Origin of the sequence: Bifidobacterium thermophilum (assembly GCF_037482445.1) — a bacterium.
Taxonomy (GTDB): domain Bacteria; phylum Actinomycetota; class Actinomycetes; order Actinomycetales; family Bifidobacteriaceae; genus Bifidobacterium; species Bifidobacterium thermophilum_B.
The window spans coordinates 1-57,671 of record NZ_JBBHLY010000011.1 but is presented as its reverse complement, the minus strand read 5'-3'; the positions used below and the strand labels follow the sequence as shown (position 1 = coordinate 57,671).

46 protein-coding genes and 1 tRNA gene (1 of these 47 running past the window's edge) are annotated in these 57,671 nt (G+C 62.5%); 22 read left to right on the top strand and 25 right to left on the bottom strand.

Annotated features, from left to right (window positions below; translation table 11 throughout):
- Positions 1-327, bottom strand: the beginning of a protein-coding gene (locus tag WD012_RS06830) for a DUF6541 family protein (RefSeq protein WP_479686355.1). It extends 1,623 nt beyond the left edge of the window; only the first 327 of its 1,950 coding nucleotides appear in the window; it begins with the start codon at positions 325-327; the stop codon falls past the left edge of the window.
- A 230-nt stretch (positions 328-557) separates the two neighbouring features.
- Between WD012_RS06830 and WD012_RS06825 the strand changes: the two genes are divergently transcribed.
- Positions 558-1,892, top strand: a complete 1,335-nt coding sequence (locus WD012_RS06825; protein ID WP_339563015.1) for an FtsX-like permease family protein — start codon at positions 558-560, stop codon at positions 1,890-1,892.
- On the top strand, positions 1,889-2,821 hold the full coding sequence (locus tag WD012_RS06820; RefSeq protein WP_339563014.1) for an ATP-binding cassette domain-containing protein: 933 nt from the start codon (positions 1,889-1,891) through the stop codon (positions 2,819-2,821). The genes WD012_RS06825 and WD012_RS06820 overlap by 4 nt, the downstream gene beginning before the upstream one ends.
- A gap of 111 nt (positions 2,822-2,932) precedes the next feature.
- On the opposite strand, the gene WD012_RS06815 is transcribed toward WD012_RS06820, so the two are convergent.
- The 4 genes from WD012_RS06815 to WD012_RS06800 form a co-directional block, all read right to left on the bottom strand.
- Positions 2,933-3,658 (bottom strand): HD domain-containing protein, encoded by a 726-nt coding sequence (locus tag WD012_RS06815; RefSeq protein WP_339563013.1) that lies wholly within the window; start codon positions 3,656-3,658, stop codon positions 2,933-2,935.
- A gap of 174 nt (positions 3,659-3,832) precedes the next feature.
- Positions 3,833-4,705, bottom strand: coding sequence for a class II glutamine amidotransferase (locus WD012_RS06810; RefSeq protein ID WP_339563012.1), 873 nt, complete (start codon positions 4,703-4,705; stop codon positions 3,833-3,835).
- A 109-nt stretch (positions 4,706-4,814) separates the two neighbouring features.
- Entirely contained in the window at positions 4,815-7,226 is a 2,412-nt protein-coding gene (locus WD012_RS06805) for a KUP/HAK/KT family potassium transporter (protein ID WP_422614381.1), read from the bottom strand.
- Positions 7,227-7,834: 608 nt separating this feature from the next.
- A complete protein-coding gene (locus WD012_RS06800) occupies positions 7,835-8,794 on the bottom strand; it encodes a TatD family hydrolase (RefSeq protein WP_339563010.1) in 960 nt (319 codons plus the stop codon).
- A gap of 205 nt (positions 8,795-8,999) precedes the next feature.
- Here WD012_RS06800 and WD012_RS06795 point away from each other — a divergent pair, with 205 nt between their 5' ends.
- A complete protein-coding gene (locus tag WD012_RS06795; RefSeq protein ID WP_339563009.1) occupies positions 9,000-10,457 on the top strand; it encodes a C1 family peptidase in 1,458 nt (485 codons plus the stop codon).
- A gap of 454 nt (positions 10,458-10,911) precedes the next feature.
- Here WD012_RS06795 and WD012_RS06790 read toward each other — a convergent pair whose 3' ends face one another.
- Positions 10,912-11,271: a winged helix-turn-helix transcriptional regulator gene (locus tag WD012_RS06790; RefSeq protein ID WP_339563008.1), complete on the bottom strand. Its 360-nt coding sequence runs from the start codon at positions 11,269-11,271 to the stop codon at positions 10,912-10,914.
- A gap of 214 nt (positions 11,272-11,485) precedes the next feature.
- On the opposite strand from WD012_RS06790, the gene WD012_RS06785 reads away from it, so the two are divergent.
- From WD012_RS06785 to WD012_RS06775, 3 genes are all read left to right on the top strand, one after another.
- Positions 11,486-12,118, top strand: a complete 633-nt coding sequence (locus WD012_RS06785; RefSeq protein ID WP_339563007.1) for an NAD(P)-dependent oxidoreductase — start codon at positions 11,486-11,488, stop codon at positions 12,116-12,118.
- A gap of 194 nt (positions 12,119-12,312) precedes the next feature.
- Positions 12,313-13,248 (top strand): protein-ADP-ribose hydrolase, encoded by a 936-nt coding sequence (locus tag WD012_RS06780; protein ID WP_339563006.1) that lies wholly within the window; start codon positions 12,313-12,315, stop codon positions 13,246-13,248.
- 25 nt (positions 13,249-13,273) lie between these two features.
- Positions 13,274-14,275, top strand: coding sequence for an SIR2 family NAD-dependent protein deacylase (locus WD012_RS06775; RefSeq protein WP_339563005.1), 1,002 nt, complete (start codon positions 13,274-13,276; stop codon positions 14,273-14,275).
- A gap of 173 nt (positions 14,276-14,448) precedes the next feature.
- On the opposite strand, the gene metG is transcribed toward WD012_RS06775, so the two are convergent.
- Entirely contained in the window at positions 14,449-16,347 is a 1,899-nt protein-coding gene (gene metG / locus WD012_RS06770; protein ID WP_339563004.1) for a methionine--tRNA ligase, read from the bottom strand.
- Between the two features lie 333 nt (positions 16,348-16,680).
- On the opposite strand from metG, the gene WD012_RS06765 reads away from it, so the two are divergent.
- Together WD012_RS06765 and WD012_RS08535 are read left to right on the top strand one after the other, a co-directional pair.
- Complete coding sequence (locus WD012_RS06765) at positions 16,681-17,190, top strand: hypothetical protein (RefSeq protein ID WP_339563003.1); 510 nt, start codon at positions 16,681-16,683, stop codon at positions 17,188-17,190.
- The gene (locus WD012_RS08535; protein WP_479686354.1) at positions 17,187-17,609 is read left to right on the top strand and encodes a variant leucine-rich repeat-containing protein; all 423 of its coding nucleotides are present in this window, start codon (positions 17,187-17,189) and stop codon (positions 17,607-17,609) included. The genes WD012_RS06765 and WD012_RS08535 overlap by 4 nt, the downstream gene beginning before the upstream one ends.
- Here WD012_RS08535 and rsmI read toward each other — a convergent pair.
- Positions 17,604-18,569 carry a 16S rRNA (cytidine(1402)-2'-O)-methyltransferase gene (gene rsmI / locus WD012_RS06755; protein WP_422614380.1) on the bottom strand — a complete coding sequence of 322 codons (966 nt, stop codon included), beginning with the start codon at positions 18,567-18,569 and terminating at the stop codon, positions 17,604-17,606. The genes WD012_RS08535 and rsmI overlap by 6 nt on opposite strands.
- 170 nt (positions 18,570-18,739) lie before the next feature.
- Between rsmI and WD012_RS06750 the strand changes: the two genes are divergently transcribed.
- From WD012_RS06750 to WD012_RS06735, 4 genes are all read left to right on the top strand, one after another.
- Positions 18,740-20,347: a dolichyl-phosphate-mannose--protein mannosyltransferase gene (locus tag WD012_RS06750; RefSeq protein WP_339563050.1), complete on the top strand. Its 1,608-nt coding sequence runs from the start codon at positions 18,740-18,742 to the stop codon at positions 20,345-20,347.
- Between the two features lie 483 nt (positions 20,348-20,830).
- Entirely contained in the window at positions 20,831-21,343 is a 513-nt protein-coding gene (locus WD012_RS06745; RefSeq protein ID WP_339563000.1) for an EAL domain-containing protein, read from the top strand.
- A 149-nt stretch (positions 21,344-21,492) separates the two neighbouring features.
- On the top strand, positions 21,493-22,320 hold the full coding sequence (locus tag WD012_RS06740) for a DedA family protein (protein WP_339562999.1): 828 nt from the start codon (positions 21,493-21,495) through the stop codon (positions 22,318-22,320).
- Positions 22,321-22,404: 84 nt separating this feature from the next.
- Positions 22,405-22,477: transfer RNA gene (locus tag WD012_RS06735), tRNA-Ala, on the top strand.
- A gap of 517 nt (positions 22,478-22,994) precedes the next feature.
- Here the strand turns inward: WD012_RS06735 and WD012_RS06730 are convergent.
- The 7 genes from WD012_RS06730 to phoA form a co-directional block, all read right to left on the bottom strand.
- Complete coding sequence (locus tag WD012_RS06730) at positions 22,995-23,687, bottom strand: MgtC/SapB family protein (protein ID WP_339562998.1); 693 nt, start codon at positions 23,685-23,687, stop codon at positions 22,995-22,997.
- Positions 23,688-23,802: 115 nt separating this feature from the next.
- The gene (locus WD012_RS06725) at positions 23,803-24,510 is read right to left on the bottom strand and encodes an HAD family hydrolase (RefSeq protein WP_339562997.1); all 708 of its coding nucleotides are present in this window, start codon (positions 24,508-24,510) and stop codon (positions 23,803-23,805) included.
- Between the two features lie 219 nt (positions 24,511-24,729).
- The gene (locus WD012_RS06720) at positions 24,730-25,284 is read right to left on the bottom strand and encodes a heat shock protein transcriptional repressor HspR (RefSeq protein WP_339563049.1); all 555 of its coding nucleotides are present in this window, start codon (positions 25,282-25,284) and stop codon (positions 24,730-24,732) included.
- A 62-nt stretch (positions 25,285-25,346) separates the two neighbouring features.
- Complete coding sequence (locus WD012_RS06715) at positions 25,347-26,366, bottom strand: DnaJ C-terminal domain-containing protein (RefSeq protein WP_339562996.1); 1,020 nt, start codon at positions 26,364-26,366, stop codon at positions 25,347-25,349.
- Positions 26,367-26,624: 258 nt separating this feature from the next.
- Positions 26,625-27,308 (bottom strand): nucleotide exchange factor GrpE, encoded by a 684-nt coding sequence (gene grpE, locus WD012_RS06710; RefSeq protein WP_339562995.1) that lies wholly within the window; start codon positions 27,306-27,308, stop codon positions 26,625-26,627.
- On the bottom strand, positions 27,308-29,194 hold the full coding sequence (dnaK, locus tag WD012_RS06705) for a molecular chaperone DnaK (RefSeq protein ID WP_339562994.1): 1,887 nt from the start codon (positions 29,192-29,194) through the stop codon (positions 27,308-27,310). Before dnaK ends, grpE begins: the two co-directional genes overlap by 1 nt.
- A gap of 712 nt (positions 29,195-29,906) precedes the next feature.
- Complete coding sequence (phoA, locus tag WD012_RS06700; protein ID WP_339562993.1) at positions 29,907-31,961, bottom strand: alkaline phosphatase; 2,055 nt, start codon at positions 31,959-31,961, stop codon at positions 29,907-29,909.
- A gap of 316 nt (positions 31,962-32,277) precedes the next feature.
- Here phoA and WD012_RS06695 point away from each other — a divergent pair, with 316 nt between their 5' ends.
- Positions 32,278-33,306: a LacI family DNA-binding transcriptional regulator gene (locus WD012_RS06695; RefSeq protein WP_339562992.1), complete on the top strand. Its 1,029-nt coding sequence runs from the start codon at positions 32,278-32,280 to the stop codon at positions 33,304-33,306.
- A 32-nt stretch (positions 33,307-33,338) separates the two neighbouring features.
- Here the strand turns inward: WD012_RS06695 and WD012_RS06690 are convergent, their stop codons facing one another.
- From WD012_RS06690 to WD012_RS06680, 3 genes are all read right to left on the bottom strand, one after another.
- Complete coding sequence (locus WD012_RS06690) at positions 33,339-34,112, bottom strand: TraX family protein (protein ID WP_339562991.1); 774 nt, start codon at positions 34,110-34,112, stop codon at positions 33,339-33,341.
- A gap of 150 nt (positions 34,113-34,262) precedes the next feature.
- Positions 34,263-35,048, bottom strand: coding sequence for an HAD family hydrolase (locus tag WD012_RS06685; RefSeq protein ID WP_339562990.1), 786 nt, complete (start codon positions 35,046-35,048; stop codon positions 34,263-34,265).
- 145 nt (positions 35,049-35,193) lie between these two features.
- Positions 35,194-36,804, bottom strand: a complete 1,611-nt coding sequence (locus WD012_RS06680) for an alpha-amylase family glycosyl hydrolase (protein ID WP_339562989.1) — start codon at positions 36,802-36,804, stop codon at positions 35,194-35,196.
- Positions 36,805-37,313: 509 nt separating this feature from the next.
- Between WD012_RS06680 and WD012_RS06675 the strand changes: the two genes are divergently transcribed.
- From WD012_RS06675 to malQ, 5 genes are all read left to right on the top strand, one after another.
- Entirely contained in the window at positions 37,314-38,582 is a 1,269-nt protein-coding gene (locus WD012_RS06675) for an extracellular solute-binding protein (protein WP_339562988.1), read from the top strand.
- 112 nt (positions 38,583-38,694) lie between these two features.
- A complete protein-coding gene (locus tag WD012_RS06670) occupies positions 38,695-40,101 on the top strand; it encodes a carbohydrate ABC transporter permease (RefSeq protein WP_339562987.1) in 1,407 nt (468 codons plus the stop codon).
- The gene (locus WD012_RS06665; RefSeq protein WP_339562986.1) at positions 40,098-41,000 is read left to right on the top strand and encodes a sugar ABC transporter permease; all 903 of its coding nucleotides are present in this window, start codon (positions 40,098-40,100) and stop codon (positions 40,998-41,000) included. The genes WD012_RS06670 and WD012_RS06665 overlap by 4 nt, the downstream gene beginning before the upstream one ends.
- Before the next feature lie 167 nt (positions 41,001-41,167).
- The gene (gene pulA, locus WD012_RS06660) at positions 41,168-43,135 is read left to right on the top strand and encodes a type I pullulanase (protein ID WP_339562985.1); all 1,968 of its coding nucleotides are present in this window, start codon (positions 41,168-41,170) and stop codon (positions 43,133-43,135) included.
- A 323-nt stretch (positions 43,136-43,458) separates the two neighbouring features.
- Entirely contained in the window at positions 43,459-45,672 is a 2,214-nt protein-coding gene (gene malQ / locus WD012_RS06655; RefSeq protein ID WP_339562984.1) for a 4-alpha-glucanotransferase, read from the top strand.
- Between the two features lie 128 nt (positions 45,673-45,800).
- Here malQ and WD012_RS06650 read toward each other — a convergent pair whose 3' ends face one another.
- The 3 genes from WD012_RS06650 to WD012_RS06640 form a co-directional block, all read right to left on the bottom strand.
- Entirely contained in the window at positions 45,801-46,469 is a 669-nt protein-coding gene (locus tag WD012_RS06650) for a DUF624 domain-containing protein (protein WP_339562983.1), read from the bottom strand.
- A gap of 558 nt (positions 46,470-47,027) precedes the next feature.
- Positions 47,028-47,888: a carbohydrate ABC transporter permease gene (locus WD012_RS06645; protein ID WP_422614378.1), complete on the bottom strand. Its 861-nt coding sequence runs from the start codon at positions 47,886-47,888 to the stop codon at positions 47,028-47,030.
- Positions 47,885-48,739, bottom strand: a complete 855-nt coding sequence (locus WD012_RS06640; protein ID WP_339562982.1) for a carbohydrate ABC transporter permease — start codon at positions 48,737-48,739, stop codon at positions 47,885-47,887. The genes WD012_RS06645 and WD012_RS06640 overlap by 4 nt, the downstream gene beginning before the upstream one ends.
- A 292-nt stretch (positions 48,740-49,031) precedes the next feature.
- On the opposite strand from WD012_RS06640, the gene WD012_RS06635 reads away from it, so the two are divergent.
- A complete protein-coding gene (locus WD012_RS06635) occupies positions 49,032-50,090 on the top strand; it encodes a LacI family DNA-binding transcriptional regulator (RefSeq protein WP_339562981.1) in 1,059 nt (352 codons plus the stop codon).
- A gap of 462 nt (positions 50,091-50,552) precedes the next feature.
- Here the strand turns inward: WD012_RS06635 and WD012_RS06630 are convergent, their stop codons facing one another.
- Both WD012_RS06630 and WD012_RS06625 read right to left on the bottom strand, forming a co-directional pair.
- On the bottom strand, positions 50,553-51,902 hold the full coding sequence (locus tag WD012_RS06630) for an ABC transporter substrate-binding protein (RefSeq protein ID WP_339562980.1): 1,350 nt from the start codon (positions 51,900-51,902) through the stop codon (positions 50,553-50,555).
- A gap of 261 nt (positions 51,903-52,163) precedes the next feature.
- Positions 52,164-52,865 (bottom strand): histidine phosphatase family protein, encoded by a 702-nt coding sequence (locus tag WD012_RS06625; protein WP_339562979.1) that lies wholly within the window; start codon positions 52,863-52,865, stop codon positions 52,164-52,166.
- Positions 52,866-52,975: 110 nt separating this feature from the next.
- On the opposite strand from WD012_RS06625, the gene WD012_RS06620 reads away from it, so the two are divergent.
- Positions 52,976-53,341: a hypothetical protein gene (locus WD012_RS06620; RefSeq protein WP_339562978.1), complete on the top strand. Its 366-nt coding sequence runs from the start codon at positions 52,976-52,978 to the stop codon at positions 53,339-53,341.
- A gap of 92 nt (positions 53,342-53,433) precedes the next feature.
- Entirely contained in the window at positions 53,434-54,210 is a 777-nt protein-coding gene (locus WD012_RS06615) for a nitroreductase family protein (RefSeq protein ID WP_339562977.1), read from the top strand.
- A 109-nt stretch (positions 54,211-54,319) separates the two neighbouring features.
- On the opposite strand, the gene WD012_RS06610 is transcribed toward WD012_RS06615, so the two are convergent.
- Positions 54,320-54,571 carry a hypothetical protein gene (locus tag WD012_RS06610; protein WP_339562976.1) on the bottom strand — a complete coding sequence of 84 codons (252 nt, stop codon included), beginning with the start codon at positions 54,569-54,571 and terminating at the stop codon, positions 54,320-54,322.
- Between the two features lie 68 nt (positions 54,572-54,639).
- Positions 54,640-56,034: an MFS transporter gene (locus WD012_RS06605; RefSeq protein ID WP_339562975.1), complete on the bottom strand. Its 1,395-nt coding sequence runs from the start codon at positions 56,032-56,034 to the stop codon at positions 54,640-54,642.
- A gap of 414 nt (positions 56,035-56,448) precedes the next feature.
- Here WD012_RS06605 and WD012_RS06600 point away from each other — a divergent pair, with 414 nt between their 5' ends.
- Entirely contained in the window at positions 56,449-57,381 is a 933-nt protein-coding gene (locus WD012_RS06600) for an aldo/keto reductase (RefSeq protein ID WP_339562974.1), read from the top strand.
- The last annotated feature ends 290 nt before the right edge of the window (positions 57,382-57,671 follow it).

The window sequence follows — 57,671 nt, the reverse complement described above, 5'->3', positions numbered from 1 at the left end:
GTATGTGGACAGCAAGAGCACACCTGCCGGCCATACGATGCCCGACGTCGCCAGCCACACGATGTTCACCGCCGCATAAATCGGCATATGCACGCCGAACACAGCCGCCCCGCGTATCAGCCCCGCGGCAAGCAGATGGAACAGCGGCGGGTAATACGCATCATTCGGCCACAGATGCGTCGCAGCCCCGAGCCCCTCCCCCAGAATCCTGCGGACGAAATAATAATGGGCAGGCGCGTCAATCTGCTGCAACGGGTATCGCCAGATCATCGACGTGTGCGGGAACCACCCCATCACCACGCCAAACGCGACAGCAACCCCAATCACCGAGCACAAAGGCACCATCCACCGAGCACATCTCACCCGCCCATCTTATCCTCATGTGTGGCATGAACCTGCCACACATAGGCGGGATAGACCCCGAAACCACGCAAAATCCGCCATGCGCCACCGAAATACTACCGGAGTTCCCAGCATTTCATCAGCACCATGAACGTAGACTGGCCATATATGTACGCGTCGGCGGCGATGCCGCCAGAGACTGGAGAAGTTACCGCATGTTCGTTCTCAAGAACGCATGGGCAGCGCTCAAACGCCATAAGTGGCGCTCACTGCTCACCATCATCACCGCCCTGCTCGTCACTTTCGGAACGATGTTTTCCACAGCGGTCATCCAAGCAAGCGACACCGCGTACGGTTCCGGCTACGACGCCCAGAAGCCGACACTCGACCTGAAACTCAAGCAGTCCGTGCAGTCGAAATACAACGGGGCCGACTCCAGCTGGAGCAAGCATTACCTGACGTGGACGAAATACTCCACGTACGCCAGCGCCGCCCAAAGCGCGAACCTCACCTTCACGTACACCTTCACCGAGGCCGTGCCGGTCCGTCAGACCTCGACGTTCAAAGCCGTCGCCGGCACCGCCGACCAGGACGCCAACAAGACCGGCGGCGAGTTCACACTGCGCACCTTCTACAGCAAGGAGGCGGCCGCCGCCAACGCCCAGGGCGCCTTCACCATCGTCAAGGGCAAGAACATCTCCTACTCCACGTCCAGCACGGATTCGACCTCGGCGCTGATTTCCGAAACCGTGGCCAAGAAGAACAACCTCAAGGTCAGCGACACCTTCACCATCGTCAACCCCACCGACGCGAAGACGACCGTCAAGCTCAAGGTCGCCGGCATCTACCGGTACAAGGACGGCAAATCCGCCGCCTCCACGAAACTCGCGAAAGACAACCGCGACAACGCGATTTTCGTCGGCTATTATGCGTTCGCCATCAACGGCTTCGACAGCACCACCGGCAAGGGCTGGGCGATCCCGGACCTCCAGGTCACCTTCACCATGGACAGCGTGAGCGCGTACAAGAAGTTCGTGAAGCTCATCAACAAGGCGAAGCTGCCGTCCGGTTATGAGATCGTCTCGACCTCGCTCGACGCCTATGTCGCGAGCATCAAGCCACTGGGCCAGCTTGCTGAACGCCTGCGTATCGCCCGAATCGCGCTGCTCGTCGTCGGAGGGCTGCTGCTTGTCGTGATGGTGGCGCTTGGCCTGGCCGGTCGTCGCGGCGAAATCGCCACGGCCATGCTGGTCGGCGTCACCAAGGCGCGTATCGCCTGGCAGTTCATGCTGGAAGTACTGATCCCCACCGTCTGCGGTTTCGCCATCGGCGCCCTGACCGGCGGCTTCGGCACCAAGCCGCTCGCCCACCAGCTTGCCGGCGGCTATGGTGTTCCCATGCCTTCCAGCCTGGTGTGGCAGACCATCGGCTACGGGTTGCTCGCCTGCCTGGTGTTGTCATTCATCGCCATGTTCCGCGTGATCGCCGTACGCAAGATCACGCTGTTCGAGCCGCGGGACACGACTGAGACCAAGGAGGAATCCAAGTGAGCGAGAACAACCAGCCCGACCAGATCGAGCAGCAGGACGAATCCATGGAAAGCGTGGAGTTCAGCGTCGTCATCGACGATACCGATGCGGATGCCGCCAACCGCCCGGCCGAAGCAGAAGACACGGCCACGGCGACGACTGCGGCGAAGAACGCCGATACCGCGACCCGCGCCTCTTCGCGCATCGACAGGGAACTGCGCAACCGCCGCCATATCGCGTTGAAGTCCTATCCGGCGTTCGCATTCAACAACGTCATCCTGCAAAACCGCAAGACCGGGCGCAACGTGCTCGACAACATCAGTCTCGACTGCTATAACGGCCGCACGGTCGCGATACTGGTGGACCCGGAGGATGCCGAGCAGCGCGTCGGATTCATGGCCGTCGCCTCCGGCATGCTGTACCCCACCAGCGGCAGGGTCATGCTCAAAAGCAACGACCTGGCCTCCTTCGACCCGTCGGAGGCGCGCGCGCATCGCCTCGGGGTCGTGCCGCAACGCTATGCGATCCGCGACGACCTGGATGCCATCGGCAACCTCGTGTACACGATGGACGCTTCGGGCCGCAACTTCCTGCAGCCCAAGCCCGATATCGCGCGCGACCTGCTTGACCGGACCGAGTTCGGCGACGGCAGCGAGCTCGCCGTCGAGAATTATGAGGCGCTCGTACACACACCCGCCGGCAAGCTGCGGGAAATCGACCGGCGTCGGCTGGCCATCGCGCGCGCCATCTGCTGCGAGGCGCAGGTCCTGCTGCTTGACGAGCCGACGGCGGGGCTTGACGCCGAGGATGCTTCGACGATTCTCAAGCTGCTCAACCGTCTGGCCCATCCGGACCGCAAGACGGCGGACACCGGCCGGTGCGTGATCATCGTCACCGACAACGATGATGTGGCCGACGCGTGCGACGAGGCGTTCGCGCTGTATGACTGATACCTCATGACCGGCACTGTATGCCCGGCACCACCCGGCCGGCCGGTCTGATGAGTGGAGGCCTGCACCCCACGATGGGATGCAGGCCTCCACTCGTATTCAGCACGTCAATCACACCACACGCTGGTGGAACCGCTCGGCAAGCGCTGGAATATCCGGTTCACCGTACTTGTCGACCAGATCAAGCCAGGCGCGGCGGTTATCCTCGCCGAAGCGGGCCGCCTTGTTCGCATACGATTGCGCGGTGAGGAACTTCGGGGGCACGGACTTGCTGTTGTACTTGTCGGCGACCATGACCACCTCCTGTTCGAGGTTGACGGGCACGTAATCCGCCGGCGGCAAGGGCAGGCCCTGCCGGATCACCTCGTCCTTCGTGAGCCCCACACCGGTATGGTTGCGCGCGAACTGGGCGATGGACTCGTCCACGCCTTCATCCAGCAGGTATCGGTAGCCGAGCAGGCCGTGCTCGATGTAGTGCGGCCCGTCGAATTTCAGGGGCTCGCCGTCGGACCCATCGTGCTTGAGCACACGGTACGTGCCGATGTCGTGCAGCAATCCGCCGATCACCACGAGGTTCTCGTCCAGGAGCCTCGGCGGGATCTCGCCGCCGGTGATGCCGTCGGAGGCCGCAGCCTGCGAGGGGTCGGGTCGCCCGGATGAATCTGTTGGCAGCGTGCAGCGCCGCACGAACAGCGCGTTCTGGTGCCGCACGATTTCGCGGGCGATGGTCGCCACGATGACGCAATGCGTGTGTATCAGATCATATGCCGCCTGCGATGGCGCGATTTTCCTGTGCAGCTCATCGACTTGGGCCAGTGTCGGAACATATCCACTCATACCGTCCATTGTAAGGAGCACGCCGAATCCCCTCCGCCCATTGTGACTGAAGCGCCCCTTCTACAAACTGTCTACGCAACGTGCCCTCCTAGCGTCACCAGTTTGGAACCTCCCACAAACCAGCTACGCCCACAAGCCTCCCAGCGTAGACAGTTTGTGGGTGAGGGCGGGCTCTCAGATGGTTTCGAGGCGGAACTCGCCGGTACGGTTCGAGGCGACGATCATCTGGTCGTTGTCAAGCTCCGTCCAGCCGTCGGCCTCGCTCTGCGGGAAACCGGAACTGGCGACGACCACGCCCTCCGCCGTGCCGTCAACGCCCAGGATCCGCCGATACCGGATCACGCGATAGTCGATGGCATGCTGCTGCCAGCCGTACCCCGCATACACTTCCATGATGCGCGGCGGCACCTCGGTACGCCCCGAAGCACGCAATGCCACCAGCTGGTCGCCGCTCTGGACCATGCAGTTGTAGCTGGATTTCGGGTAGCTCTGCCGCAGTTCGCGCACCGCCTGGGCGACCGCCTCGTCCAGAGGGAAACCGAAACCGATGTATTCCAGGATCACCGCGAAGAACACCGCAGAATCGCTGCGACCGCCCGTGGACAGGAATACGCTGTGATCCACGGGGAAATCATGGTTCTCAATGATGTTGCGCCCCTGCTCATCCGAAATATCGCCGTTATGAATGAAGCTCAGCCCGTTGGCGAAGAACGGCTGCTGATTCTCCAAAATCAGCGGCAGATGCGAGCTGGCCAGGCGGAAATGCCACAGCGCGCCGCGAGCCGGCTGCTGGGCGAGGTCTTCGAACACCGGGTCATGCAAGGCCGACGTGGTGGTTTTGTACAGGCGCGTGCCGGTTTCAGGCGACAGCGCGCCACCATCCCTGCGGTACGGCGGTTCCTCGGGCGTGCGCAACGAAGCGGTGCCCCAGCCGTCATTGTGGACCGCGCTCATCGCGCGAAAGTCCCTGACCGCCTGTTCGCCGCCCAGCACATCTTGAAGGCTGCGGTTGAACCCCGCAGTCGCGTAACCCAGTAACCTGCACATAACCATCCACTCTAACGGGCGACGGGACACCGCCGGACCGTGTGGCTATAGGGGTTGGTTATAGCAAAGAGCCGCCCATCATGGACGGCTCGGATGCGTGCTTCAGCGGCTACTGCTGCTTGCGTTGGTTTGCCGGCGGATGAGGCGAACCGGCGGACTTCGCATTGCCGTTGCGCTGCGGGGCACGGCCCGGCTTGGCGCTCGCGGCCTGTGATTCCGCTTGTTTCGCCGTCTTGGCGGGTTTCGACGATGAGCCCGCGGCGGGCTTCGCCGGTGATTTTGCCGGCTTCTCCGCGGATTTCGCTGAAGATCTGGCCAGCGCGAGGATATCCTCGTTCGACTCGATCTGCCGCAGATTGTTCGCCTCACGCTTGAGCCGCGGCGGCCTACGCGTCGACAGGAACAGCGGCTGCACCTCGATCAGCGGGTTATACGGCGCCAGACCGAACCACTTGACCGGGGAACCCGCCGCATGGCGGATCGCATACTTCATCTGCAAAGACAGCGCCCCACGCTGCGAAATCGTGGATTCCGGCATCAGCGCCTTGTGGATCAGCACGTACTTGATCGTGCCCACGCCCGGATCGGCGTCAAGCTTCGGGTACTGCGACTTCTGTTGCGGCAGTTCGCCCGTGTGCTCCAGATCATGCATGATCTGGTGGATATACGCAGGAATCGATTGGGAGACCTTGAATCCAAGCTTGATCTTCACACGGAACAGATAATCCGTACCGAAATTCTCAACCGAATACTCGCGGGTAAACGGTTCGTCGGTCGTCTGCACGGACACCGCCCACCAGGCGCGCGCACGCTTGGGATGGTCCGCGAAGATCGAGAAGAAGATATCCGTGTCCAGCCGCTTCATCTCGCTATCGGACGTCAGATACACGATATTGTCCGCGAAATACGGGATACGGAAGTCGCCGTGCAGCTTCTCGAGCGCGGGCAGGAAATCCTTGCGCTTCATATGGCGGCGCTGCGAGCGTTCGATCTTCGTGCCGTCATTCCACGTGACCATGATCATCAGGATCAGCAAGGTCAGCAGCATCGTGAACCAGCCGCCGTGCATGAATTTCGCCATCGAGGCGATGAAGAACATGATCTGGATGGACAGGAACACGATCGAGAACACGATCGCCCCGACCTTATGCCGGTTGTACCACATGTACACCGCGAGCAGCACGGTCGTGGTGATCATGGTGATGGTCAGCGCCAGACCATAGGCGGCGGAGATATGCTCCGAATCACGGAACAGGAACAACACGGCCAGCGTGGAGACGCACAGCACGCCGTTGACCACCGGGATATACAGCTGGCCGCGCGTACGCGCAGGGTAACGCACCTGCAGATGCGGCATCCAGTTGAGACCCGTGGCCTCGGCGACCATGGTGAACGCGCCGGTGATCAGCGCCTGCGAGGCGATGATGCCCGCCGTGACCGACAGCGCGACCGCAAGATAGCGCACGCCCGGGCTCATCATCTGGAAGAACGGGTTGAGGCTCTCCACGTCCTCAAGTGCCGAATTGTGCTGGTTGCGCAGCATCCACGCGCCCTGCCCGAAATAGTTGAACACGAGTGCGATTTTGATGAACGGCCAGGTGAAGTAGATGTTGCCGCGGCCCACGTGGCCCATATCCGAATACAGCGCCTCGGCGCCCGTGGTCGACAGGAAGACCGTGCCCATGAGGGCGATGCCTGCCGCGTTATGCGGGCTGAACAGGAAACGGATGCCGTACACCGGGTTGAGGGCGGCGAACACACTCCAATCGTTGCTCAGGTTGAACACACCGACGACGGCGAGGAACCCGAACCATACCATCACAATACTGCCGAATACGCGGCCGATGCTTTCCGTACCGCGCGACTGGACTGAGAACAGCAGCAGGATGATGATCGCGGTGATGATCATCGTCAGATTCGCGTTTTCCCGGAACATGGGTTCAAACACCGGAATGGTTTTCAAGCCTTCGACTGCCGAGGAAATCGACACGGCCGGGGTGAGTACCGAATCCGCGAGGAATGCGGCACCGCCAAGCATCGCGGGGATCGCCAGCCAGCCGCCATACTTGCGAATCAGCGAGTACAGGGCGAAGATGCCGCCCTCGCCCTTGTTATCGATGCGCATGGCGATCAGCACGTATTTCACGGTGGTGATCAGTGTGATTGACCAGAATACGAGGGACAGCACGCCGAGGATTGCTTCCCTATCAGCGTTCTGGATGCCGCCTTGCCCGTTGAGGAAGGTCTGCATCGTATACAACGGCGACGTGCCGATGTCGCCGTATACCACACCGAGCGCGACGACCGCCATGCTGAAGGTGACCTTGTTCGGGCCGGACTGCAGCCTCGTCCACCAGCGGCCGATGGCCCCCCTGGTTGCCGTCTTCGCGAGCTTTTCCGCTTCCCTATGCTCTTCTTCTTGCTGCTTGGCGATTACCTCGCGCTCTTCTTTGGTCGACGTCTTGCGAGAGACCTTGGGCGCGTTGGTGAAGGTATCGGCCTTCAGCAACGTCTCGCGCATACGTTCGTCAGCCTGCTGCTCTTGCGATTGCTTCGACTGATTGGCGGTATGCGAAGATTCACGCTGCCGTGATTCCGCCATAACATTTCCTCCATCGGCAGGGACCCTCCCCGCTCGTGAACTCTCATGTCCGGCAAACGAACCGCGATGCCATCACGATTCCTTTACAGACAGCCGCAAGTTTATACGACGGACGCGAGATATTGCAAAAATCCGGGCGCATTATGGGGGACATCTCGCGGTTCTGTCTAGTTTTCACGGTGATTGGAAGATACGCGCCCAACCGCTCGATGCCGACGACACCGGCATGCAGGAACCCGCAACGCGAGTGCAACCGCCGATTCCTCCCGGAGATAGAGACCCGACCCACCATCCCTGAAACGCCAGGAAACCGGCGATCCGAAGATACACACGCAGCCGCCGGTTCCCGGCGATGCCGATGCGCAGGAACCCAAAGATGCCAGCTCAACCACCATTACCTGCCGCAGATACGAGCACAACCCGCTATCCCCGTGACACCCGGCACGCAGCAACCCGAAGATACACCTCCATCGGCGACTTGCCGCGCATCACCGGACCGCCCGCACGCCCCCGGACCACCAGCACACTCAGATGCCGTACACCTCGCGCGTGGTACGCCGGGTGGCGCGCGCGACCTCGGCAATCGGCAAATCGAAGACCTCGGCGAGCGCGGCCAGCGTATACGGAATCATATACGGCGCATTGGTGCGCCCGCGGTATGGCATCGGGCTCAGATACGGCGCATCCGTCTCCACCATGATGTGGTCGAGGCCTACGAGCCGCGCCGATTCGCGGATTCCGTCGTTGCCCTTGTAACTGACGGTTCCCGAAAAGCTCAGGTACCAGCCGTGTTCGGCGGCGATGCGCCCCATGTCGGCGTCGCCGGAATAGCTGTGGAACACCGTGCGTTCGGGGCTGCCGTCCGCGAGCAGCGTGTCGATGACCTCTCGGTGCGAGTCGCGGTCGTGGATCTGCATGGGCAGGCCCAATTCCTTGGCGAGCGCGATATGGTCGCGGAACGCTTGCCGTTGCAGCTCTTTGGCTCCCTCCCCCGTGCGGAACAGGTCCATGCCGGTTTCGCCGATCGCCACCACCTCGCGCGGATGATCGACCGCCAGCCGGTGTACGCGCGCAAGTGCATCCTCAAAACTGACGTCATGGTAGGGCTTGTAGCTCAGCGGCAGGCCGTCGGGACCGGGAACGCCCCGATGCCCGTGCAACACGGCCTCATTGGGATGGATGGCAAGCGCCGCGTGCACGACGCCCTGGTGGTCAATGGCCATCTGCACGGCGGTGTCAAGGTTCGGATATTCGCATCCGACGTCGATAATCCCCTCGACGCCGACGGCCTGCGCTTGGGCGAGCAGCTCGTCGACCGAATACACGGGCACCGGCGGCTGGTCGCGTTCGATGGCCTGCCGGTTCATCTCCCGGGCGAAGGGGACGACACTCGCCACATGCGTATGGTTGTCGATGACTTGCGCATCGGCGGGAAGCGGCTCGGGGGCGGGCGCCCAGCTGCGGTCGCGATGGTGATGCTTGGACATGCCCTCCAGTCTAATCGCGGGCGGCACGCAGGAATCGACGTCGTGGCTTGAGATTCCGCCTAGTCACGTATGCGGCGACAGCGCACGGCCAACAGCACGCGACCGACAGCACGCGACCGGCCGGAACCCGCCCGGAGTACGATGTTGGTTCTGATATTGGCACATGCACACACATGCACACAGACACACACGAGCAAGGAGCATCATGGCGAATAACGGCATCACCGATCCAGCCGATCCGAAGGCATTGCGGCCCGAGCAGCTGCGCGAGTTCTCCCAGCGGTTCAACGCCGACCGGGCGAACGCGGTCGCTGCGAATGCGGCCACCAGCGTGGGCGTGTTGAAGGCGGCCACCGATTACCATGGCGTGCGCGCGCTCCCGCGTGACTTCTCGATCGAGCTCAAGCAGGGTTCGATCACGAATCAGGAACGTTCCGGCCGCTGCTGGATGTTCGCCTCGCTCAACACCTTGCGGTATGAGCTCATGCATCGCTGGAAGCTCGAGGATTTCGAGTTCTCCGAGTCCTATTTGTTCTTCTGGGACGCCATCGAGAAGTCGAATACGTATCTGGAGAACGTGCTGGCGACACTGGACGAGCCGACCGACAGCCGCGTGTTCGAGATCATCAACGATACCGTGGCCGATGACGGCGGCTGGTGGCAGATGTTCGTCGCGCTGGTCAACAAGTATGGTCTGGTCCCGAAATCCGCGTACCCGGAATCCGCGAATTCCCGCAATTCCGACGCGTTCAAGCAGTATCTGAACACAAAGCTGCGTGAGTTCGCCGCGGACTTGCGTGACCGTCATGCAGCGGGCGAAAGCCTGGAGGCGTTGCGCGCGGCGAAGACCGAGGATATGGCGACGGTGTACCGCATCTGCTGCATAGCGCTCGGCGAGCCGCCGGAACGCTTCGACTTCCTGGCCCGCACCAAGGGCGACGACGACGCCGACGGCAAGAAAAACGCCGACAAGACGAAGGATTCCAAAGATCCCAAGGATTCCAAGGGCGAGGACGGCCGTGATGACCGCCCGCAGATCCGCGAATACGGCATTACGCCACTCGAGTTCATGCACAAGTATGTGCCGGTGGATGTGAACGACGCCGTCACCCTGTGCAACGCGCCGATGGCCCGCACCCCGTTCGGCAGGCGCTACCGGATCAAGTGGACCGCGAATGTGGCGGAAGCCGGGGATATGGAGTTCGTCAACGTGCCACTCGACGTGTTCCGTAAGGCGGCGGTCGACCAGCTCAGCGCCGGGCACCCGATCTGGTTCGCATGCGACTGCATGCAGTTCTCGCTGCGTGACGCCGGGATTTTCGACCGCGGCACCGTGCGCGTGGACCAGCTGTTCGGTACGGAATTCACGTTCGACAAGGGCCAGGGCCTGGAATACTGGGATTCCGCAAGCAACCACGCGATGACGCTGACCGGCGTGAATCTGGACGCCGACGGCAAGCCGGACCGTTGGAAGGTCGAAAACAGCTGGGGCAAGGATGCCGGCGAGGACGGCTATTATGTCGCGTCGGCTGACTGGTTCGACCGGTTTGTCACCGAGCTGATCATCCGCACGGAATATCTGGATGAGGCCACAACGGCGATTCTCGGCACCGAGCCGGTGGATATCGAGCCGTGGCAGCCGCTGACCCGCCGCTGCGACTGAATCCAGCCGTTGTCTTCCCGAACCAGCTACGCCGAGCGGTGGCTTGGCGTAGCTGGTTTGCGTATTCGCCGGTTTGTGCATGTACCGGTTCGCGTATTTGCCAAGTTATGTATTCACCCGAGGCTGTCCCATCTCTGCTTCTACCGACGCTCACAGCGCACCCAGCGTCGGCAGAAGCGGAGGGACTTGCGTCGCTGCCCCGCACGGCACGGCACCTACTGTGCGATAGAAAAGAAGAAACCCGGCGGTTTGGGCCGCCGGGCGAGAGAGAAGAGAGAAGAAGGGGTTCAATTATGGGGTCCTCACGGGCCTCGCCACCGGTCGAACCGTTGACATGATTTATATAACCGCCCGATTCTTGGAATAACAATGCGCGTTTCTGAAAATTCTCTGGCAATCATGTAACGGAATTGTGCCGGCCAGCATCACCGGACAGGCGCGTACGGCGAGGCGCTCAGCGTCCGGCTGCAGCGACCTTCTTCTTGTATGCCGTCCCCCACTGTTCCAGCGAATCAAGTACCGGCTTCAGACTGCGGCCGAGCGGGGTCAGCGAATACTCCACGCGCGGGGGCACTTCCGCATAGACGTGGCGTTCGACCAGGCCATCCGCCTGCATCTCGCGCAGCTTGGCGGTCAGCACTTTCTGCGAGACACCGCCGATGGACCGCCTGAGCTCGCCGAACCGCTTGGTGCCCGGCATCAGGTCGCGCAGCACGAGCACTTCCCACTTGTTGCCGATCAATCTCAGCGTGGTCTCGACCGGGCAGGCCGGCAAATCCTGGGGCGACACGCCGAGAGCCGTCGTTTCGGTCATGATTTTTCTCCTCGTTTTCCTTGAAACTATCAAATTGTTACCAAACGGTACCCTAGGCACTTTCCCTTGCTAGGTTTCTTTTTGTAACTATACGCGATATAGTCAATAGTGTCAAAAAGAAACAGAGGTTCGAAAAGATACCAATGAGGTGCACGGCCTGGCCGCCAGCCAGTGATGCGCCCCGCATCGAGCCCAGAACGGAAAGAGAACACCCATGACCTCCATCGCAGTTGTTGCAGCAAACGGCAAGGCCGGCAAGCTCATCGTCAAGGAAGCCGTCGATCGTGGCTTCGACGTCACCGCCATCGTGCGCGGCGAGAACAAGACCGCCGCCCAGCGCGCCATCATCAAGGACCTGTTCGACCTGACCGCCGACGACCTCAAGGGCTTCGACGCGGTCGTGGACGCCTTCGGCGCCTGGACCCCCGACACCCTGTCACAACACTCCACCTCGCTCAAGCATCTGGCGGACATCCTCTCCGGCACCGACACGCGCCTCATCGTGGTCGGCGGCGCAGGCTCGCTGTACGTGGACCCCGAGCACAAGACGCAGCTCGTTGACACCCCGGACTTCCCGGACGCGTTCAAGCCGCTCGCCAAGGCACAGGGCAAGGCCCTCGCCGAGCTGCGCGAGCGCAAGGACGTGCGCTGGACCTTCGTTTCCCCGGCCGCCGATTTCCAGGCTGACAGCGAGCGCACCGGCAAGTATACTCTCGCCGGCGAAGAGCTGAAGCTCAACGATCGCGGCGAATCCATCATCAGCTACGCCGATTACGCGATTGCCATCGTCGATGAAATCGCCACGGGCAACCACATCGGCCAACGCATCTCCGTGGTGCGCGCCTGAGCCCTGTCACCCTGCGGCCGGCATCCGCCGTCGTCGCTTTCCCCGACCCGCCTTCTCGACCGGTACGATACCGTCGTGGGGGGCGGGTCAAGCCGTTGCACAAGACGCAACCATCGAAATCAGCGGCAGAAGCCAAACCCCAAACCCCAAGAGTCCAAAACCCGATAAGCCCACAAGTCCAGGAAAGGCGAGCCATGAATCATCTCAGTGAACGTCTTATACCGTTGGTGCGCTATCTTGCCGATGAGCGCGCCCGCACTGGGGGCTGGATGCCGGATATCCGCACAGACGACGACGCCTTGGCCACCATGACAGTGCAGGACCTGTGGACGTTGTTCCGTGTATTCGTGAACACGCGCGAACCGATTGAGCCGGACCGCAAGTGGCTCAAGGACCAGGACGAGCTGCTGCATGATATCATCGCGAATCGCGGCATCACCGACATCGACGATGCCTCGGCCATCCGCTCCGCGACCGACCCGCGGCTGCGGCTGTGGCGCGGCGATATCACCGCGATCCGGGCGGATGCCATCGTCAACGCGGCCAACAGCGAGATGCTGGGGTGCTGGGCGCCCGGCCACCTGTGCATCGACAACGCGATCCACACCTTTGCGGGCGTCGAGCTGCGTCTGGAATGCGCGCGGATTATGCGCGAACAAGGCACGCCCGAGGCGACCGGACGCGCGAAAATCACGCCGGGGTACAATCTGCCGGCCACGCATGTCATCCATACCGTCGGGCCGATCGCCGCCGGGCACCCCAGCGACCGCGACCGCGAGCTACTCGCCTCAAGCTATCGCAGCTGTCTCGATCTCGCCGCCGCACACCGCCTGCGCAGCATCGTGTTCTGCTGCATCAGCACCGGGGTCTTCGGCTTCCCGCAGCAGGAAGCCGCCGAGATCGCCGTGCGCACGGTTCGCGCGTGGCTCGCCGGACATGCGAGCACAAGCGCCGGAACCGGCCGATCAGGCGAACCGGCCAACCCCGGCAACGGCAGCACCCCGGCAACGCCGACCGTCATCTTCGACGTCTTCGGAGAGGCGGACGAGCATATTTACTGCCAGCTGCTCGGCATCCCCGCTCCCGACGAACAAACCACGCCGACCACCCCAGCCAATCCAGCCGAATAGCCCCAACACCGACAGAAAGCACATCATGCCGTTCACATCACGGTTCTCCTCCGCTGCCGCACGCACGCCATACACCCACGACACGCCGGGCGACACCGTCACCCGTCTCACGAACGCTATCCACGATGCGGACACCATGGTGGTCGGCGCAGGTTCGGGCATGTCCACATCCGCCGGATACACGTATTCGGGCGAACGCTTCGAACGGTATTTCAGTGATTTCGCGAACACATACGGCATCGGCGACATGTATTCCGGCGGGTTCGCCGAATACCCGGACCTCAACACCTACTGGGCGTGGTGGAGCCGTCACATCTACATCAACCGCTATATGGCCCCGCCCAAGGACACCTACGGGCTTCTGCGCTCCTTGCTGGACGGCAGCGACTACACCGTCATCACCACGAATGTGGACCACTGCTTCCAGCGGACCGGCTTCCCCGACAACCGCCTGTTCTGCACGCAGGGCGACTACGGGCTGTTCCAAAGCTCACGCACCGGCACATCCCGCACGTACGATAACGAGCGGGATGTCAAGCGCATGCTGCTCGCGCAAGGCTTCACCTTCGCGCACATGACCGCCGACACCGCCGACGACTGGGGCGAGCTAATCGCACCAGACGAGGTCGGCGGATGGGCAGGCATCGGCATGACAATCCCCGACGAGCTCGTCCCGTATTGCCCGGAAGACGGCTCTCCCATGGCGCCGAACCTGCGCTGCGACGACACCTTCGCCGAGGACGAGGCCTGGCGTCGGGCCGCAGAACGCTACCGGGCCTTCCTCGAAACGCGGCGGGTCGGTGAGCCCGACGGCAGCCGGACGCTGTTCCTTGACTTGGGCAGCGGCGGGAACACGCCGATCATCTTCAAATTCCCGTTCATGCAGTGGACTTCGGTCAACCGCAACGCAATCTACGCGAGCATCAATCTCGGTGAGGCGGTCACCGCACCCCAGATCGCTGACCGATCCATCCTCATCGATGCCGACATCGACGCCACGCTGCGCGATATCGCTTCGAGAGGGTAAGGTAAACCGATTCGCGGAGTGGCAGGCAGAGCACCGCAATAGAAGCAACCGAGCCATAGCAACAACCAGGCGGCGGGACCCACCTCACAGGGCAGGTCCCGCCGCCTGGCATATGTTCGCGTGATTCGTGTGATTCACTCAATCCGCGCGAATCGCGGTTATTCAGCCGGCGGTTATTCAGCCGTCTTGGCCGGCTTGTCAGCGGCCTCTTCCTCAGCCAGCTGTGCCTTCGCCTTGGCCAGACGCTCGGCTTCCGCGGCCTTGCGCTGGGCGAGCTGCTCCTCGAAGCGGTCCAGCTCCTCCTGCACGGCCTCCTGCGGAATCTTCGCGAAAATCGGCTTCGGCTTGGCGACCGGAGCGCCGGTTTCGATGGTCTCGCTCTTCCACGGGTGCACGTTCACGCCGAGCTTGTAGTCGCCGGTGATCACCGGATAGCGGAAGTCCGGATTGTCAAGATCCTCGACCTCCTCGATATGCGGCAGCGGCGAGAACGTACCCTTGCCACCGAGCGCCTCCCACACCTTCTGCGCGGAATGCGGCAGGAACGGGGCCAGCAGGTGGTTCGCGTCCGACACGGCCTGCGCGGCCACGTGCAGCACGGTGGCGAGATGCTTCTCGTCATCCTTGATCTTCCACGGTTCGGTGGCGGAGATGTACTTGTTGATATCGCCGACCACGCGCATCGCCTCGTTGAGCGCGTTCTTCTGGTGGTGGCGCTCGATCAGCCCGCCGACCACATCGAAGGCCGCCGAGGTCTCCTCGAGCAGCGCGCGGTCCTCGGACGTCATCGAATCCTCGTCAAGCTCCGGGATCGCGCCGAAGTTCTTGTAGATGAGGTTGGCGACACGGTTGACCAGGTTGCCCCAGCTGGAGGCGAGCTCCTCGTTGTTGTGCCGCACGAATTCTGCCCACGTGAAATCGGAGTCCGAGGTTTCCGGGCCGGCCACGGAGATGTAGTAGCGCACGGCGTCCACCGGGTAGCGCGCAAGGATGTCCTTCACGTAGATCACGATGCCGCGCGAAGAGCTGAACTTCTTGCCTTCCATGGTCATGAACTCGCTGGCCACGACCTGCTCCGGCAGGTTGAGCGGGCCGAGCTTGCCGGTCTCGCCGCCCTTGGATCCGGCGCCGTTGTAGGCGATCATCTCGGACGGCCAGATCTGGGAGTGGAAGGTGATGTTGTCCTTGCCCATGAAGTAGTAGCCCGGGGTTTCCGGGTCGTTCCACCAGGCGCGCCACGCTTCGGGGTCGCCCTTTCGGCGGGCCCACTCGATGGACGCCGACAGGTAGCCGATCACCGCGTCGAACCATACGTACAGCTTCTTGTTCGGGTTGTCGATCCAGCCCTTGACCGGCACGGGGATACCCCAGTCGATGTCTCGCGTGATGGCGCGGGGCTTGACTTCCTTGAACAGGCCGAGCGAGAAGTTGATGACGTTCGTGCGCCACCCTTCACGCGTCTTGAGCCAAGCGAGGTTCGCTTCGGCGAGTGCCGGCAGGTCGAGGAAGAAATGCTCGGTTTCCTCGAAGCGCGGGGTTTCGCCGTTGATCTTGGAGACCGGGTTAATCAGCTCGTCCGGGTCGAGTTCGTTGCCGCAGTTGTCGCACTGGTCACCGCGCGCGCCGTCGGCGCCGCAGATCGGGCAGGTGCCTTCGATATAGCGGTCCGGCAGGGTGCGTCCGCTGGACGGGGAGATGGCGACCTTCTGCGTGCCCTTATAGATGTACCCGTTCTTCAGGCACTGCTTGAACAGTTCCTGCACGACATGCTCATGGTTCGCGGTGGTGGTGCGGGTGAACAGATCATAGCTCAGGCCGAGATCGCACAGATCCTTGGCGATCACGCGGTTGTAGCGGTTCGCGAGCTCCTGCGCGCTGACCCCTTCTTTATCGGCCTCGACGAGGATCGGGGTGCCGTGCTCGTCGGTTCCGGACACCATCAGCACGTCATTGCCCTTCATGCGCTGATAGCGCGCGTACACATCCGACGGGACGCCGAAACCGGCGACATGCCCGATATGGCGCGGACCGTTCGCGTACGGCCACGCAACATTGACCAAAATATGACTCATACGCCCGATTATCAGGCTCAGCGAGGACAGCGAGCCCCGCATACCCGCCGAAATCCACTTATCCACCGGTACGGGCCCGGAGCCTTGACCGGGGCGGGACCGTTTCCATACCGTGGTGCCATGGCAATGACAACACATCCGTGCAGCGCGGCGCCGGGGCACGCGCATCAGCAGCACGGGCAGCATCATCGGCGGCCCGGCGGCCACGAACCCCCGTCCCGCCCCTCCCCGAGCCGGGGTGACAGGCGCATCCCGAGGCGGCATACCGTCCCCATCGTGCACTTGCGCAGTCTTCCCGGACCGCTGGGCGTCACAAGGATGTCCGGTTCAGGTGTGCTCCACACGTTCGACACGGCCAGCGCCTATCTGGGGGAGCCCGCGGACACCTTGCACGGGCGCGGCACCATCTGCCTGCAGACGTCGCCGGCGAAAGTAATCGCCTGCGCCTCGCTTGCCGCGTGGATCTGGGTCGGCGGCGATTTTCCCTCCACCATCGACGTGGTATCCGACGCGCATTTCCGTTCGACCCTGCACGGGCGCAGAATCCGGCCGTTCAACCGAAGGATCGACAGCAGGCACATCACCACGGTCGGCGGCATGCCGGTAACCATACCGGTACGGACCGCTTGCGACATCGCCCTGATCCAGGCCGACGCCCGCAGAAGCGCCGACCCGTCGGCCGCCCGGCAGACGGTACGGCTCCTGATGGACCAGTACGATTTCGGCGCGGGCGAATGTCTTGACATGCTCGACGCCGACAGCAGGCATTGGCCGAAAATCCGCGAAGCGAGAACGTTCCTGGCATGCATCGGCGACACCGGAAACGAAGGCGGTGAACCATGAGACGGCTGGGGCGGCTCTTCGAGACGATACGACACCGGCACCGCAGCGCCCACACACCGGGAGACCCAGCCGATGCGTCACAGCGCCCTATCGGGATATCGCGCCTGTCCACGGCGTCATCGCCACAGACCGCTCCGGCACGCGGACGGGCCGCCGGAAGCCGGCCGACCGGCCCGCCGCCGGCACCGCCCGTACGCTATACGCCGGCCATCGCCTGCGACCCGGCGACCGAGATGCCGGTATTGTGGCGCATCGCCAGGGAACACCCGGATCTGCGCCGATGGCTGGTCGCCAATCCGCGGGCCGATGCCGCCATCCTGGAGTATGTGGCGCAGGCGGGAGGCCCGGGCGTCAGGGAAGCGTTCGACGTGCTGTTCGACGACGGCCCCGACGAGCCGGACGGGAAGCCGCCATTATGAGCGCATGTCCAGCACCGCGGAATACACCTGCTTGCGGTTGGCGAGCGAACCGTCCGGCAGGGGATGCTCCTGCACGACTTCGGCGATGGCGTCCTTGATGCGCAGCCCGTCCTCGCGCGCACGGTCGATGGACAGCACGGCAAGATCCTCCACGCTCAACGCGGAGGGCGCGCTGTCACGGGCTTCGGCATCGCTTGCCCCCTCGATGACCAGTACGATCTCGCCGCGCGGCGGGTCATCATCCACCGATTGTTTGATCTGACCGATGGTGCCGCGTCGAATCTGCTCGTAGTCCTTGGTCAGTTCGCGACACAAGGCCATGCGGCGGTCGGGGCCGAATTCGCCCAACAGGTCGGCCATGGATTCCGCGATACGATGCGGGGTCTCGTAGAACACGATGGTGCGCTGCTCGGCGCGCAAAGCACGCAGCCGCTGCAGACGCTCGGCGTGTTTGCGCGGAACGAACCCCTCGTAGCAGAACCGGTCGGTCGGCAAGCCGGACAGGGCGAGCGCATCCAGTACCGCGCTGGGCCCGGGGGCGCAGGTCACCGGCAGCCCGCGGTCGATCGCCCGGCGCACGATCGCCAGTCCCGGGTCGTTGATCGTGGGCATGCCGGCATCCGAGACCACCAGCACGGTGGCGCCCTCTTCGACGCTGTCCAGCAGTCCGTCCGCCTTGTTGCGCTCGTTGTGGTCATGGTAGGCGACCACCTTGCCGCTGACGTGTACGCCGAGCCGGTTCGCCAGGTCATACAGTCTGCGGGTGTCTTCCGCGGCGACGATATCGGCGCGTTCCAGCAGCGCCACCAGTCGTGCGGACGCGTCGCCCACATTGCCGATCGGCGTGGCCGCGAGTACGACCGTCCCGGCAGGCACGGCGATACCCGAGCCGGGATCGCCCGCTCCCCACGTATCCCGCCCCACGGTTCCGGGGCTATCATGTAAGGACTGCGGCGCCATCTGGCGTCCTTCGATGTCACTGGTCATACATCCAGTATCCTCTACCTTTGGGAGTGATGGTGTTGAGTTCCGTGAATTCTGGGCGAACACGCCCGTCGGCGGTAGCCACCGCCGCTGTGCTCCGCTTGCGTGCCCGCATCGCCGCCGCCCCCCGGCTGGTATCCTGGCTGCTGACCTTGCTGGTGGCCGCGTTCGGCGGCGCACTACGGTTCATCCGGCTTGGCGAGCCGCGTGCCGTGGTGTTCGACGAAACCTACTATGTCAAGGACGCGTGGACGATGCTGCAAACCGGCGAGCCGCGCAACTGGCCGGAATTCCTCACCCGAGACGGGTTGGATTACCCCGTTGACACGCTGTTCGCGCAAGGCGACACGAACCGGTGGCTGAGCAGCGCGGAATACGTGGTGCACCCGCCGGTAGGCAAATGGTGCATCGCGCTCGGCATGAAACTGTTCGGCGGCGCCGGCAACACCTTCGCATGGCGGGCGAGCACGGCGATTGCGGGAACGATCGCGATCATCATCCTGATCCGTGTGGCGTTGCGGCTGTTCGGCAACCTGTCAATCGCACTGTCCGCAGGCCTGCTCATGTCCGTCGACGGCGTGGGCATCACACTCAGCCGCACCGGCTTGCTGGATATCTTCATCATGGTGTTCGTGCTCGGCGCCTTCGACCTGCTGCTCATGCACCGCGATTGGGCCCGGGCGAAGCTGCGGGCACGGTACGCGATTGAATCCAGACGCCGGGACGCCCGATGGGTGCCCGACACCTCACGCCGCGCACGGCGCGTCTGGCGTGTCCGGTCTGCGCAAGCCGGCGACGAACCCGATGGCGGGCACGGCCAGGCGATGCTGTTGGATTCGCGCGGCCCGGTCATCGCGTTCTCCTGGTATCGTGCCGCCGCCGCGATCCTGGTCGGCCTCGCTACGGACGTCAAATGGTCCGGCATCTATTTCATGGCGGTGTTCTGCGTCATCAGCGTGATCTGGGATGCGTGGGAACGCTACCGCGCCGGGTATCGCAGCTGGCTGTCCACGGGGTTGCTGTGTGATGCGCCACTGACCGCCGTAACCATGCTGCCGCTGTGGGCGGGCACCTATCTGGCCGGCTGGGCGAGCTGGTTCATGCACCCGGATTCGTATATGCATGACTGGGCGCGCACGCATCCCGGCCAGGGTGTCACGTGGCTGCCGGAGGGCCTGCGTTCCTTTGTGGAGTATCACCGGGAGATGTGGCAGTTCCACACCACGCTCGACGCGCCGCATGATTACAAGGCGAACCCGCTGACCTGGCCGCTGCAGGTGCGTCCGACCAGCTTCTACTGGGAGAAGCTCGGCGGGCATCCGGGGCTGTGCTCGCTGGCCCCGAACTCGCAGTGCGTATCGGCGGTCACGTCGTTGGGCAATCCGCTAATCTGGTGGCTCGGATCATTGTGCACGATCGTCGGCATCGGCATCGCGATCGCCCGCCACGGCGACTGGCGTATCTGGGCTGTGCTCGCCGGATTCCTTGGCGGCTGGCTGCCGTGGGCACAGTATCTGCACCGCACGACGTTCACGTTCTACTCGATTGTGATCCTGCCGTGGATCATTCTCGCGATCTGCTATGTCGGCGATGCCGTACGGCGACGGGTCGCCGGAGGGACGTGGCGGATCGTGCTCGGCACGGCCTTGCTGCCGATCTGCCTGGTGTCGGTGTTCTTCTACCCGATCTGGACGGCGATGCCGGTCCCGTACGAGTTCTGGCTGAGCCATATGTGGTTCCAGTCATGGATCTGAGCGTCCGCAGGCCGTGTACATTTGCGGCAATAGAAACGTTGAAATTGCAACGCTGTCAAGACGTATTTTCGACTGTACACGATTGTACACTGCCTGTTTTGCCGCATGGGGCAGCACCATCAATCGCCCGGCATGCCCTGAACGATGCCGGACCGTGAACTACCAGTCACACGGCGAGCCGATACCCGTGCCAGGCCAAGCCGGCGCCCGCGGTATCCCGCCACAGTGCGACCGCATAGTCACACCACGACCGGATACCACCCCCGATCCGTCGATAACCGACGCTACCCGGCCGCCGTGCAAACAATCAGTCACACAGCTGCCGGATACCCACCACGCCAGTATCATCAGCACCGCCAGCGGACGCGACTCCCACACCGGCCGGGTGCGCCAGTCCGTCAAGCACGGTGGGCATAAGCGCGTGGCACCCGCTCACGGGCATGGAAACGGTGCATCGCGCTCTGCCTGGTAACCGGATACACCTTGGCACTGAACACCGCCAAAACCGAGTTCGATGATGAGCTGGAGGAACCCATCGCGATGCCCAACGTGGATATCGCGATCACGCAGGCGGGCACCACCTACTCCGAGATCTCCGCTCTCGCGAACATCCCGGTCAGGACCATCAGATTCGATCCGGGCATCATCAACGATTACCGCAATGCGCGTACCGTCACTTTGATGAAACGGTCGATCAAGCTTGCCGAGGCCGATGGCATCAGCCTGGTGTTCAGCGGCATCGACACCGTTGAGCAGACCAGGCTGCTCGACGACATCGGCGCCCGGTACACCCAAGGCAACATGTATGCCAGTGCGATGACGGCCCGGGAAATATGCGGATGCGGCTGGAAACCCTGGGGCTTGCGCCGGGCACGCCGGAGCCGATGCCTTCAGGCACCACGGCGGGACCCGCGCCCCAAGGCGAAACCGGCATCAATGCATTGTCCAAGCCGGAGTTCGATTTGTGACACCGTATGTTCACCATGCGTTCGCTGAATGTTTCTATACGATAATCTCGTGAAACTGGCGTCCATGCGTCCCGCCTCGCGGGATGCACGCGGTAGGCTTGAACGGCAACCGTATCACCGCCAGACGGACGGTCGTGGCCTGCGGGTACGCGGCATCTGGCATTCGACAAGGATATTATGGGGTTTATTGATTTTCTGGTCCGCCTGCTCAAGGATCCGCGCGCGGCCATCGCATCCTGGATCGCCATGGGCGTCGCCCCGACGCTGGGATTCATTTTCCTGATCGTGTTCATCGAGACCGGCGTGGTGTTCTTCCCGTTCCTGCCGGGCGATTCGCTGCTGTTCGCCGCCGGGTGCTTCGCCGCCGCTGACGCGACGACCGGCAAGGCCGCCCTGCCGTTGAACCTGCTGCTGCCGGTCGTGTGGGCGGCGCCAATCATCGGCGACCAGTGCAACTATTTCATCGGGCATTTCTTCGGCCGGCGAATCGTCGAATCCGGCAAGGTCAAGGCGATGACGCCGGAACGGCTTGCCCGCACCGAGGGCATGATCAACAAGTGGGGCCCGCTTGCCGTGTTCCTCGGGCGGTTCTTCCCGTTCATCCGCACGTTCATGCCGTTCATTTCGGGTATTTCCGGCATGAAGTGGCGGCGCTTCACCCCGTTCTCCGTGCTGGGCGGCCTGACATGGTCGACCCTGTTCACGCTGCTCGGGTATTTCTTCGGCGGCATCCCGTTCGTACAGAACAATTTCGAGCTGGTGATCGTCGCGATCCTGCTGATTTCGCTGGCCCCGACCTTCGTGGGGCTGATCAAGGCACGGACCGGCAAGCAGCGCGGACGCGGCACCGCCCCGGCACGGCACGCCTCCGGAACGGCCGAGACTGCCGAGGCGGGTATGCTGCCCAATGACCTGTCCGGCGCCGACCAGCTGAGCCCGACCAGTATCGCCCAGGCGACCATCAAGGATGCAGGCGAACTGGGCGAGGCGACACCGCGCAGCTGATTGACCGGCGGCGTGTTGGATTGCACTTGACGAGATCTTGTATTAGACTTTGGTGAGTTGTCTCGATGAGCAATCGTCGGGCACGGGGCTGTAGCTCAGTTGGTAGAGCGCTTCGTTCGCATCGAAGAGGTCGTGGTTTCGATTACCATCAGCTCCACGAAGAACCCTTCTGCATTCCACCGCAGGAGGGTTTTTCTTTTCCATTTGGGACGTTGCGGAATCCGGGGTCACCGGCCGAATGCGGGCCCGATCGCATCCACGGCCGTAACACCTGCGGGGATTATCGGCGATGGCTTGCTTCCTATATGCCGATATTCCCAGGTGCCGGAATCTCAATATCTCCCGCGACAACCCCAATCTGGAGCGTTGTTCAGAACAAAGTCCGAAAATCTCTGCGTTGAGAGCGATGCGGCGAGTTATTCAGGTTTCGCGGCTGTCGCCGAGCGGTGCCGATGGCCCAGAATCGTTGATATTCCAAGCTTTTTGAGATCCTACAGCCGGAGCCAACGTGCTTCGGGATCTCAATTTCCCTTGGAATCCCCCCCTCGAGCGTGAGATTTCCAGACTTTTCTTTCAACAATTCGACAAGAACGGCACATCGCTCGAGATGTTCAGTATCCACAGACAAGCGGGCCGACAACGAAGCAGCCTGATAGTGTCCAGTAGCCGCGGCGTCAGTCGTCGCGGGCGAGGACGTCGATATCGCGCACGCCGTCGATCTGCGCGATATCGCCGATGCAATCATGCAGCTCGCTCCTGTTGCCGGCAAGCCGCAGCTCGACCGCGGCACCCTGCCATGATTCCCCGTCGACGTCATGCGTGGAGACGACCTGCGTTTCGAACCCGTGCCGCGCGGCAAGCAGGAGCGCCTGACGCAACGCCCCCTTGCCGTCCTGGTAGGTGACGCGGATGACATAGTCGCGGTCGCGTTTGAGCACCCACACCACGACAGGCGCGATCGCCAGCACCACCGCGAAATACAGGCCGGTGATCAACAGCGCCAGTGGAAACATCCCCGCCCCGCACGCCATGCCCACGGCGGCGGCGATCCATATCGCGCACGCGGTCGTCAAGCCCCGGACAGTGTCATGGTTGAAGAAAATCACGCCCGCGCCGAGAAACCCGATACCCGTCACCACCTGAGCGGCGATACGCGAGGCATCCCAGGTAACGGATGACCCGACGACCGCCGGCACACCCTCGATGGACACCATGGTGAACAGGCAGCTGCCGAGGCCGACCAGGATATGCGTGCGGATTCCCGCATCCTTGCGACGCACCTCACGCTCGAAGCCGATGAGCCCGCACAACACCAACGCCGCCACGACGGCGAGGACATCCATCCATGACAACGGCACTACTCGCATATGACCGCCTCCGCGCTGCTCGACTACGAACCATATGATTCCAAGCCTAGCGCGGATGCAGCAGGACTACACCGCCAGCATGGCAGCGGCGATTCCCGATCGGGGAGGGCTGCCGTCAGTCTGCGGAAGGCCCTGACGCGGAATGCCCTGACTCCCCCGCCGCGCGTTCCTTCACGAACCGTTCGAATGTCTCGGCGGTGACCCCGTCGTAGCCGCGGATTGACGCATATCGGGGGCCGTGGGACGTATCCGTGCGGATATACCCGACTTGGGCGATGGTGGTCGCGCCGGACGCGGCGGCCGAACGCAGGCCGCTCATCGAATCCTCGACGGCCACGCAGCTCGGCATCTTGTCCGGGCCGATGCCAAGCAGCCTGCCTGCGGCCAAGTACGGTGCCGGATCGGGCTTTTTCTCCACGTCATCATCCCCGCAGATGTATCCGGTAAACATGCCTTCCGGCGCCTGCGCGACCAGGTTTTGTGCAAGATTGCGTGGCGATGTGGTGACCAGGACGGACGGGATGCCGGCATCCCTCAGCGAGCGCAGCACGTCCAGCACGCCGGGAATCCACGGCATGTGCAGGCTTTCCTGCTGCGTGACGTAGTCGATCATGCCACGGGAGATCTCCTCGATGGACAGCGCCGTACCGTGTTCGATCATCTGCCGGGCGACCTGGGGCACCGGCGTGCCGGAGCCTTTCCACGCGAGCTCCTCATCCCAGTAGCCTCCGTGCGCGGCTGCCAGACGCAGTTCGGACTCATGCCAGTAGGGCTCGGAGTCGATGAGTGTGCCGTCCATGTCCCAGAACACTGCTTTCAACATATTTGCCTCGCTTGCGCAACGATACGTGGTAAGGCGCGTCATGCGCCTGCCGGCCGGCGGCGGGGGCACCGCCCACGCAACCTGCCATGGCCATCTTCTCATGAGGCATGGCAAAAGATGTAGCGGTTAAGTGTCGCCGCGCGCCGGGGCGCCCCGGCATGGAAAAACCGCACATCCGTGGAGGGTGTGCGGTTGGGAAGAATGTGACGCTGGCGGGGGTTACCGGTATCCCCAGAGCACCATGGAGCGCGACGTGGAGCGTTGCGCATCCGTCCCGCTGGACGGCAATTCGCGGGCCTCTTCGCGAATATCGCGCCGCCACATACGGGCACGCCGTGAACGCTTCACCTGCATGATGCCGCCATCGGCGTCAGCTGCAAAGATACTGGCGTCGGCGGGTTCACGCAACCGGTTGACCTGTCGGCGCAATTGCCGGTTCTCTTCCTCGAGGTCGAGGATGCGCGCGACCCCGGCCAGGTTGACGCCGTCATCCTGGCTGAGCCGTTGCGCCCTGGCCAACCGTTGGATGTCACGCAACGAGTACCGCCGGGCGCCGCCGCCGGTACGGTACGGGGTGACCAGGCCCAGACGGTCATACTGCCGCAGCGTCTGCGGGTGGATATCCGCAATCTGCGCGGTACGCCCGACGGTGAACAACGGCAGGTCGATATCGAAGCCCACGTCGTCCGCGCCATCAAGGTCGGCGCGCCCTTCGACCAGCGCAGCCGCGCACATGTCATATAGCGCACGCATCTGCGGTGTCATCCGGACCATCATCACCCCTTTCTGCCATGTCTGCCGATTGCACTGATTCCCGGCGACGCCGGCCGTTACCGTCAGCGTTCCGCGGCGAGCTGATCGGCGAAGTCGCCGGTCGTGGAGTCGAACTCCTTCGCCGCATGCTTGACACCCAGCCCAGGTTTGGCGGGCACCCGGATCTGCACGCGGCCGACAAGATCGCCGTCACGCCCGGGCACGCCATGTCCGCCGATGCGGATTTCCGCCCCGCTGGATGAGCCGGCCGGCACCTTGAAGGTCACTTCGTTGCCGTCGATGTCCGTCGCCTTGATTTTGGCGCCGCACACGGCCTGGCCGACACTGACCGGCAGGTCCATGACGATGTCGTGGCCGCGCAGCGAGAACTTCGGGTCCGCCTTGACATGGACGGTCAGGTACATGTCGCCCGGCTTGCCGCCATGCAGGCCCGGCTTGCCTTTGCCGGGGATGCGGATCTTCTGCCCGTCCTCGACGCCGGCGGGCACGTGGGTCTTGAACTGCTTGCCGTCCACGCGTAACGACACTGTGGCGCCCTTGACCGCCTGGCGGAAGGTCAGGGAGATATTCGACTTGCGGTCGGCGCCCTGCTGCGGTTCGGGCGCTTCCCGGTATTCGCTGCGGTAGCCGCCGCCGAACGGGGCCCCCGAGCCGGCACCGGCACCGCCGCCGAACATCGAGAAGATGTCATCCATATTCGGCTGGCCGCCGCCGGATGTCGAGAACCGGATGCGCGTGCCCCCATTGCCGGGACCGGAGCCACCGCCGAACATCGACCCGAAGATGTCGGAGAAGCCGGACGCGTCGAATCCGCCTTGCCCGGAGCCGCCAGCGAACCTGGCGCCGCCCATGCCGAACTGCCGGATGGCGTCGTACTTCTGTCGCTGCTCCTTGTTGCTCAGTACGTCGTATGCTTCGGAGATGTCCTTGAACTTCTCCTCGGCCTCTTTGGTCTTGTTCAGATCAGGATGGTATTTGCGTGCCAGCTTGCGGTACGCCTTCGTGATATCGGCTTCGCTGGCGTCCTTGGAGACACCGAGGACTTTGTAGAAATCCTTGCTCAGCCATTCATTCTCAGCCATCTATGCCTCCAATCCTCATAGATTCTGCGGTACGTGATTTCAGCGTTTCCGCTTCCTGTTGCGTCCACACGGGTTTCCACACGCGTGGTGTTCGTTGGGTCTTACCCGCCGGGCCGCGTCAATCCGTTGAGCTGGATTGGCGCGGCCCGGCGAACGTGTTTCCGGCCGTCCGCCGCATCCCACGGGGGACGTATGGCGTCCCTCGTGGGATGCGAGACGACCGGTAGTGTGCGGGAGTATGGTTCCCGCCGGTATCGGTCAGTTCTGAGGCATGGACACCACCACGCGGGCGGCCCTCACGACGCGATCGCCGATCCGGTACCCCGCCTCGACGACGGTGTCGACTGTCTCTTTCTTGGCTTCGGGATCCGGCTTCTGCAGGACCGCCTCATGCTTGGTCGGATCGAAATCCTCGCCTTTCTCGCCGAATTTCTCGACGCCGAATTTGGCGAAGGTCTTGTCGATCTTGGTGGCGACCGCCTTGAACGAATCGTCCATCTGCCCGTGTTCACGGATCCGGTCGATGTCGTCCAATGCGGGCAGCAGCGAGGTGAGCACGTCGACGATGCCGTATTGGCGGCTCTGTTCGCGCTCCTTGTTCATGCGGTTGCGGTAGTTGATGAACTCCGCCCGCTCGCGCTGCAGCGCTTCCAGGTATTCGGCGGCTTCCTTCTTGGCCTGGCCCAGCGGGGTCAGGGAACCGTCCTTGTCATGCTCGGCGTCGCCTTCCGCGGGTGCGGCCTTGTCTGGCTGGCCGTCCGCGGCGGGCTGGCCCGCCTGAGGTTCCGCGGGAGCGGAACCGGACTGGCCGGCTGCAGCCGTGTCAGCGGCCGGAGCGTCCTGATGCGATGCCTGCCCGGCCGTGCCGGATGCGTTCTCGCCGTTCAGCGAGTCGACATCCGGCAGGTCCTTGAGGTAATCGTCCTTGTTGAAGTCGGACATTACTTGTTGTCCTTCTTGTCGTCGTCATCGTCCACGACCTCGGCGTCGACCACGTCATCGTCGGAGGACGGGGAAGCGCCGGAAGCCTGGCCGGAGGCGGCACCGGCAGCGCCGGCGGCGCCTTCGGCACCCTGTTGGGCGTACAGCGCCTGGCCGATCTTCTGCGCGGAGGTCATCAGCTCGCTCTGGGCGGTCTTGACCTTCTCGATGTCGTCGCCCTTCAGGGCTTCCTTCAAGGCGTTGACCTTCTCGGTGACTTCCTTGACCACGTCGTCGGACAGCTTGGCCTTGTTGTCGTTGACGAGCTTCTCGGTGGAGTAGGCGAAGGATTCGGCCTGGTTGCGGGTCTCGGCCTCTTCCTTGCGCTTCTTGTCCTCGGCCTCATGGGCCTGGGCCTCCTTGACCATGCGGTCGATCTCGTCCTTCGGCAGGGCGGAGCCGCCGGTGATGGTCATGGACTGCTCCTTGCCGGTGCCCTTGTCCTTGGCGGACACGTGCACGATGCCGTTGGCGTCGATGTCGAAGGTGACCTCGATCTGCGGGACGCCACGCGGGGCCGGGGCGATGCCGGTCAGCTCGAAGGTGCCCAGCGGCTTGTTGTCGCGGGCGAATTCACGCTCGCCCTGGTAGACCTGGATGAGCACGCTCGGCTGGTTGTCCTCGGCGGTGGAGAAGATCTCGGAACGCTTGGTCGGGATGGCGGTGTTGCGGTCGATGAGCTTGGTCATGATGCCGCCCTTGGTCTCGATACCGAGGCTCAGCGGGGTCACGTCGATGAGCAGGACGTCCTTGCGGTCGCCCTTGATGACGCCGGACTGGACGGCAGCACCGACAGCGACGACCTCATCCGGGTTGACGGACTGGTTCGCTTCCTTGCCGCCGGTGAGTTCCTTGACGAGCTCCTTGACGGCCGGCATACGGGTGGAACCGCCGACGAGCACGACATGGTTGATATCGCTCACGGAGATGCCCGCGTCGGACAGCACGTTGTTGAACGGCGTGCGGCAGCGGTTGAGCAGGTCGGAGGTCATTTCCTCGAAGTGCGCACGGGTGAGCGTCTCATCGAGGTGGACCGGGGTGCCGTCAGGCGTCATGGCCAGGTACTGCATGGAGATCTGCGTGCTGGTGGCGCTGGACAGCTCCTTCTTGGCCTGTTCGGCGGCTTCCTTGAGCCGCTGCAGCGCGATCTTGTCCTTGCTCAGGTCGACGCCGTACTTGTTCTTGACTTCGCCGACGAGCCAATCGATGATCTTCTGGTCCCAATCGTCGCCGCCGAGGTGGTTGTCGCCGTTCGTGGCCTGCACCTGGATGGTGGAGAAGCCGTCGTCGTCCTTGCCGATTTCCAGCAGGGAGACGTCGAAGGTGCCGCCGCCGAGGTCGAAGACCAGGATGCGCTCGTCTTCCTTGCCCTTTTCGAGGCCGTAGGCCAGTGCCGCGGCGGTCGGCTCGTTGATGATACGCAGCACGTTGAGGCCTGCGATCTTGCCGGCGTCCTTGGTGGCCTGGCGCTGGGCGTCGTTGAAGTACGCCGGGCAGGTGATGACGGCGTCGGTGACAGGCTCACCGAGCTTCTGCTCGGCGTCCCTCTTGAGCTTCATCAGGATCTGCGCGGAAATCTCCTGCGGGGTCCACTTCTTGCCGTCGATCTCGACCGTCCAGTCAGTGCCCATGTGGCGCTTGACGGAGCTGATGGTGCGATCGACGTTGGTGACGGCCTGGCGCTTGGCGACTTCGCCGACCAGGATCTCACCGGACTTGCTGAAGGCGACCACCGACGGGGTGGTGCGGGCGCCTTCTGCGTTCTCGATGACAGTGGGCTCGCCGCCTTCCAGCGTTGCGATGCAGGAGTTCGTCGTACCCAGATCGATACCAACTGCGCGTCCCATATATTCTCCTTTATTGTTGTTCTGTTGTCTACGTCTTCGCTCAATCGGCACCGCACCGGCACCGCACACAGGCCGTGCCGTTGGATGCTTCCAAACTTGAGCCTACATCACTCAACTTTGCATGGTCAACTTTTATTCCCGGTTGCGATAAAAATTTTTTTCCGGCACCGCACCGGCAAGATGCGCGGTCGATTCGCATGGTATGGGAACGATACCGCGAACACCGCGGCAATACGGCAGGTCTGGCGCATGCGGAATCATTGATATTCCGCGGATTTCCACGGACCGACCCCTTCACGCCACGCCATCGGCCCACGGTATCCTTTCCATACCGTGCATTCACCCCCTCGAAAGCCATCGGACGGAATCGGCGTCACCACAGGGGACTGCGCCATGCCACACGACCCCGCCATCGAGGCATAAAAACGCCGACCGCCCGCGAAACCGCGGATCAGCCGGCGTTCGCGTCCCGGAGGACGCCACACACAAAGGTTTCAGGGATTCCACCGGATTGTTCGTGTCCGGAAACGCACCCGAGCCTGCCGCACCCACCGGACCCGACCCCTTGGAGGCCAGCCCGGCCGATCGGCCGACCCGAATCGTCTTCCGGCGAGCCATCAGGCTGCCGGAAGACTCACGGGAACCCCTCTTCAGTTATCACGGCATGTGCCGGAACCCTTCGGCGACGCCACCGCTGACGTCGCCTCGGAGCTTACTTCCGGGCGAACAGGCCGCGACGCCATGCGGCGAGCAGACCGCCCGCGACAGCGAGCGCGAGGGCGACCATGACCGTGCCGAGGATACGGGTACCGGTCTTGCCGAGGGCCCCGAACAGGGCGCCCGCGACGCCGCCGTTCCCGGAAGCACCGTTCTGGCCGGCCTTGGCGGCGGTCTTCGGAGCAACCACCACGTTGCTGGCACCGTTTCCGGTCAGGCCGAACTCGGTGGAGACCTTCGTGCCCGACTGCTTGCCGGTGACGGTCAGCGTGTAGGTCGAGGCGCTCGGGTCGAAGCCCTTGACGCCGTTGAGGTCGATGGTCGTGGTGGCACCAGTGGCGACACGCACACCGGAGACCGCGGTGTCGTCGTTCGATGCGGCGAGCACGGTACCGGTCTCCGTGTCCTGCAGCTGGTAGCCGAGTACCGCGTCACCATCGAAGCCGGTGACCTGTGCCACGCCGTCCTTGACAGACACCTTGGCGCCCGAGGAGAGCGCGTTCTGCGCGTCGGTATCAGCAGCGAGGCCTAGGGCCTTGGCGATGGTGTAGAAGTTGTCCGTCTGGTCTGTCAGGCCGATGACGCGAGAAGCGCCAGGGCCGGAGGCCGCGATGCGCAGCTGCGTGCCGGTGTGCTCCATGCCGCCGTCGTTGTAGCCCTTGGAGGCGTCCTCGGCATCCGGGTCAGCGGCGGTTGCGGTTCCGTAGGATACGACGATCTGGGCGCCGTCAACCGGGGACTTGAGGATGGTGCTGAGCGCGTAAGCCGGCGGTTCGCCGACGATCTGGCTCGTGTGCGCGTGATCGGCGGTGACGATGATCAGCGTGTCGGACAGATCGACCTTCTTCAGCGCCGCGGAGATGGCCTTGTCGAGGTCGTCGGTTTCACCGATCTGGCCGCAGGCGTTGGCGGCGTGGTCCTGCTTGTCGATGGACGCGCCTTCGACCTGCAGGAAGAAGCCCTTGCTCGAGCTCTTCGGATTGGCCTGAAGCAGATCAATCGCCTTGTCGGTCATGTCAGCAAGCGATGCGGAGTTGCCGGCGGCGGTCTTGTTGCCCAGCCAGCCCGGGTTCGTGGAGCACTGGATGGCGCCACGCTGTTCGGTAAGCTTCTGGGTCAGGGCCGGCGTGTTGTTGAACTGGGTGGGCAGGTTGCCGTCGCCAAGCAGGGCGAGAACCGGCTGGTTCTCCTTGTAGGAGAGGGAAGCGAACGCGTCCACGTCGTTCTCGACGGTCTGGTAGCCGCGTTCCTTGGCCTGCTCCCACAGGGTCTTGCCCTGGTATTCGCCGGCCTGGGCGGTCTGGTTGAAGTACTTGGAACCGCCGCCGATGGTCACGTCGGCGCGGGTGTCGAGCAGCTGCTCGGAGATGGAGCCGATGCCGCCGTTCTGCTTGAGCTGGGCGACATCGCAGTTCTTCGCCGAATTGTCGGAGCTGCCGTCGGTCTTGCCTTGCGGCCCGTAGCAGGAGCGCTGGGTGGAGTGCGATTCGATCACTGCCGGGGTGGCGTCCTGGATTTCCGCGGTGGTCACGTTGCCGGTCGCCAGGCCCTTGGCCTTGGCCAGCTCGATGAGGTTGAGCTGCGGGTTCTGCGAGGAATCCACGGACACCGCATTGTTGTAGGTCTTGGTGCCGGTCGCCCAGGCGGAGCCTGATGCGGCGGAATCGGTCACCGGCGTGACGACGGGCTTGCCCGCGTCCTTGCTGCTGCCGCCGAGGGAGAACGTGGTGTACTGGCCCGTGCCGTTCTCCTTGGCGCCCGACAGGTTGGGCTGGCCGATCTTATCGAGACCGTCGAAGGATCCGTTGGCACCCTTGAGATAGTCTCGGGCGACGGTGATTTCCGAATCACCCATGCCGTCGCCGATGAACAGGATTACGTTCTTCGCATTCGCGGCCCCTACGGTCGCGATGCGCTGCGCGGCGCCATGCTGCGCAAGTTGCTCAGCGCTCTTGCCGTTTTGGGCGAAGGCGAGCGTCGGGAGGGCGGCGGCCGTGGCGATGGCGGCGAAAGCCGCTACAGCCCCGGTCATGATTGCATGTCGTTTCACTTCTATTCCTTTCCTCGACGAAAACCGGCAGGCTCCTGTTCGTTCGCCTGCGAACCATGCGGTCGTCGATCCGGTTTTCGTTCCGGTTGCACGCTATGACGGCAAAGCATCGGACAACGTTCGCACAGTCGAAGGGCATCCCAACTCTTGGTGAATTCTCAGCGAATTGGCCGGATGTCGTCCCAAAACCAGCATGATGGCGCAAACATCGCCGCCGTCGTGACAACGTTTGCAAAAATGATGAAACAGCTGTACAATATTCACCGCAAAGTCGGCGTCGAATCGTTGCACCATACAAGAGGGCAAAGGGGCTGGAATGGCTAAGGCTAGTATTCGGGATGTCGCCAAAGTGGCGGGCGTATCCATCTCGACGGTATCGCGCGCCTTCACGCGCCCTGATCTGGTATCGCAGAAAACACGAGACAAGGTGCTCAGCGCCGCCGACAAGCTCGATTTCAACATCTCGCGGTCAGCCACCGCGCTGAAGACCGGCCAGACCTACCGCGTCGCCCTGCTCATGAACGAGGAGATAACCAGCTGGTTCAACATGGAGGTGTTCGCCGGTCTCAACGATGTCCTGCATGACGCCGGCTATGACATCTCCCTGTTCCAGCACATCGATACCGCCGAGAACCGCAAGGAGTTCTTCACCGCACTGCCCGTGCGCCGCAATGTCGACGCCGTATTCGTCAACTCGTTCGGCATCGACTCCTACGAGGTCACGCAGCTCAAGCGCGTCCACGTGCCGATCATCGGCATCAACATCCCGTCGACCTCGAACTTCGACGCCTCGGTAAGCATCGACGACGAGGAGGGCATGTTCATGGCGACCCAGCACCTGATCAACCTCGGCCATCATCACATCGTGTACACGTGCTCACAGGCGGCCGAAGGCATCGAATCCAGCATCGACAACCGAGGGCGCGGCTTCATCAGGGCCTGCAAGGCGGCCGAGCACAACCACGACCTGCAATGGCAGGTACTGTCCGTCCCGCGCGGGCGAGAATTCGCCGATTCCGCACTGACGGCGCTGCTCGCCCTCGACGAGTTCCCCGATGCGATCTGCTGCCAGATGGATATGATGGCCATCCCCCTGGTGCTCAAGCTCGAACGCTACGGCCACACCACCCCGCGGGACTATTCGATCATCGGTTTCGACGACAGCCCGTACGCCGACACCATCAACCTGACGACCATGCGCCAGGATCCCCGCGCCATGGGCCGCAACGCCGCACAGAAGGCGCTGAAGCTCATCGCGGGCGAAACGCCCGGCAACGCGCATGAGACCATCCAGCCGCAGCTGGTGCTGCGCGGCTCGGACGCCGTCTTCAACCACGCAAGATAACCCGGCGCCCGGCCCGCCGCCTTATACCTCACCTACATCACCGGCAGCGCGCACACCAGGAGGGTCAGCGGGTACAAGACGTAGAACGCCCATTTGACCCACGGCCGCGTATATCCGAGCTCGTCCGTGCGCGTGTGGAGCATCGCCACGCCGACCGCCGGCATGATGAAGAACACCGCGCCGAGCACGCCAGCGGTCATCATCATCGTGTTCTCATGCGCGTCCATCAAGTGGAACACCAGCGCCATGCCGACCAGCAGCAATCCCATGTTGAGCATGCCCTGGCGCAGCCCGACGCGGAGGATCAGCACCCATGCGAGCCCGGCGATAGCCACCAGGACCGACACAATCCATTTCGACGCGCCCTGCAGATGCTCGCGCGCCCAGTCAATCGCGGCGATCACGATCAGCGCCACCACCAGGGCGAAGACCGGGTTCTGCGAGCCCATATCCCACACCTTGCCGGATGTCGCCATATCGTAGGGAACCTCGGAAACCAGCGCGAGCACCAGCAGCCGCACCCCGTACAGCACGGCGTTATGCGTATGCCGGTAGCCCTGCACCAGCAGCCAGGAGTACAGCGGGATGGCCGTCCACGACACCACCTCGCACGCCACCAGGATGGTCATCGCCACCATATCGTCCAAACCGGCATGGTACCCCAGCATCCCGGGAAGCATCGTGGTCCCGAGCGTCGCCAGCAGCACGAACAGCCAGCCCACGATCTTGACGCGGAACTCGGTCATACCTTTCCTGCGCGTCTTTGCGCCGTTGACTACCTGCTCGTCGGCAAGTCCATTTGACATGGCGTTCTCCATACCCGGCATGCACCACCTATATCGCGTTAATCTTCACTGTTCACCGGAACCGGCAGGCGGCCTGCAGCCTGTGTCGCACCGGCGGCTGCGTGCCATTATCCCATGGCACGCTGGGAGCGGGCCGAAAGACGGCGGTTTTCACTCGCTGAGCACAAACCTGGTCAACGCCTGATAATCAGCCCCTTCAAGCGAGAGTACCGCCTGCGGGCATACACCGGGATCATCCGGACGGGAAATCGCCGTGTGTAGGTACACGCCGTCAATGCCGGCGGCGGCCGCGCCCTTGATGTCGCATTCCGTTTCATTGCCGACCATCAGTGCCTGGTCCGGCGTGGTCAGCTCACGCTCGAGCGCCCTGAGGAAGAACAGCGGCGATGGCTTGCGGATGCCCTCCTCGCTGGAGATGAGGATGCGGTCAAGCACCCTGGACAACCCGCTTTTGACGAGTTCTGGGCGCGTATAGCACGCCTGCGCATTGCTGACGAGCACGACGCGACGGCCTGACCGCTTCAATGCGTCGAGCATCTCCACTGCACCGGAATACACGCGGAACTTGCTGGTGCAGGCCTGCCGGAACACCCATGCCGCATTCGCCGCAAGCCGCGGCGAGGCCACGGTGCCGCCCGCGGCGTACAGCCGTTGGAACACCGGAAGCACATCCGGCTCGACCCAGTCGGGATGCTGTGCACTCTTGCGCGCCTCCTGCACATTGACGGCGTTCAGCTGGTCGAAGCTGGCCTTCAGATGCGCGGCATCATCGTAATGGGCGCCCGTCGCGTCAAGGAACTCCCACAGCTCCTGCCACGGCTTCGCCGCCTGTTCGTCGGTGTGGATGTCGATCAGCGTCCCATACAGGTCGAATAGCACCACCTCGTATCGCATAGCCACGTCATATCCTCTCTTGTCCGCCTGCATTGCCTGCATGACGCCTGACCACGGGTTCACCGGCCCGGCCCACGCCCCGCACTGATTCCAGACAGGGCCGACCCGGGCCTATCAACCGGTTTCTTCACATTGTACGCACGTACCCCCGTCGACCCGCATATCGGCCATCAGCCGGGGGTGCGCCTCACACGCGCACCACCGCGAAGCTTTGCGGCCCCAATTCGACCGTATCGCCATGGGCGCTGACCCGGCCCAGGCAAAGCAGCGCATCCGGGTCGATGGCACCGTCGCCCTGCGGCGGCACGGTGATGGTTTCACTGCCCAGACCCGGATTCATCGCGACAACAAGGCGTTCGCTGCCGTCTTCGGCGATGCGTGCATATGCGAAGGAACGGCCTTGGGCCGGTTGGGCGAGCACGGTCATCGGCGCCTTGGCCCGCAACGCCGGATGGTCGGCGCGCAGGGACAGCAGGTTGCGCACCCAGGCGAGCATCGAATCGGGCCGCCGTTCCTGCTCGGCGACATTCGGCGCCTGGGGGTCCGGGTCCACGGGCAGGTACAGCGACTGCGGGTCGGCGTTCGAGAACCCCATGTTCTCCGTGTTGTCCCACTGCATGGGCGTACGGCTCCCGGTACGCGCGTATCCGCCTTCCTTGGTGGGCAGGTCGCGGTATCGCATGCCGATCTCGTCACCGTAGTAGATGAACGGCACGCCCGGCATGGTCAGGAACATGCCGAACGCCACCTGCTGCTCGCGGGTGGTCAGGCGCGGGGCGAGTCGCGGCGTGTCGTGGTTGCAGGTGATGAAGCAGAAATACCCCTTGCCCCGGATCGCCTGGTACTGCGGGATGTACTGGCCCAGGAACTCCTGGACGCTGCCGCCGCCGTTGGCGCTGAAATAGCTGTGGTCGCCCGCCGTGTTGAGTGCGTTGTCCGTGTTGCGCGCCAGCAGGTTGTACCCGTTGGGCTTGCCATCGAACCTCCAGTCAAGATAGAAGTCCATGTCGAAGCCGGCTTCCAGCGCCTGCGCGGGAACGCCCCATTCGGACACGAACGCCGCCTGCGGGAATTCGGCCTTGATGGTGCCGAGCATCTCCTGCCAGGCCTTGATGGTCTCGGGCTTGTCGTCCCCGTCGTTCTTGACCAGGGAATTCGCCATATCCACGCGGAAGCCGTCGCAGCCGAGCCCAAGCCAGAAACGCATGATATCCACCATGGCGTCACGTGTGGCCTTCGCCGCCGGTGAATCGGGGGACATCTGCCAGGACCGGTCGCGTCTGGCGAACCCGTAATTCAGGGCCGGCTGGCATTTGAAGAAGTTCAGGATGTACGTCGCATCCCGTTCGCTTTCCCCGCCGATGAACGGCATCGAGTAGCCTTCGAATGCACTGTCGGTCCAGATGTAACGGTCCGAGTACCCGTTGCGTTCGGCGCGCTGGCTTTCCCTGAACCATGGGTGTTCCTCGCTCGTATGCCCCGGCACAAGATCGAGCAGCACGTGGATGCCGCGCGCATGCGCCTGGCGGAACAGCTCGACCAGGTCGTCATTGGTGCCGTAGCGCGGGGCGACCTTGCGGTAGTCGCGCACGTCATAGCCCGCGTCCTTGAACGGCGAGTCGTAGCACGGATTGATCCACAGGGCGTTGCAGCCCAGTGAGGCGATGTAGTCGAGCTTGCCGGTGATGCCGGGGATGTCCCCGATGCCGTCGCCGTTCGAGTCGCAGAAGCTTTGCGGGTAGATTTCATAGAACACCGCGGTGTCGAGCCATGCCGGCCGCGTGAATCCAGAAGCCATGACGGTTGTCCTTTCCTGTGTGCGCCCGCCTGTTCCCCCTCGGCGGTACATATGCCGCCGGGCCGCCGCATGTGACGCGACGTTGCGCGCACACGCAGGAGGGGATCGCAGGCGGGTCGCATCCCTTCCTCGGCCTATTCGTATTGAGGTCCCGCAGCAAACGCTAGCACAGTTTATTCAACCGACACCCGCACAAACCTGGCGGGGCCACAATCCCGCGTCAATCGTTACAATACCGCCGCGCAGAATCGCAGAATGGCGCGGTTTTCCAACGAAAAACCGCAAAAAAGACACGCGCATGGGGGCAAATTTTCATCGTTTTTTGCGAACGTATGCAAATTCATGTATACTGTTGTGCGGTTCGGAGGTACGCATAAGATCCGCCCACTGCGGTGAGCGGGCGTGCACCTGGACGGGAACCCGCAAGGGCGAACGGCAAAGGTGCTGACCGCTGCACCGAAAAAACACTCGCTCCGCGAACAACGGAGCGGCATTTTAGGAGGTCAAGGATGACAAACATGAAGAAGATCCTGAGTGTCACCGCCGCTGCGGCGATGCTGCTCGGAGTCAGCGCCTGCGGTTCCAGCAACAATGGCGGTACCGCGGCTAAGAGCACCCAGGCAATCAAGCTGACCGTGTGGGGCCCGTCCGAGGATCAGGCCAAGTCTGATTCCTGGCTGCCGACCATGGAGAAGCAGTTCGAGAAGGCTCACCCGGAGTACAAGATCACGTGGAAGAACGCCGTGGTCTCCGAAGGTGACGCAGGCACGACCGTCAAGCAGGATCCGTCCGCCGCGGCCGATGTCTACATGTTCTCGAACGATCAGCTCGGCACCCTGATCGACGCCCAGGCCATCGGCGAGGTCTCCGATGACGCCAAGGCCCAGATCAAGAAGCAGGACGACGAGGCTGTCATCAAGTCCGTCACCGGCACCGATGGCAAGATCTACGGCGTTCCGTTCACCGGCAACACCTACTTCATGTTCTACAACAAGTCCAAGTTCTCGTCTGACGACATCAAGTCCCTCGACACCATGCTCCAGAAGGGCAAGGTTTCCTTCAACCTCGGTAACTCCTGGTACCTGCCGGCCTTCTACACCGGCGCTGGCATGACCCTGTTCGGCAAGGACGGCGCCACCGCCAAGGATGGCGTGAAGATGGATTCCGCCGCCGCGACCGATGTCACCAAGTACCTCGTTGACCTGGTCAAGAACCCGAACTTCGTCGTGGACAACGACGAGGGCGCCGGCCTCGCCGCTCTGCAGAACGGCACCGTGGACGCCATCTTCTCCGGCACCTGGTCCGCTTCTGACGTGAAGAAGGCCCTCGGCGACAACTACGCCGCAGCCCAGCTGCCTTCCTTCACCACCTCCGGTGGCGAAACCTACCAGATGAAGGCGTTCTACGGCTCCAAGGCTGTCGCTTACAACCCGAATTCCAAGGCTCCGCAGGCCGCCGCTGAGTTCGCCACCTACCTCGGCTCCACCGAGGCTCAGAAGGCCCACTACACCATGCGCCAGATCGTCCCGACCGACAAGTCCCTGGCCTCGACCTACAAGAACGATCCGGCCGCCGTGGCTCAGAACGACACCATCGCGAACACCTCGATCCTGCAGCCGACCATCACCGCGATGGGCAACTTCTGGGATCCGTGCAAGACCTTCGGCACCGCCATCGTCAACGGCGATGTGACCTCTGACAACGCTCAGGCGAAGGTCCAGGCTTGGATCGACGGCTACAAGAACATCGCTTCCACCAGCTCCTCCTCTTCCAAGTGAGCAAGCGCATAGCGTAAGCAAGTAGACAGTGTCTCAGGACGCCCCGCCCCCGGATTCGCGGGGCGGGGCGTCCTGCACGTAACCATCATCAAACAATCGAAAGGTCGTCCGCATGACAACTGCGACAACCACGACGGGACATCGGGCGCGCAAGCGTAAGCGCAGCAACGCCGATGGCGTTCAACCGTCGCCATATAGATTCTCTGTAGCTTGGAAGAACGGGGATGTCCTGACGCGCCTCTCCCTGTTCGTCTTCGGTCTCGGCGACCTTGCCCGCAAGCAGATCGTCAAGGGTCTGGCGTTCCTTGCCAGTGAAGTGCTCATCATCCTGTACCTGGTCGACAAAGGCGGCACCTATCTGAGCAAGCTCACCACGCTGGGCACCGCCAAGCAGACCAAGGTCAAGGTCAACGGCTTCTGGGTCTACCAGGCCGGCGACAACTCGGTTATCATCCTGCTGTACGGCGTCATGAGCGTGTTCGTCGTCATCCTGCTCATTCTGCTGGCAACCCTGTCCCTGCGCAGCGCATACAAGGCGCAGGTCGCCATCAAGAACGGCGAACGTCCGAACACCATCGGTCAGGACCTGCGTTCCCTGTTCGACCAGAACGCGCACGTCGGCCTCATGTTCCTGCCGACCCTCGGCATCGTGGTCTTCACCATCCTGCCGCTGGTGTTCATGATCTCCATGGCATTCACCAGCTACGACCAGAACCATACGGTCCTGTTCTCCTGGGTAGGTCTGAAGAACTTCGGCACCGTGTTCGGCAACAGCGGCGGCGACGTGAACGCCAAGCTGTTCTTCTCGGTGCTTGCATGGACGCTCATCTGGGCGTTCTTCGCCACCTTCCTGAACTTCTTCCTCGGCATGTTCATGGCCATGATCATCGAGCGCAAGACCATCAAGGGCAAGGCCTTCTGGCGCGCATGCTTCTCGATGTCCATCGCAGTGCCGCAGTTCGTGTCACTGTTGGTCATGCATACCATGCTCCAGCGTGACGGCGCGATCAACCGCTTGCTGGAAAGCTGGGGTTGGATCAGCGGCCCGCTGCCGTGGCTGTCGAACGCCACGTGGGCCCGCGTCACGGTTATCGTGATCAACCTGTGGATCGGTATTCCGTACACCATCATGCAGATCACCGGTATTCTCCAGAACGTGCCGACCGAACTGTACGAAGCGGCTGAAATCGACGGCGCAAACTGGTGGCAGCGGTTCTGCAACGTGACCATGCCGTACATCTTCTTCGTGCTCACGCCGTACCTGATCACCACCTTCACGGGCAACGTGAACAACTTCAACGTGATCTACCTGCTCACAGGCGGCGAACCGACGCCTGTCGGCGCGTCCGCAGGCAAGACCGATCTGCTCATCACCTGGCTGTACAAGCTGACGGTCGACAAGAACAACTACAACCTGGGTGCGGTCATCGGCATCATGACGTTCATCGTCCTTGCCGTGGTCTCGCTGCTGACCTACCGCAGCTCCGGTTCGTACAAGAATGAGGAGGGCTTCCGGTGAGTAATCCAACTGCTGACACCACAGTCGCCAAGGACACCAAGAGCAAGGGCAATTCGTACAAGCGCCGTATCGCCGGCGATGTCGTCGCCTACATCTTCCTGACCATCATGGCCATCATCTGGCTCATGCCGATCGTGTGGGTGTTCCTCGAAAGCTTCAACAAGAACACACAGCCGTACCAGAGCACATTCTTCCCGACGAAGTACACGTTCCACAACTACGTACAGCTGTTCACGGAGACCGACGTGATGAACTTCCCGCGTATGTTCCTCAACACGCTGGTCATCGCCATCTTCGTGTGCATCATCTCGCTGTTCTTCGTGCTGTCCGTGTCCTTCTGCATGTCCCGTCTGCGCTTCCGCGGACGTAAGACCTTCATGAACATCGCCCTCATCCTGGGCATGTTCCCGTCCATCATGGCCGTCATCGCGGTCTACTTCATCCTCAAGGCCTTCGGCCTGACGGAAGGCGGATTCGTGATCATCGCCCTGATCCTCGTCTACTCGGCGGGTTCGGGCGCAGGCTTCTACGTCATGAAGGGCTACATGGACACCATCCCGATGTCGCTTGACGAGGCCGCCTACCTGGACGGCTGCACCAAGTGGCAGGTGTTCACCAAGATCATCATCCCGATCTGCAAGCCCATGATCGTGTACCAGGCGATTATCGGCTTCCTGACCCCGTGGCTCGACTTCGTCATGGCGAAGGCAATCGCCCGCACCCAGGACAACTTCACCGTCGCCCTGGGTCTGTGGCAGATGCTGCAGAAGGAATACATCAATCAGTGGTACGCCCGCTTCGCCGCCGGCGCAGTGTGCGTCTCCATCCCGATTGCGATCCTGTTCATCGTCATGCAGCGCTTCTACCAGGAGTCCATGTCGGGCGCAGTCAAGGGCTGAATCCGATCCCAATGGCAAGGGCGGGTCCGAGGCATGCCATGCTTTCGGATCCGCCCTTGTCGTGTATCAGGCCTGATTCATCCCCATATATCATCATTGCCCATTCACACACACGACCTTGGCCGCGATGCGATGCGGTTTCAGCCGCGGCCATACAAAGGAGCACCATGTCCCCCATCACAACCTGGCCGACGTATTCCGGCCCGTTAGGCGCCCGGCTGCTCGAGCACGGCACCGCATTCACCGTCTGGGCACCTTCCGCGGCATCGGTCAAACTTCGCCTGTTCGGCAGCAGCAACGAACGGGAATCCCCGCGAGACATCGTCGAGCTGGCCCGCGTCGAAGATGGCGCGTGGCGGTACACCAGCCCGGACCGGCTTGCCGGCGTCTATTACGACTACCTTCTGGCCTTTCCGATCAGCAAGGTGCCCACGCCGCCGAATGACGCGATCATCAGCACCGCCGACGGCACGGTGACCATCCGCACGGCCGACCCGTGGGCGAAGGCGAGCGGCGTCAACGGCGAGCGCAGCATGGTCGTCGATCTTGCCCAGACGAATCCGCAAGGCTGGGACCAGGACCATGCGCCGGATATCCCGGCTTCACAGACGGTGATCTGGGAAACCCATGTCGGCGATTTCAGCAACGACCCGCACGGTGGTTTCCCGCAGGAGCATCGGGGCAAATTCCTCGCATTCACGGACGCCCATACGACGCTTGACGACCAGCCCGGCGGTTTCCCCACCGGTATCGCCTATCTGCGGCATCTGGGCGTCACCCACGTGCAGATCATGCCGTTCTACGACTACGGGTCGGTCGACGAGGCGACCGGCACCCCGTACAACTGGGGGTATGACCCGGTCGCGTATGATGTGCCGGAGGGGTCGTACAGCACGGACCCGTATGACGGCGCCGTACGTATCCGCGAGTGCAAGGCGATGATCGCCGCGCTGCACCGGGCGGGCATCCGGGTGATCATGGATGTCGTCTACAACCACATGTATGAGAACGACAACGAATTCGAGCGCATGGTGCCGGGGTATTTCTGCAGGCGCAATGGCAAGGGGGATTTCGCGAACGGCTCGGGCTGTGGCAACGATATGGCCAGCGAGCGGCCGATGTTCAGCCGGTTCATCGTCGATTCGCTGGTGTATTGGGCGAGCGAATACCACGTGGACGGCTTCCGTTTCGACCTGATGGGGTTGTTGGATACGCAGACGCTCAACCATGCGCGTGCCGAGCTTGACCGGCTGCCTGGCGGCAAGTCGATTCTCATGTATGGCGAACCGTGGTCAGCGGACAAGACGACTGCCGAGCCGTCGTTCACGCTCGCGGACAAGCAGGGCCGTAAGCTGCTGGACGCGCGTATCGGCTGGTTCTGCGATGAGAGCCGCGACTCCATCAAGGGCGATGTCATGCTCGGGCGCGAACCGGGGTATGTGAACGGCTCGCCCGACGCGTTCGCCGCCCAGGTGCGCCATGCGCTCAACGGCTGGCGCGGCACCAAGGCCCAAGGCAAGCAGGTCGGCCAGATTGTGCAGTACGTGTCAGCGCATGATGACTTGACGCTGTGGGACAAGCTGTGCCTGACGATGCGTGACGACCCGGCCCACGCGGATTACGATGCGACCGGTGACGTGCAGGATATCCTCGCGGCCAACGCGATCGCCGCCGGGCTCGTGCTCACGTCCGCCGGACTGCCGTTCATGCTCTCCGGCGAGGAGTTCACGCGCACCAAGTACGGCTGTGACAATTCCTTCGATCGCAGTGCGGAGCTGAACTGGCTGGATTGGGGCAGGGCATCCCGGCTGTCGTCGTTGATTGAATGGTACCGTACGCTGATCGGCGTGAGGAAAACCCATCCGGATTTCTACGACGGGCAGCGTGTCGCCTTGGATTCCCCTGAGGGTGTGATTGCCGCACGTGTCGGCGAGCATCTCGTGGTGTGCGCGAACCCCACTGCGGATGGCGTGACGATCCGTCTGTCCGAGGGCGTATCCGCAGCGGGCCGGCATTGGGCCATCATCGCCGATTCAACGGATGTGGCGGCTCCTTGCGCGGATGCCGGCGCGCATGTCATCAACGGCGTCGAGCTTTCCGTGCCCGCGCGTACCTTCGTGGTATGCGGGATGTGATGGCGATGCCGCGGTAGTGTCGCCCGCTTCAGGACGGTTGTTTCGGGCCCGTACCCGCGTGTGTCGTACATGAGCGGCACGCCGGGACGGGGCCGTTTGCCTTCGGGAATGCAAACGATAGTAGGTTTTCGCCTTCGGATATGCGAAAATCACAGCAAACATCCTGTCTTTCATTAAGAAATTCAACGCTCCGTACGCATTGCAAACGATTTCAATGCGCGGTAGAATAGCTGTGTTCAGACTTGGCGGCTGCCCCAATGATGGTCAATGTCGTCAGCACAGAACCTGTCATCGCATACTCGAGAGGAGCGAAGGAGCGCATTATGTCCAATCAGACGGCATCGTCGCCATCCGGCCAAGGCATCCAGCAGCAAGAAAGCCCCGAGCGTCTTGCACGGCCATTGATCAGGCTCGCCAAGGCGAGCGGGATCTCCACCTCATATATCGACCAGCTCGGCACCTATGTCGAAATCAGGGACGCCGTACTGGTCAGCGTGCTCGCCGCACTCGGTGTCGACGCCTCCAGCGACGCCGCCATCGAAGCGTCTTTGGAGTCCATTCATCGCGCCTCGTGCGACCAACTGGTCCCGCCGACGGTCGTCGTATTCGCGGGCACGCCGACGCGTGTGCCGATCCACGCGACCACACCGGCCCCAGCAGTCTCTCTAACCCTGGAAAACGGCGAATCCTATGACGGCGACCTCGACGCCCTGCTCGCCGTGGACGCCGACGCGGATTCGGCAATCCCCCACGCCTACACGCTGACCATGCCGGACAACCTGCCGGCCGGCTACCACACCCTTCATGTAGCCGATGGCGACCGATCCGCCGACGCCACAATCCTGTGCGCCCCGGCACGGATCCCCGTTCCCGGGCCTGTCGCCCAGCACCACCGTTGGGGCTGGATGACCCAGATATACTCCGTACGTTCCAAGGAATCCTGGGGCGTCGGCGATTACGGCGACCTCAAGAAGCTGCTCCACGACGCCGGCGAACACGGTGCCGATTTCATGCTCATCAACCCGATTCACGCAGGCACCCCGATCCCGCCGATCGAACCGTCCCCGTATCTGCCGGAATCACGCCGATTCCTCAACGTCACGTACATCCGCCCCCAGCAGATCGAAGAGTACGCCGAGCTGGATGCCGAGGACCGCGCACAGGTCGACGCCCTGCATGACAGCGTCAAAGCCGCCAACGACAACCCGGATCCGCTGGATCTCAACGCGTCCTGGACCGCCAAACGCAAGGCGCTGTGGGTGATCTACCGGCATGGCCGCTCCGCGGAACGTCAGGCGGCATTCGAGGCTTTCGCCAAAGCCGCCGGCCCGGACCTCGACGCCTTCGCCGCATGGTGCGTGGCGTTCGAAGTGTGGGGAGCACCTTGGGAAGAGGACAGGAACCCCTGGTTCTCGACACTGAACCGTGATTCGCCTGAAGTGGCCGCGCTCGTCCGCGAGCACCGGGACCTGTTCGACTTCCAGCGTTGGCTGCAGTGGATCGCCGACGAACAGGTCGCCCAGGCGCAGGCCGCCGCGAAGGATGCCGGTATGGCGCTCGGCCTCATGCAGGATATGGCTGTCGGCGTGCACGCGTACGGCGTTGACGTGTGGTGGAATCCGGAACGCTTCGCCGTCGGCAGCGTGACCGTCGGCTGCCCGCCGGACTTCTACAACCAGCAGGGCCAGGATTGGGGCCAGCCGCCGTTCAACCCGCGCTATCTGGAGCACACCGGCTACCGTGTCTACCGCGAGATGGTGCACAACGTGTTCGCGCACGCCGGCGCGGTGCGCATCGACCATGTGCTCGGCCTGTTCCGCCTGTGGTGGATCCCGAAGGGCGAAGGCGCCAAGGGCGGGGCATACGTCACCTACAACTATCGGGCGATGCTCGCCGTATTGTCGATCGAGGCGAGCCGTGCGGGCGGCATGGTCATCGGCGAGGATCTCGGCACGGTTCCCGCATACGTGTCCCAGGTGCTTGCCGATCATGGCGTGCTCGGCACGGTCGTGGAATGGTTCGCCCGCGTCAACAATTCCCCGACCGCCGGCGACCCGTATGCCGATCCGTCCACCTACCGCAAGTATGCGCTGGCGTCCGTCACCACGCACGATCTGCCGCCGACCGCCGGATATCTCGAGTTCGAGCATGTCAAGCTGCGCGAAGAGTTGCACTTGCTGAGCGAACCGGTCGAGGAGTTCCAGAAGGCCGCAAGCGCGGAACGCGACGCGATGCTCAAGCTGCTGGTCGACGGCGGATGGCTTGATGCCGCCGCCGCACAGGATGTACCCGCCCACGAGCAGCAGATCATCGAGGCGATGCACCGCATGCTGCTCAATGCCCCGTCCTTGCTGCTGCAAGCCGCGTTGGTCGACGGCACCGGCGAGCACCACACCCAGAACCAGCCGGGTACGAGCACCGAATACTGCAATTGGCGGGTGCCGTTGCATGACGCCGACGGCAAGCTGGTCCATACGGACGAGGTGTTCACGAACCCGCGCGTGCTGTCCCTGGCACGTGTGATGTGCGGCAAGTGAGTGATGCGTGAGCCGGCCGTACCGGCCCCGTACCACGGCGATGGCCGCCTGCTTCCGCGATCGGGAGGCAGACGGCCATCGTCGTATGGTATCCACACAAGGCGTGTACCGCTCCGGTGCTGCCGCCGTTACGCCTCCTGTGCGGCCTTCGCGCCGCCGTTGAGCCAATCCGCGTCATCATGGCCGCCGCTCTGCGCGCTCTTGGTGTAGGGGGCGAATACGCGTTCCAGCAGCGGGATGTGCAGCGTCACGCACGTGCCGTACCCCATGAGCAGCAGGAGGAACAACCCTTGTGGCATGTACCGCCAGCATGCCGCGATCAGCGCGATATACACCGCGTCGATGGCGACCATGCCCAGCGTGGTCCCGATATGCGAGATACCGAAGATATACGCGTTGGCGAGCGTACGGCCGAACCCGTTCTCGAAGCGCGCCTGCAATGCCCACACCCACTCGAAGCCGATGACCCACAGGATGGTGAACGCGAACTTGGGGATAAGCAACGGCGTGATTTGCAGGAAGATCCAGGATGCCACGAGGCCGGCCCCGATCGGCCCGAATATCAGCCACGCCAACGTGGATTTGGGAAAATTGCTTTTGAACGCCCTGAAGTAGTTCACTGTCACATGGCCTTCGCCGAGTATGGACCGACGGGCGGCGTCATGCCCCGCAGCGAGCGCCGCGCCCATCGTGATGACGGGGATGGAGGTCACCAGCATCAGGATGTTGATCCAGATGGCATCGATGAGGTTGCTCAGCCCGCGCATGAACGGGGAATCCGGGGACAGGAAATGCATGGAGGCTCCTTGGGGGTTGGCAGGGTTCCCATTCATCCTAGCAATCGTTGTCATCCCGGCACAGCCGGTTGGCGCAGGGCGGACGGCCGCCCGGCGAAAGGCAGCCATGCCAACCCACCATCCGCCCGCCGTGCGATCGCCCGATCGCACCACGACCGGATACACCCCCAATCGCCTGACTCTCCAACCCATATCCGTCCGCCGTGTGCCCCATTTGTCGCACCACGTCCAGATACCAGCCATCGGGGCCGCGATACGCGGCCTATCCACCCGCGGTGCGACCGCCTGGTCACACCGCAACACGGATACACCCCGCTCGCCCAGCCCCAACCGGCCATCTCCCCGCCGTGCGATCGCCCGATCGCACCACGACCGACTACCTCCACCAGCCGACCATACCAACCCGCAACCCGCCCGGCGTGCGACCGCCCGATCACACCATGCCCAGATACCAACCGCCAGCCCGCCCGATCGTCCTTCACCTCCCATATACGCAACGGGGGCGGGCCGGTCGAAACCGGTCCGCCCCCGTTGTTTTAGGAGTTCAGAGGAAGAATTTCAGCCCTTGACTGCGCCAGCGATCACACCCTTGACGATGTACCTCTGGCAGATCAGGTAGAAGATGATGATCGGCACGATGGCCAGCACCAGGCAGCCCATCATCGCGCCCATATCGACGGAGCCGTAGCCGCCCTTGAGGTACTGCACGGCGATCGACATGGTCTTGTACTTGTTGAGGTCGAGGGTCAGGTACGGCAGCAGGTAGTCGTTCCAGATCCACATGGTCTCGAGGATGGCCACGGAGATGATGGACGGCCGCATAATCGGCACCACAATGCTGAAGAAGATGCGCGGCACGGATGCGCCGTCGAGCATCGCGGACTCTTCAAGCTCCTGCGGGATGCCCTTGACCACGCCGGTGAAGATGAACACCGCCAGGCCTGCGCCGAAGCCCAGGTAGACGATCCACAGGCCCCACGGGGTGTTGAGGCTCAGCATGTCGGCCAGCTTGGAGAGGGTGAACATCACCATCTGGAAGGGCACGATCATGTTGAACAGGAACAGCGTGTACAGCAAACGCGCAGCCCAGTTGTCCACACGGACGATCCACCATGCGCACATGGAGCAGCACAGCAGGATCAGCGCGACGGCGCCGACCGTGATGAACACGGTCCAGCCGAAGCTGCCGATGAGGTTCGTGCGCTCGATACCGGTGGCGTAGTTCTCCCACCCTGCGAAGGATTCCTTGTTGGGCAGGGAGAACGCGTTCTTGGAGATGTACACCTTCTTCTTGAAGGAGTTGATGAGCACCAGGACGATCGGGTAGACCCACACCAGGCTCAGGATGGTGAAGAACACCGTCCAAGCCCACGGGTGACGGACGCGCTCCGAGGCGTCGATTTCCTTTTCGTCGTTCATGCCTGCACCTCCTTGCTGGAAGTCAGACGGTTCTGGATCAGCGCCACAACCGCCACGATGATGAAGAACACCACGGCCTTCGCCTGGCCGACGCCTTCAAAGCCGATGCGGCCGTAGAAGGTACGGTAGATGTTGAGGGCGACGAGCTCGGAGGTGTTGGACGGGGCGCCGTTGGTCAGCGCAAGGTTCTGGTCGTACATCTTGAAGCCGTTGGTGACGGTCAGGAAGGTGCACACGGTGATGCTCGGCATCATGAGCGGGATGATGACGTTGAACAGGCGCTGGCGTCCGTTGGCGCCATCCACTTCGGCCGCCTCGATGACGTCCGTGGGCAGGGACTGCAGGCCGGCGACGTAGATGATCATCATGTAGCCGATCTGCTGCCAGCACAGGAGCATGACCATGCCCCAGAAGCCGTAGGTCGACGAGTACGTGATGGACCTGGCCCAGTGGGCGAGCACGCCGTTGAGCAGCAGCAGCCACACATAGCCCAGGATGATGCCGCCGATCAGGTTCGGCATGAAGAACACGGACCTGAAGACGTTGGTGCCCTTGAAGGCTTTGGTGAGCATGTACGCGATGGCGAAGGCCACGACGTTGATGATGATCGTGGTCACGATGGTGAATGCCGTGGTGTACCCCATCGCATGCCAGAATTCCTTGTCCTGGAGCGCTACGCGGTAATTGTGCAGACCCACGGGCCGGGCATCGGTGACCGTCGTGAATTTGCAGAAGCTCAGGTAGACGCCCAAGATGAACGGCAACAGGAAGCCAATGATGAACGCCGCGAAAGTAGGTAGCGCGAACAGCGCCCACCAGCGACGTATGGATTTGCCAACCATGGTGATCATCTTGCTCTCTCCTCTCTGTCTCGTTCGCCGTCACCTCGTAGTGACAACGGTTGCAAAACTAATCTATCCGGCTCAACGGCAAGCTACCTCGACCCGCTGGTTGAGCCAACAGCTCATATGGTACGCGGGTTCACCAAAAAATACAAACGTTTTCATTTCGGCGTGGCGGTTTTTACTTAACCGATTAATATATTGATTTATGGGAAATTTACAGCATGCTCATTGCATTGCTGTTATACTGGGACATACGATTTTTTAGGGAAAGCATTGCAACCGCATGCAATCGAGGCGCATGGCGACACCGCCGCAGCGCCGGCATCCCGCTACTACGAAGGAGCCTACCACGACCGCCACAATCCAAGATGTCGCCAACCGCGCGAAAGTCTCCATTTCCACGGTTTCGCGCTCATTCACACGACCAGATCTCGTATCACCCAAAACGCGGGCAAAGGTGCTCGCCGTGGCAGACGAGCTGAACTTCTCCATCTCCCGCTCCGCCGCAGCGCTGAAAACCGGCCAGTCCCTGCGCATCGCACTGCTGGTGAGCAACCATATCAGCAACTGGTTCGCAGCCTCGGTCATCGAGGGGCTGAACGCGGAATTCTCCGCCGCCGGCTATGACCTGTCCATCATCCAGATCGACAGCCGCCAGCAACGCAGGGAATTCTTCGACACCTTGCCGGTACGCCGCAACGCCGACGCCGTGGTCATCGCCTCGTTCGACATCGACGAGGAGGAAATCAAGCGCCTGAGCAGCATCGACGTGCCGATCATCGGCGTGAATTCGGTCCTGCAGAGCAGCTTCTCGGCGACCGTCAACATCGACGACCACCAGGGATCCATCCTCGCCGCCCGGCACCTCATCCAGCTCGGCCACAGGCACATCCTGTATGTACGGACCAACCCGGCGCAATCGCTGCATTTCAGCGTGCAGGAGCGCATCGAATCATTCCTGGGCTACTGCCGCGGCCAAGGCATCGAACCGACCGTCGTCACCGCCGAGGAGGGAACGTACCGCATCGACAACCTCATCACCCAGATTCTCAGCCTGCCAGAGATGCCCACGGCGATCGCCTGCCAGGAAGACGGCCTCGCCATACCGCTGATCTTCCAGCTGGAACGCAACGGGTTCTCCGTACCTTCGGACATCTCGGTCATCGGCTACGACGACAGCACCTACGCGCATGACGTCGGGCTCACCACCATCCGCCAGCTGCCTATCGACATGGCACGCTCGGCTGCACGCAAGACCCTGGACCTGATCGAAGGGCACACGCCGCCGAAGCGCAACGAGGTCTTCCCCGCCCACCTGGTCGTCCGCTCCTCGACCTCACGCGTGGAAGACCGCTGAGCCCGGACGGGGACGTTCCGCTGGCTGTCCGCCATACCAGCCCGTATCCGCATGGATTCTCCCCATGGTCGGCGCGGGAGATTACGGCGATTGGACGAATCCAACGATGTTCTCCCGGGAGAACATCGTCATGCAGGCTCATCCGCCGCAAACTCCCGGCACGGCCGACTTCCCGGCACGCGTTCGCCAGCTGCGCATTGCCACGGCATACCGGGCGCGGAACCCCAGGACCAGCCATTCCGTTTCCCGCACGCCACGCCGCCGGCCACGCATGCCGGCCGATCACCCCAGTCCGGGAATGCCCCGGCTATCGCGGCTGACTACGTACACCAACAGAATGACCCCCACCGTGAATCCACAGTGGGGGTCATTCCAACCATCAAACAAAGAAGAAAGGAGAAAAACATGGAGGGCCGGCCGGAAACCAACCGGCCCTCATATCAGCGAGATTCCATAGGCGGCTCAGCCTTCATGGGCGGCCGAGTATTCCTTGGCCCAGCCATCGACGAAGGCGGTCTTGACAGCATCCCACTTGCCGGTGCCCTGGGCGTACTCGAGGAGTGCGTTGCCGAAGTCGTTCTTCCACTGCTCGGAAGGCATGAAGGCGAAGTCCCAAGCGACCTGGGTCTTGCCGGACTTCTGGTCGTCAACAGCGGCCTGGGTCAGCGGGTTGGTGATCTTCACGCTGTCGAAGGACTTGAACGGAGTGGTCAGGCCCATCTTGTCGCTGATGGCGGAGATGCCGGTCTTCGAGGTGATGACCCACTTGAGGAAGGCCGCGGTGGCCTTCTGGTCGGCATCGGAAGCCTTGGAGTTGATGCACCAGTAGTTTTCGGAACCGGTGACCAGACCCTCGTTCTTGTCGTCGACACCGAAGTAGATCGGCAGCATGCTGACATCGTCGGCCTTCATGCCGGCCTTCTGCAGGTTAGCCCACTCCCAAGTACCGTTCTGGTAGAACGCCGCCTCGCCAAGCGCGAACTCGGAATCGGCATCATCAGAGGTCTTGGAGCTCAGCTGCGTCGGATCGGTGGTGGAGTCCTTGAGATACATGTCGAACACGTTCTTGTACTCCGGCAGATAGGTGCCCTTGATGGTGGCCGGCTCGGTGGTCACCTTGTCCTTCTCGAACTCGTAGTAGAGCGGAAGGTTGGCCAGGTGGGTCTTGAAGCGCCAGTCAGAGCTGGAATCGAAGCCTGCGGAGGTGAAGGCGCCCTTGATGCCGAGCTCGCTCTTGCGGGCCTGCATGTCGTCGGCGACGGCCTTCAGGGTGTCGAAGGAGTTGATGTCGTCGATGGACTTGGCCTTGGCGCCGTCAAGCGCGAAGTACTTGTTCAGGATGCTCTTGTTGTAGATGATGCCGTAGGTTTCCATTGCGTACGGCACGCCGACGACCTTGTTGCCGTCCTTGAGCGCGACCTTCTGGTTGATGAGCTGCTTGTACGGCTCAGTGTTGGACATGTCGGCGGTGTAATCCTTCCAGTTGGCATAGCCGACAGGGCCGTTGACCTGGAACAGGGTCGGGGCGTTGCTCTTCGCCATTTCGCTCTTGAGCTGCTGCTCATAGGTGCCGGACGCCGCAGTGGACACGGTGACTTCGACGCCGGTCTCCTTGGTGTATTCCTTGGCGAGGGCCTTCCACTGGTCCGCCGCTTCCGGCTTGAAGTTCAGGTAATAGACCTTGCCCTTGCCGTTGTCGCTGCTGCTGGAGCTGCCGCAACCTGCGAAAGCGCCCACCGACATAGCTGCCACCGCTGCAATGGCGATCGCTGACTTGACTGTACGATTCATCATCGAACCTTTCTCTTCCACTGTCGTTTCCGATTGTTGGTCGGAAGCCAGCACTTGCATCGTGCCGTCATGTTTTCGACACCACCTATTATGCATCGCCGATTGCATTTTTGCAAACGATGGCGTGGAGACTCGCCGGCGTGTCGCGCAGCTCGACCTTGTTTCAGACCAAAAATGGCTGTTTTTCAATGGGTTTGGAATTATGTGCGCCATGAAAGCGTTTGCAAATACGGCGTTCCGGCACGATGGCCGCCGCCGACGCGCCACGCATACAGCACGGGGCTAGCAGTTCCAGTGCACGATCACATGGTCCTCATGATATGTGCCGAGCACACAGTAATGCGCGGTATCCAACCGCAGCAACCGGCCCTGATGCGGGTCGACACCCAGCCACTGCGTCGTCAGGATCCTCAGGATATGCGCATGCGCGACCAGCAGCACATCATGCCCCTGCCCCAGCAACGGCGACACCTCGGCGATCACGGCACGCGTACGCGCCGACGCCGCCTCGAGCGTCTCACCTTCGCCGTTATGGACCGGCACCTGCTCCCCACCGGGCAGTGTGGCCGTCCAATCACCCGCCAGTTCCATACTCACCTGGCGGGGTCCATCACGCCACACATCCCATGCGAAGCCGCTCGCCTCACTGATCTGGCGGCGCGTATGCCCTTCCGCCCTGCCATAATCCCATTCGGCAAGGCCGTCAAGCACCGTTGCCTCCGGGTAGCCCGCGAGCGCGGCGGTCTGCCTGGCCCTCCGCAGCGGGCTGACGAACACGCGCCCCGCGGCGAATCCTTGAGGAAACGCCCCGCGCAGGCGCTCCCCGGCTTGTCTCGCCTGATCCTGGCCGTCCTGTGTCAGTGGGATATCGGTACGGCCGGTATGCTGCCCCGACACGCTCCACACGGTCTGCCCGTGCCGCAGCAGCACCAGTCGACCCGGTGATTGGGGGGCCTCATTGCCTGCACAATTGATAGCTGTCATAGTGGCATTGTACCGCCGGCAACGCGCTACGGCGAGAACGCGCCGAAGAACGACACGAATCCGCCGGCCCGGCACCTCATGCCATGGGTTTCCTGGCCTATGATGGGCATATGAGTACTCGCACCAACCTTCCCCCGGACACGGGCTCCACCGCCGATGCCATCATCGCGCGGCTTCAGGCGGCGGACACGGCAGTCGCCGCGCTGAAAGCCCGCCGCGAACGTGATCCGGAGACACTCGGCGACAAGATCCTTCTGTTCGCGTTGCCCACAATCGCCGGAGTCGCCATCGGGCACATCATGCAGTCCGTGTGGTCCGGAGTCGAGCGTCGCAGCATCGCCGGTGGAAACACGAAATCGACAACCAGCCTGATGGCCAGCCTGTCACGCACGGCGATTTCGGCGGCGGTCGCAGCGGTCACCAACCAGCTGTCCGGTATGGCCGCGCAGGCGATTGTCCGCCGGCATCATCGCTGAACCCGCTGATCCGGCGGCAAAGCCCCACGACATTCTTCACAGATAGCGAACGCCCATAGGCATCCGCAACATTGGATTGCGACAATGAAGGTATGAGTACAACCATCACCTCCGCACCAGCGGTCGACACCCTGCTGGACCGTCGTTCCATCCGTAGATTCAAGCCGGACGCCATCGACAGCCAGACCGTGGACGCGCTGGAATCCGCCGCACAGCACGCAGCCTCCAGCCAGTTCCTCAACGACTGGTCGGCCATCCGCATCACCGAGCCGAGCCTCAAGGAGAAACTCGCCGCCATCGGGCGCCAGGACTACATCGCCACCGCCCCCTTGCTGTACGTGTTCGTGCTCGACGAGCATCGCAACGCCATAATCGCCGAAACGAAAGGCGTCGACGTGTCCGAGCAGCGGTACACGCTGCGGTACGGCTACCGCTTCTCGCAGGCGCAGAACGATGCCGTGCTCGCCTTGCACGCAATGGAGACGGCGGCCGAATCGCTGGGTCTCGGCTGCGTGATCCTCGGTTCGCTCCTCAACGACATCCCCGAACTCATCGCCGCCCTGCACCTACCGAAATACACCTTCCCCGTGCTCGGGCTGGCAATCGGCAAGCCGGACCAGGAACCTGCCTCCAAGCCGCGTATGCCACGTTCCATGCAATTCTTCGATAACACGTATCCCACGGACGACACCCCGGTCCGTGAGCTCGCAACGTTCGATGATGAAGTCCACCGCTACTACGATCTGCGCAACGCCGCACGGCCCGTGGACGCGTTCAGCGACCAGATCGCGAGTATCGCCGAAGACGAGACCGCACTTGACCGCGGTCTATGCGACGCCGAGGCACAGGGATTCGACCTGGGACGCTGAACATCCCCGTCTGGGCATCCTTACCCGCCACTGACGAAGGCCGTAGACGCCGGTTTCCCGGTATCTACGGCCTTCGCCGTGCTCTGAACGCTCTCGGCGACAATCCGTGTCACCGTCGGCGAGGCTTGTACCCGCGCTTGCGCGAACGGGGTTTCGGCTGTGCCGACATGTGCGGCGTCATATCCCGCAACGACGGGTCATGATGCGTCAAATGCCAGGTCCCGCAATACTCACACCGGTACACCCACAGTTCCGCACCGCGTTCACGCCAGCTCTGGTCGGCTGCCCGCAACGCCTGCGCTTTGTCGTGGTACATGATCTTGTTCGATTCAGTACACCGTTTGGGAGTGAAGTAATGCATAGTACTGCCGAGTGTAGGTCATCGTGCTGATGAAGTACAGGGAGAGGCCCGGCACCAAGCCAGACACGTCAGCCGAGCGCTCCCTCACGCTTCATATACCGGAACGCGTGCGCCATGCACAGGCAGGCGCACAGCACTACCACCGTGAGGAACACGTAGCCGTTGTGGGCCCCGGAAACGGTCGCCGCACGGTACGCGGCGGTTCCCGGCTCACCATGGCCGGCCTGCGCGGAGGCGAGGAACACGGACAGGATGGTCGTACTCACCGCGCCGGCAAGCTGCTGGAAGGTGCTGAACAGGGCGTTGCCATCCGCCTTCAGCTGGGCGTCCACCTGGTTAAGCCCGCTGGTCATGGTGTTGGCGAACGCCATGGAGAAGCCGACCATGAACACGAAGTAGAAGATGCCCAGTTCAAGAGCGGTCGACGAACCATTCACGAACACGGAGAACAGCAGCACGCCAACCAGGGTGACGACAAGCGCGCCGGTGATCGGCTTGACCGGCCCCTGACGGTCGAGCAGCGAACCGGAAACCGGGGCGAGCATGGCGCCGAACAAGGCGCCCGGCAGCACGAGCACGCCAGACGCCAAGGCCGAAATGCCATAGCCGAGCTGCGCCGAATTCGGGATGACGAAACTGAAGCCGATCATGGAGATCTGCAACAGCACGTACGCGAGCAGATGCCAGCGGAACGGCACGCTACGTAGCACGCCGAGCCTGACCAGCGGGGAGAACGAACGGCGAGACAGCTGGGCGAACGTCACCAGCGCCACTACGCTGACTACCAGCAGCAGCACTGCCACAGCGGCGGTTTTCCCAGCTCCCGGGGTGCCTTGGCTGAACGCGGTGATTGCGGAACCGCCCTCGTCAATAGCGAAGACAAACGCGACGAATCCCACCGCCATAAGCAAGACGTGAAGCGGATTGAGATGCGCTTCTACCGTGGGCGACCCTTGCTGGATATTGGCAAGACCCAGGCCCAGCGCGATCAGCAGGAACGGCAGCAGAATCACGAAAATCCACCGCCACGGCATATAGGTGCCGACCAGGCCGCCGACTGTCGGGCCGAGGGCTGGAGCCGTCGCCACGACCAGACTGCCGACGCCCATCAACTGGCCGATACGCGACTTTGGCGCTTGGTCAAGAATGATATTGAACATCAACGGCAGGGCGATACCCGTACCGCCACCCTGCAGGATGCGCGCAAGCATGAGCATCGGGAAATTCAGCGTGCATGCGCCGACAATACAGCCGACGATGCACAGCACGATGGCAATCAGGAAAATCCGCTTCACCGGCAGCTTGCGCTTGAGATACGACGACAGCGGCACCACCAGCGACACCACCAGCAGATACCCGGTGGTCAGCCACTGGACGGTGGACGTGCTGATATGGAACTCCCCCATCAGAATCGGGAACAGCACGTTCATCAGTGTTTCGGTGAGAATGCCGATGAAAGCCATGATTCCGGTCGCCAGAATCGAAAGAATCAGCGTCCGCGGAATCAGCTCAGGTTGCGTGGTACGGACTGCATTATGGGATTGTTGCTCAATGGCATCATGATCATGATGTTGTTCAGTCATGCACAGTAAGGCTGTCTCCAGCTATCCTTTCTTGGTCTGGCAAGCAAAGCCGCCAGGCGAGTTCCAACAGATCGTGCCGTGACACAACATGGGCAGGGCGGACGAACCGTCTGAACCTAACGTTGACATGCACGCTGCGTTGCCGTCACATGGACGACCTTGGGAAGAATCCTCATCTACCAGTATAGCGGTGCACCGCGGGCATACCCGCGGACGATTGACTGTCACCGAGCTTGACGGACCTCTCATTCGCCGCAAGCGGAAACTGGCTGGTCTGGCTTTCTCCAGCCAAGAGTGCTTGACTGGAACCGGCACACCCGCACGGCCGACGCTGTGCGTCCAATGCACACAGAACAACCAGGAGGCATCATGCGATTCTCATCATGCACCGACACATTTACGCTTGCCAACGGGACTGCGATCCCATGCATCGGCTACGGCACGTTCGAAACCCCTGCCGACGAGGCCCGGGTTGCAGTACGCGAAGCGCTGGAAGCCGGGTATCGTCACATCGACACGGCTGCCGTATACGGGAATCAGGAAGCCGTCGGCGCTGGAATACGCGACAGCGGGTTGCCCCGCGAGCAGCTGTTCGTCACCAGCAAGCTGTGGAACACGGAACGCGGATACGATAAGACGCTGAAAGCCTGTGATAAGACGCTGAACGAGCTGGGAATCGAGTACCTTGACTTGTACCTGATCCATTGGCCCGCCAATCGCAAGCAGTTCGGTGACCGTGCGCAGGAACTGAAAGCCGAGACGTGGCGGGCGTTCGAAGAACTGTATAAGAGTGGACGCGTGAAAGCTATCGGACTGTCGAATTTCCTGCCTCACCATATCGAACCGTTGGCAAGGACCGCAGCAATCATGCCGATGGTGGATCAACTGGAGGTACACCCCGGCTGGCCGCAGACGTCAGCGGTTCGATATTGCCAGGATCACGGTATCCAGGTCGAGGCGTGGGGGCCATTCGGTCACAAAGATGTACTGGAGAATCCGACGCTGGCATCAATCGGCGCAAAGTATGGGGAAAGCAGCGCGCAGGTCTGTGTGCGCTGGGCGTTGCAGCATGATGTGTTGCCATTGCCGAAGTCGGTGCATGAGGATCGTATGAAGTCGAATATTGATGTGTTTGATTTTGAGTTGTCCGATGATGATATGCGGGTGATTGACGGACTACGGGGTATCGGTGGTTCGTGTGCTGACCCTGATGCCGTTGATTTCTGATTTCGAAATCAAGAGGACGTTGCCACAGACAAATCCGCCTTGTGGCAACGTCCTCTTGTCGTATGTGATGTGTTGAGGAATGGCGGATTGCATGTGCGCTTGTGTGGCGTGTGTGATGCCGCGCATGCGTTCGAAGGATCCCGGGGGTCTGTGCCGCGTCCCATGGCGGGGTTCGTGGGTGGTCGGTGGTGTGTGTTGGTGTGGGGGTATGGGAAAAAAGAACGGTCCCGGCAGGGTTTGTGCCTGTCGGGGCCGTGTGACGTGTGATGCGGCGGCGTGCTACTCTCCCA

Bases quoted from the DNA above. Each gene is read 5' to 3' on its own strand.
- WD012_RS06635 (WP_339562981.1), top strand. From the start codon at position 49,032: ATGGCGACACCGCCGCAGCGCCGGCATCCCGCTACTACGAAGGAGCCT.
- WD012_RS06615 (WP_339562977.1), top strand. From the start codon at position 53,434: ATGAGTACAACCATCACCTCCGCACCAGCGGTCGACACCCTGCTGGAC.
- WD012_RS06715 (WP_339562996.1), bottom strand. From the start codon at position 26,366: ATGGCTGAGAATGAATGGCTGAGCAAGGATTTCTACAAAGTCCTCGGT.
- WD012_RS06795 (WP_339563009.1), top strand. From the start codon at position 9,000: ATGGCGAATAACGGCATCACCGATCCAGCCGATCCGAAGGCATTGCGG.
- WD012_RS06685 (WP_339562990.1), bottom strand. From the start codon at position 35,048: ATGCAGGCAATGCAGGCGGACAAGAGAGGATATGACGTGGCTATGCGA.
- WD012_RS08535 (WP_479686354.1), top strand. From the start codon at position 17,187: ATGAGACGGCTGGGGCGGCTCTTCGAGACGATACGACACCGGCACCGC.
- WD012_RS06800 (WP_339563010.1), bottom strand. From the start codon at position 8,794: ATGTCCAAGCATCACCATCGCGACCGCAGCTGGGCGCCCGCCCCCGAG.
- WD012_RS06625 (WP_339562979.1), bottom strand. From the start codon at position 52,865: ATGACAGCTATCAATTGTGCAGGCAATGAGGCCCCCCAATCACCGGGT.
- WD012_RS06725 (WP_339562997.1), bottom strand. From the start codon at position 24,510: ATGTTGAAAGCAGTGTTCTGGGACATGGACGGCACACTCATCGACTCC.
- metG (WP_339563004.1), bottom strand. From the start codon at position 16,347: ATGAGTCATATTTTGGTCAATGTTGCGTGGCCGTACGCGAACGGTCCG.
- WD012_RS06785 (WP_339563007.1), top strand. From the start codon at position 11,486: ATGACCTCCATCGCAGTTGTTGCAGCAAACGGCAAGGCCGGCAAGCTC.
- WD012_RS06730 (WP_339562998.1), bottom strand. From the start codon at position 23,687: ATGCGAGTAGTGCCGTTGTCATGGATGGATGTCCTCGCCGTCGTGGCG.
- grpE (WP_339562995.1), bottom strand. From the start codon at position 27,308: ATGTCCGACTTCAACAAGGACGATTACCTCAAGGACCTGCCGGATGTC.
- WD012_RS06815 (WP_339563013.1), bottom strand. From the start codon at position 3,658: ATGAGTGGATATGTTCCGACACTGGCCCAAGTCGATGAGCTGCACAGG.
- WD012_RS06610 (WP_339562976.1), bottom strand. From the start codon at position 54,571: ATGCATTACTTCACTCCCAAACGGTGTACTGAATCGAACAAGATCATG.
- WD012_RS06640 (WP_339562982.1), bottom strand. From the start codon at position 48,739: ATGATCACCATGGTTGGCAAATCCATACGTCGCTGGTGGGCGCTGTTC.
- WD012_RS06780 (WP_339563006.1), top strand. From the start codon at position 12,313: ATGAATCATCTCAGTGAACGTCTTATACCGTTGGTGCGCTATCTTGCC.
- WD012_RS06690 (WP_339562991.1), bottom strand. From the start codon at position 34,112: ATGTCAAATGGACTTGCCGACGAGCAGGTAGTCAACGGCGCAAAGACG.
- WD012_RS06810 (WP_339563012.1), bottom strand. From the start codon at position 4,705: ATGTGCAGGTTACTGGGTTACGCGACTGCGGGGTTCAACCGCAGCCTT.
- WD012_RS06620 (WP_339562978.1), top strand. From the start codon at position 52,976: ATGAGTACTCGCACCAACCTTCCCCCGGACACGGGCTCCACCGCCGAT.
- WD012_RS06675 (WP_339562988.1), top strand. From the start codon at position 37,314: ATGACAAACATGAAGAAGATCCTGAGTGTCACCGCCGCTGCGGCGATG.
- WD012_RS06775 (WP_339563005.1), top strand. From the start codon at position 13,274: ATGCCGTTCACATCACGGTTCTCCTCCGCTGCCGCACGCACGCCATAC.
- rsmI (WP_422614380.1), bottom strand. From the start codon at position 18,569: ATGGCGCCGCAGTCCTTACATGATAGCCCCGGAACCGTGGGGCGGGAT.
- WD012_RS06720 (WP_339563049.1), bottom strand. From the start codon at position 25,284: ATGGTCCGGATGACACCGCAGATGCGTGCGCTATATGACATGTGCGCG.
- malQ (WP_339562984.1), top strand. From the start codon at position 43,459: ATGTCCAATCAGACGGCATCGTCGCCATCCGGCCAAGGCATCCAGCAG.
- WD012_RS06790 (WP_339563008.1), bottom strand. From the start codon at position 11,271: ATGACCGAAACGACGGCTCTCGGCGTGTCGCCCCAGGATTTGCCGGCC.
- WD012_RS06825 (WP_339563015.1), top strand. From the start codon at position 558: ATGTTCGTTCTCAAGAACGCATGGGCAGCGCTCAAACGCCATAAGTGG.
- dnaK (WP_339562994.1), bottom strand. From the start codon at position 29,194: ATGGGACGCGCAGTTGGTATCGATCTGGGTACGACGAACTCCTGCATC.
- WD012_RS06605 (WP_339562975.1), bottom strand. From the start codon at position 56,034: ATGGCTTTCATCGGCATTCTCACCGAAACACTGATGAACGTGCTGTTC.
- WD012_RS06650 (WP_339562983.1), bottom strand. From the start codon at position 46,469: ATGCATTTCCTGTCCCCGGATTCCCCGTTCATGCGCGGGCTGAGCAAC.
- WD012_RS06695 (WP_339562992.1), top strand. From the start codon at position 32,278: ATGGCTAAGGCTAGTATTCGGGATGTCGCCAAAGTGGCGGGCGTATCC.
- WD012_RS06645 (WP_422614378.1), bottom strand. From the start codon at position 47,888: ATGAACGACGAAAAGGAAATCGACGCCTCGGAGCGCGTCCGTCACCCG.
- WD012_RS06670 (WP_339562987.1), top strand. From the start codon at position 38,695: ATGACAACTGCGACAACCACGACGGGACATCGGGCGCGCAAGCGTAAG.
- WD012_RS06740 (WP_339562999.1), top strand. From the start codon at position 21,493: ATGGGGTTTATTGATTTTCTGGTCCGCCTGCTCAAGGATCCGCGCGCG.
- WD012_RS06805 (WP_422614381.1), bottom strand. From the start codon at position 7,226: ATGCGCGAGACGTTGCTGAAGGCCGATACCTTCACCAACGCGCCCAAG.
- WD012_RS06680 (WP_339562989.1), bottom strand. From the start codon at position 36,804: ATGGCTTCTGGATTCACGCGGCCGGCATGGCTCGACACCGCGGTGTTC.
- pulA (WP_339562985.1), top strand. From the start codon at position 41,168: ATGTCCCCCATCACAACCTGGCCGACGTATTCCGGCCCGTTAGGCGCC.